Raw genomic sequence first — 43,650 nt, 5'->3', positions numbered from 1 at the left:
CGCCTCGATGCCGCCGCGCTCGCCGCTGCGACGCGGCACCCAGGCCAGGTGGGCGCCGGTCGCGGTGGCCAGGGCGTCGGCGACGCTCAGCAGGCCGGGGACGCGGGCGGCGCGCTCACCGATGAGAATGGTGGCGCCGTCGGCCCGCAGGGCCTCGACGAGCTCGGGGTGGGTCTGGCTGAGGTGGGCGACGACGCGGGCCTCCTCACCGGGCGGGGTGAGGATGGCCTGGGCGGAGAGCTTGCGGCTGCCGGCGCTCAGGCAGGTGGTCACGGTGGCCACCTTGACGCCGCCGGCGCGCACGCCCTTGCGCAGGCGCAGGAACAGGGAGCCGCACTCGTCCTCGGGCTCCAGGCCCAGGAGCAGGACCTGTCCGGCCCGCTCCAGGTGGCGGTAGGTGACGGCGCCCAGTCCGGTGCCGGCCACGCGAGCGGCCAGGAAGGAGTCCTCCTCCTGGCTGTGGCTGCGCACGCGCTGGTCGATGTCGTTGGTGCCCAGGACGGTGCGGGCGAAGCGGGACCAGGCCCAGGCGTCCTCCAGGGTGAGGCGGCCGCCGGGCAGGAGCCCCACTCCCCCGTCTGCGGCGGCGCGGGCCAGCCCCTGGGCGGCCACGTCCAGGGCGTCGGACCAGGAGGTGGTGACGAGCTCGCCGGTCTCCTCGTCGCGCACGAGCGGCACGGTGAGGCGGTCGGGCTGGGAGGACCAGGTGAAGGCGAAGCGGTCCTTGTCGGTGATCCACTCCTCGTTGACCTCGGGGTCGTTGCCGGCGAGGTGACGCAGGACGACGCCGCGGCGCATGTCGACGCGGATGGCGGAGCCGGAGGCGTCGTGCTCGGTGACGGAGTCGGTGGAGACCAGGTCCATGGGGCGGGCCCGGAAGCGGTACTTCGCGGAGGTCAGGGCGCCCACGGGGCAGATCTGGATGATGTTGCCCGAGAAGTAGGAGGCGAAGGGGCGCCCGGAGGCGTCCAGGTCGTCGCGGCCGGTGCCGAGGTCGGGGCCGTAGTCGGTGCCGTCGGAGGCGCCGGGCTCGCCGCCGGGGCCGGTCAGGTCTCCCAGGGCGCTCAGGGAGGGCACGCCGCGGATCGTCTGGAGGTCGGCGTCGAGCCCCTCCTGGGGCGCCTCGGTGTGGAAGTCCAGGACGCGGGCGTCGAAGCGCCCGATCTGCTCGGAGTACAGGCCGCCGGTGTGCTCTGGCTCGCCGTCCATGTCGAAGGAGGGGTGCCCGCCGCCGCGGCCCTGGAGGGCGATGAAGGGATCACCGGGGATCTGGTCGGCGAAGCGCACGCAGCGCTGGCACAGGATGCACCGGTCGCGGTCCAGGAGGATGTTGCTGGTCAGGCGCAGCGGCTTGGGGAAGGTGCGCTTGACGTCGGTGAAGCGGGTGGCGGACTGGGCGCCGGAGGCCATGAGCTCCAGGGCCTGGTTCTGCAGAGGGCACTCGCCGCCCTTGTCGCATACCGGGCAGTCCAGCGGGTGGTTGATGAGGAGGAACTCCATGGTGCCGGCCTGGGCCTTGGCGGCGACCTCGCTGGTGGCCTGGGTGGAGATCTCCATGCCCTCCATGGCGGTCATGGCACAGGAGGGCTGGGGCTTGGGCATGGGCCGCACGACGCCGTCGCGCCCCGGCATGGCCACCTCCACCAGGCACTGGCGGCAGTTGGCCGACGGCGCGAGCAGCGGGTGGTCGCAGAAGCGCGGGATGCGCACGCCGACCTGCTCGGCGGCGCGGATGAGGAGGGTCCCCTTCTCGACCTCGACGGGCAGTCCGTCGATGGTCATGTGGACCATCTCGGGGGCCGGGGGCGCCGCGGGTGCGGAGCTCTTGGTGGTCGTCTCAGCAGTCATGGCTCACCGTGCGCTTTCGAAGACGGAGGAGGCGGCGTAGGGGAAGAGCTCGCCGGCGGCGGCGGTGTAGCCGGCCTCGAACTCCTCACGGAACCGCTTGATGCCGGTCAGCACCGGGGTGGCGGAGGCGTCACCCAGGGCGCAGAAGGAGCGTCCGGCGATGTTGGAGGCGATGGACTCGAGCTTCTCGACGTCGCCGGGCAGACCGCGCCCGGCCTCCAGGCGCAGCATGATCTGCCGCATCCAGTAGGTGCCCTCACGGCAGGGGGTGCACTTGCCGCAGGACTCGTGCTGGTAGAACTCGGTCCACCGGGTGACCACACGCACCACGGAGACGGTCTCGTCGAAGACCTGCAGGGCGCGCGTGCCCAGCATGGAGCCGGCCTCGGCCACGGACTCGTAGTCCAGGGGGACGTCGAGCTCGTCGGGGCCGAAGATCGGCGTCGAGGAGCCTCCCGGCACCCAGAACTTCAGCTCGTGGCCGGGGCGGATGCCGCCGGAGAGCTCGATGAGCTCGCGCATGGTGATGCCGAAGGGGGCCTCGTACTGGCCGGGGTGGGCCACGTGGCCGGAGACGGAGAAGATGCCGTGGCCCTTGGACTTCTCGGTGCCCATGGTGGAGTACCACTGGGCGCCGCGGGCCAGGATCGCCGGGACCGAGGCGATGGTCTCGACGTTGTTGACCACCGTGGGCCGGGCGTAGAGGCCGGCGACGGCGGGGAAGGGCGGCTTGAGGCGGGGGTGGCCGCGGCGGCCCTCCAGGGAGTCCAGCAGGGCGGTCTCCTCACCGCAGATGTAGGCGCCGGCACCGGCGTGGGCGGTGATGCGCAGCCGCTGCTGGCCGTCGAGCCCGAAGCCGGTGTCCAGCAGGCCGGATTCGGTGGCCTCGCGCACGGCGCTGAGCAGGCGGCGGTAGACGTGGGGGACCTCGCCGCGCAGGTAGACGAAGGCGTGGTCGCCGCCGATGGCACGCGAGGTGATGGCGATGCCCTCGATGAGCGCCTGCGGGTTGGACATGATGGTGGGGATGTCCTTGCAGGTGCCCGGCTCGGACTCGTCGGCGTTGACCACGAGGTAGCGCGGGCCGCCGTCGACCGGGGGCAGGAAGGACCACTTCAGGCCGGTGGGGAAGCCGGCGCCGCCGCGTCCGCGCAGGCCGGAGTCCTTGATGAGGCCGATGAGCTCCTCGCAGCTGAGGGTCTTGGCCTTCTTGAGGCCCTCGTAGCCGCCGTGGTCGAGGTAGGTCTGCAGGGTCCAGGAGCGCTCCTGGTCCCACAGGTCGCTCAGGACCGGGGTGAGGGTCCCCGGCGCGGTGTAGGTGGCGGTGTCACTCACTTGGTCTCCTCCTTCGGCGCGGTCCAGCCCTGCTCGCGGGCGATGCGCAGGCCACGCAGGGTCGGCTCGCCGGGGCCGCGCCCCTCGTCGGTGCGGCCGTCCTCGAAGCCGGCCAGCAGGCGCTCGTTCTCGCGGAAGGTGGGGACGGTCTCGGGACCGCGGGTGGGGGCGACGTCCTCGCCGCGCTCGAGGGCCTGAATCATGGCGACGGCGGAGTCGGGGGTCTGGTTGTCGAAGAACTCCCAGTTGACCATGACGACGGGGGCGTAGTCGCAGGCGGCGTTGCACTCGACGCGCTCGAGGCTGATGGTGCCGTCCTCGCTGGTCTCCTCGGCGCCCAGGCCGGTGTGCTCGGTGACCGCCTTCCAGATCTCGTCCCCACCCATGACGGCGCACAGGGCGTTGGTGCACACGCCCACGTGGTAGGTGCCCACCGGGTGACGGCGGAACTGGCTGTAGAAGGTGGCCACGGCGCTGACCTCGGCCCGCTCCAGGCCGAGTCGGGCGGCGCACAGGGCGATGCCGGCCGGGGAGACGTAGCCGTCCACGGACTGGATGAGGTGGAGCATCGGGATGAGGGCGCTGCGCTCCTTGCCCGCCGGGTAACGGGCGATGATCCGCTCGATGTCGACCTGCAGGCTCTGGGCGACCTCTGAGCTGTAGCCGGCGGCCACGGCGGCTTGCGCGACGGTGCCCACCGGGCCGACCGCGCTGACGGTGGCGATGGTCTCGACGGCCGGGTTGACTGCGTTCTCGGTGGTGCTCATCAGCGGTCCACGCCTCCCAGGACGGGGTCGATGGAGGCCAGGGTGGGCACGAGGTCGGCGATCATGCCGCCCTCCCCCATCATGGCCAGCGACTGCAGGTTGGAGAAGGAGGGGTCGCGGAAGTGGACCCGGTAGGGGCGGGTGCCGCCGTCGGAGACGGCGTGGACGCCCAGGATCCCCTTGGCGTGCTCGACGGTCTGGTAGACCTGTCCGGCCGGGACCCGGAAGCCCTGAGTCACCAGCTTGAAGTGGTGGATGAGGGACTCCATGGAGCTGCCCATGATCTCGCGCACGTGCTCCAGGGACTGGCCCTGGCCGTCGGTGGCAATGGACATGCGGGCGGGCCAGGCGATGGTCGGGTCGGCCACCATCGTGGTGTTGGAGGGGTCGTCGCCGCGGGCGGCGATCTCCTCGAGGCGGTCCAGGCACTGGGAGACGATCTTGAGGGACTCGTAGGCCTCGTCCAGGCGGATGCGCAGGCGGTTGTAGCAGTCGGAGACCTTGTAGGTGGGGACCCGGAAGTCGTAGGTCTCGTAGCCGCAGTAGGGGTTGGTGCGCCGGATGTCCAGCGGGTAGCCGGCCGCGCGCAGGCAGGGCCCGGTCAGGCCCAGGGCGAGCCCTCCGGCCAGGCTGATCTCCCCCACGCCGATGAAGCGGGACTTGAGGATCGGGTTCTCCAGGAGCAGCAGCTCGAGCTCGTGGATGTCCTTCTTGATGTCCGGCATGACCGAGCGCACGAACTCGGTGAAGCCCTCGGGGATGTCCTGGGCCAGGCCCCCGGGGCGGATGTAGGCGTGGTTCATGCGCAGCCCGGAGACCATCTCGAAGGCCTTGAGGATGTTCTCGCGGCAGCGGAAGGCGATGGTCATGAGCGTGGTGCCGCCCATCTCGTTGCCCCCGGTGCCCACGGCCACGACGTGGGAGGCGATGCGGTTGAGCTCCATGAGCAGCACACGGGTGACGGTGGCCTTCTCCGGGATGTCGTCGGTGATGCCCAGGAGCTTCTCGACGGCGAGGGCGTAGGCGACCTCCTGGAAGAAGGGGGCCACGTAGTCCATGCGGGTCACGAAGGTCTCGCCCTGCACCCAGGTGCGGTACTCCATGTTCTTCTCGATACCGGTGTGCAGGTAGCCGGTTCCGACGCGGACCTCGGTGACGACCTCGCCGTCGGCCTCCAGGACCAGGCGCAGCACGCCGTGGGTGGAGGGGTGGACCGGGCCCATGTTGAGGACAATCCGGTCGTTGCGCAGGCGGTCGGCCTCGTCGCGCTCGGCGATCTGGGCGACGACGTCGTCCCAGTCCCCGCCGCTGACGGTGAACTGCTCGGCGCCGGCGGACAGCTCGTCCGTGGCGGGGCCGGAGGCGCGGAAGGTGCGTGCGGTGCTCATCAGCGGTAGGACCTCCGGGTGTCGGCGGGCGGGGTCTGGGCGCCCTTGTACTCGACGGGGATGCCGCCCAGCGGGTAGTCCTTGCGCTGGGGGTGGCCCACCCAGTCGTCGGGCATGGCGGTGCGGGTCAGGTGGGGGTGGCCGTCGAAGACGATGCCCATGAGGTCCCAGGTCTCGCGCTCGTGCCAGTCGTTGCCGGGGTAGAGCGAGACGAGGGAGGGCACGTGCGGGTCGGTCTCAGGGCAGGCGACCTGCAGGCGCAGCTGGCGTCCGCCGTGGGTCAGGCTCATGAGCTGGATGCAGGCGTGCAGCTCGCGCCCGGCCAGCTCGGGGTAGTGGACGCCGCTGACGCCCAGGCACAGCTCGAATCGCAGGTCCTGGTCGTCGCGCAGGGGGCGGGCGACGTCGAGCAGGTGCTCGCGGGCGATGAACAGGGTGAGCTCGTCGTGCTCGATGACGACCTTCTCGATGGCGGCGGCCGGGTCGATGCCGGCCTCCTGGAGGTCCTCGATGAGGGCGTCGACGACGTCGTCGAACCAGCCGCCGTAGGGGCGCGCGGCGGCGGGGGCGAGGGTGACGACGCTACGGTGCTCGCCGTAGCCGGTGGTGTCGCCTGCGTCGGAGGCGCCGAACTGGCCGGTGGGGGCGGTGATGACCTCCAAGCGCAGCTCGGGGCGCACGGGGGTGCCGGCGACCGCGGGGACGGCGGGGGCCTCGGGAGTCTCGGTCAGGGCCTCGGAGCCTGAGTCGTGTGCCGGGGTGTTCTTCTCACTCATGCCAGCAGGCCCTTCATCTCATGGGTGGGGGTGGCCGACAGCGCGGCGGCCTCGACGGCGCGGGCGATCTCCTCACGGTGCTTGAACAGCGGCTTCTTCTCGATCTGACGGGTGAGCTCGAGCATGGCGTTGAGGAGCATCTCGGGGCGCGGCGGACAGCCCGGCAGGTAGATGTCCACCGGGACGATGTGGTCGCAGCCCTGGACGACGGCGTAGTTGTTGAAGATGCCTCCCGAGGAGGCGCAGGCGCCCATGGAGATGACCCACTTGGGCTCGGGCATGGAGTCGTAGACGTTGCGCACGATGGGGGCCATCTTGTGGGAGACGCGGCCCGAGACGATCATGACGTCGGCGTGGCGCGGGGAGGCGCGGAAGACCTCCCAACCGAAGCGGGCCATGTCGAAGCGGGGGGTGCCGGCGGCCATCATCTCGATGGCGCAGCAGGCCAGGCCCATGGTGACGGGCCACATGGAGCGGGCCTGGGCCAGGCCCGCGAGCTTCTCGACGGTGGTCAGCAGGAAGCCCGGGCTGTCCACCTCGGCGGCAGCGGCGGCGTAGGGGTCATTCCGCTTGGACGGGATGGACGCCATGTAGGCGTTGTGCTTCTTCATGCTCTTCACTGCTGTGTTCTCCTTGGGATCGTCAGGCTGGGTCCTGGCCGGTCAGAGCGGCGTCAGTCCCAGTCCAGTCCGCCGCGACGCCACTCGAGGATGTAGGGCACGGTGATGAGGCCGATGAACAGGACGGCCGCCCCCAGCCCGAAGAAGCCCAGGCGCCCGAAGGCCGTCGCCCACGGGTAGAGGAAGACCACCTCGACATCGAAGATGATGAAGGTCATGCCCACCAGGTAGAAGGAGACGGGGAAGCGCCCGTGCTCGGTGTTGGCGGGGGTGGGGTCGATGCCGCACTCGTAGTTGGCGACCTTGACCCGGTTGCGCCGGGCGGGGCTGATGATGGCGCTCATGGCCAGACCGCCGACGGCCACCAGGAGGGCCAGCGCGGCCATGATGAGCAGGGAGGCGTAGGGGTTCATGCTTCCGGCACCATCCTTGTCAGGAGCTGGATGAAGTGGTCGATTCCGTCGCCGCCGCGGCGCTCCCACCCGTCGGACAGGAGCTTGGTGACGAGCTTCATGAGGCGCTTGCGCGGCAGCCCGTAGCGGGTGCACAGGCGCATGACCTCGGGGTGCTCGATGAGGGCGACGAAGACACGGCCGAGCGTGTAGTAGCCGCCCATCTCGGAGCTGAGGGCCTTGGGGTACTGGGCCAGGACCTGCTCACGGCCGGAGGTGGTCGTGCGGGCGGATGCCTGGGCGGCGGCCTGGGCGGCCAGGCGGCCGGACATGAGGGCCTGGGCGATGCCCTCGCCGTTGAAGGGCGAGACCATGCCGCCTGCGTCGCCCAGCAGCATGAGGCCATCGGCGTAGTGCGGCTTGCGGTTGAAGGCCATCGGCAGGGCGGCGCTGACCAGGCCGCCGACCTGGTTCTCCTTGATGAAGCCCCAGGAGGCCGGGACGTTGTCCATCCAGCGGTTGAACACGGCGCGGTAGTCGATGGCAGTGGCCTGGGCGCGCGAGGAGACCGAGCCGAGTCCGACGTTGACCAGCCCCTCCCCCACGGACCAGATCCAGCCGTAGCCGGGCAGGAGGTCGGACTTGCCGGGAGTGCCGTCCCACAGCTCGAGGCGGGACTCCATCCAGGCGTCCTTGGCGCGCGGGGAGCGGAAGTAGGCGCGCACGGCCACGCCCATGGGGCGGCGCTCGTTCTTGGTGCGCCCGACGGCGGTGGCCAGGCGAGCCGAGACGCCTCCGGCGTCGACGACCAGCGGGGCGGTGAAGGTGGTGGGCCCCTCGATGCCGGGGTAGGCGACCCGGTTGGTGGGGCGGGCCTCGACGCCGGTGACGCGGCCGGTGGGCGAGGTGACGGGGCCGGTGACGGTGACGCCGGTGAGCAGGCGGGCGCCGGCCGCGGCGGCGTGCTCGGCCAGGTCGCGGTCGAGCAGGGCGCGGGGGCGGGCCATCCCGTAGGAGGGGAAGGAGGCCTGCTCCGGCCAGGGGAAGTGGAGGAGGTGCCCGCCGCCGATGACGCGTAGGCCTCGGTTGCGCTGCCAGCCGGTGGTGTCCATCCCCATGGAGACCAGCTCGCGCACGGCCGAGGGGGTCAGGCCGTCCCCACAGACCTTGTCCCGGCCGAGCTCCTGCTTCTCCAGCAGGATGACGTCGAGGCCAAGAGTGGCCATGTGGTAGGCCGCCGAGGATCCGGCCGGGCCGGCCCCGACGACGATGACGTCGGCAGAGGCGGAGGCGCTGGACTGGGCGGCTGCCTGGGTCACTCGGGCTTCCCTCCTCGGCACTTCTGGTACAGCGGGCGTTGTCATAGGCATCACAGTTGGCACCGTAATGCAGGCCCCGCACGAGGCGGAGCCTGTGCCGACTGTACCCAGGCGGCCGACGCCTCCATGACGAAAGCGGAACGACAGGCAGCGAACCAGGGTTTTCGTTGACGTGACGGCAATCCTCAGAGAAGTCCCCACCTCAACGACAGATGACGGCGCCCCAGAATTACGCTGCGAGTGAGTGACGAATTTCAACAGTGTCGGACGGGACCTGCGTCCTAGAGCGGCACCGGCACGGTCGGAGGCCGGCTGGGAGCGGTCTGCGGCATGCCTTGGCGGCGAGACCGCGGCCGGGATTTGCGATGATGACCCCCATGAGCCGATCCCCCCTTCGAGCCAGCCTCGCCAAGGACCCGCGCGAGGTCGCCGGGATGTTCGACGCCGTTGCGCGCCGCTACGACCTGTCCAATGACGTGATGAGCCTGTTCCAGGTGCACATGTGGCGCCGGGTGACGCGCACGGCCGTCGCCGCGAGGCCGGGGACGCGAGTCCTGGACCTTGCCGCGGGGACCGGCACCTCCTCGGTGGAGTACGCCGCCGACGGCGCCGAGGTCGTGGCCTGCGACTTCTCCACCGGCATGGTGGCCGAGGGCAAGCGTCGACACCCCGAGATCGCCTTCGTGGCCGGGGACGCCACGGCGCTGCCCTTCGCCGACGAGAGTTTCGACGTCATCACCATCTCCTACGGGCTGCGCAACGTGCAGGACACGGCGCGGGCACTGTCGGAGATGCGCCGGGTGACGGTGCCGGGCGGGCGGATCGTCATCGCGGAGTTCTCCACCCCGACCTGGCCGGCCTTCCGCCACTTGTACCGCTTCTACCTGGGCAGCGCCCTGCCGGCCGCCGCCCGCCTGGTCTCGTCGAACACCGAGGCCTACGACTACCTGGGCGAGTCGATCCTGGCCTGGCCGGACCAGCGGGAGCTGGCCGGCCTCATGCAGGAGGCCGGTTGGCGGGGCGTGGGCTACAAGAACCTCTCCGGCGGGATCGTCGCGGTTCACCGGGCCACGCGGCCCGTGCCCGCCCAGGGCGAGCAGTGAGAACCGACCTGAGCAGCGACCCGAGGCCGACGTCGTGAGGGCAGAGCACTGCCTGGCCGACCCGCCGCGGCTGTCCTTCCGCACCCATGAACTGCCCGAGGGCGCACTGGAGGGGCTGGCTCTCATCGACCTGCTGGCGGGCCGCGAGGATGTCAGCTCCTGGGTTCACGAGGGGTGCGGACTCATCGGCCTGGGCCGCACCCTGGTGATCGAGGCCCACGGGGCGGATCGCATTGAGGCGCTGCGGGCCGCGTGGCGGGCCGTCATCGGCGCGGCCTGGTGGCGTGATGCGCTGGTCCGCCCCGGGACTGGGCCGGTGGCGCTGGGCGCGATCACCTTCTCCCCCAGCTCCGAGCAGTCCTCGGTTCTGGTGGTTCCCGAGGTCCTCGTTGGGCTGGATGACGCCGGTGCTTGGCTGACGACCGTGGTGTCCGGGGCTGACGACGGGACTGAGCCGGAGCACCCGGATCCCGGCTCGCTCCTGACGGCGCTGGTGGCCGATGCTCGTGCAGCGGTCGACCGGGAGCAGGCCGGCACCGACAGGGACTCCGGGGACTCCGGCGGCACCACCGCCGTTGAGGCCGGGGCGCTCAGCGAGGAGCAGTGGTGCCGGGCGGTCTGCGCCACGCAGGAGCGGATGCGTGCGGGGCAGGCCCGCAAGGTGGTCCTGGCCCGCGACGTGCTGGCCTACCCGGGCGGGCCGCTGGCCACCGGTACGGTCCTGCGGCGCCTGGCCAGCGACTACCCCTCCACCTGGGTCTTCGCCGTCGACCAGATGGTGGGCGCCAGTCCTGAGCTGCTGCTGCGCCTGCGGGATCGACGCCTCATGAGCAGGGTGCTGGCCGGTACGGCCCGCCGGCACGCCGGTGAGGACGCTCTGGAGACCGCGCGCCTGGCGTCCTGGCTGGAGGGCTCGGAGAAGAACAACCGGGAGCATGAGCTGGCTCGGGACTCGGCGATCACGGCGCTGGAGCCGCTGTGCTCGGTGGTGGAGGCCCCGGCCCGCTTCGTCCTGACGCTGCCGAATGTGCTGCACCTGGCCAGTGACATCACCGGGGTCGTCGCCGGGGACACCGGGGCGCTGGCGCTGGTGGACGCGCTGCACCCGACGGCGGCCGTGTGCGGGACACCGACCCAAGCGGCTGCGCGTCTCATTGAGGAGGCCGAGTCCATGGACCGGGGGCGTTACGCCGGACCGGTGGGCTGGGTGGACTGGCACGGCGAGGGCGAGTGGTGCATTGCGCTGCGCAGTGCCCAGCTACCCGCAGCAGGGCCCGGACCGCAGTCGCCCGCGCGAGTGTTCGGGGGCGGCGGCATCATGCCGGACTCCGAGCCGGTCGACGAGCTGGCGGAGACGACCGCCAAGATGCGCCCCATGCTGGGGGCGCTGGGTGTGCTGGGCTGAGTTCTGCCCGACGCATCGGCGAGCAGCACCTGACCACCAAGAATACTGACAACACACCCTGTGGCATGCATTTAATATGACTGAACGAGAAACGAGAAAATGATGAGCGGATTCGTTCTGGTGACATTAAAGCTACTCATTGGCTTTTTTGCCCTGACGATTATCATCAACCTTTCTGGAAAAGGCAACCTGGCTCCGTCGTCTGCGAGTGAACAGGTTCAGAACTGCATCCTGGGAGGTATTATTAGTGGAGTTATCTACAATAACGACATTCGGCTTCCGGAGTACATTAGAATCTTGTGCATATGATGCGGACTCGTTCTGACACTGAAGTGGATCAAGCAGCACAACGTCAAAGCGAAGCAACTCATTGACGGCAAGGGGCGGATGGTTATGAGGACGCGTTCCTGGGTGAGTATGTTGACAGCAGGATGATTCTGACGACCTATTAATAGAAATCACCTTCATCGATTGACGCAGGCCATCCTACCCCGCGGGGTGAGACGGTCATCGCCTTCAAGAACTACCAGGAGATCCACGACCACCTCGGCTCCGCGCCAAGCTCTCGGGACCAGAGGCCCTCAGCACCGTCCTCGCCGTCCTGGAACCCACCGAGGAAGAACGGACCGATGGCTCCTGGACTTGGTATTCTATATGAGAGTCCAGCAGAAGTTGTGAAGCTTCATTCCGAATACCGTCGCTATGACTACGTCACATGACACTGTTCTCAAAACACACCAGCAACGCCGTGTCCCCGACAAGCGGTGACAGGGGCAGAACGTACGGCCCTATCGCTGCACTCACCCTCGCCTACATCAAAGGAAGTCGCTACAGAAACAGGAGCGCCAATCACTGGACCTACGAAAATTGCCCCGTCAGGACATCAGAACGTTAAGCACGAATGATGACGCGTCACTCTCAAATTGATCCGATAACCCTAGCAGACAAAGGAAGAAATATTGTCCTAGCAATACTGACCCTGATTGGCCTTTTTGTGGCTCTCATAGCCATTTTCCCTTACCGGGCCGGCAACACTCCAGCACTGACAGGCCTTCTTTATATGGGGTTTGTCGTGGCATGCACCATAGCATCTCTACTCATCCTAAGGCGCCAGATTTCCAAAGGGAAACAGCATTGGATCAGCGATGGTATGCGGATAGAGTTAATTGCTCCGCCAGCATTGATTTGGGCAGAACTAGGTGCACTTTCCCTACTTGCATTCTCCAGCATCGTGGGCATTATTGTTCAGGCGCTCGGACCTCGTGGTGCATGGATGATCCCATTCGGATTGTCAACGATGGGAGTGATTGGCCTGTGTTACTTTTTTCCAGTTCTCCGCCCAGGGTGTGGCACTCGGCTGAGAATCTCTCTCAGCAACAACGGAGTCGAACTCACCCGAATCAATGGACGTAAGGATATCATTCCATGGCAGGCCCACCCACGCCTCACCGGGGTGTATCAGGGACACGCGGTCATCGCCATCAAGGACCACGAAGACCTACGCTACCCCATCGGCTACCTTCCCCTGAGTATGCGCCAGTTCGAGCGCCTCCTGAGCACCTTCTCCAGAAGTACACGCCTGCGTGCCAAGCTCTCGGGACCAGAGGCCCTCAGCACCGTCCTCGCCGTCCTGGAACCCACCGAGCAAGAACGGACTGACGGCTCCTGGACCTGGAGCCGCTAGACAGCACATACGCCAACGCAAGGATGACCGCAATGAGTTTCCTGACAGGCAAGGCAGCCCAGCCCATCATCACGCCGGAACGCATCGACAAGAACCGGTATCGGGCACCTCTGTTCTTCGGAGCGATTGCCGTGGCCGCAGCCATGTTCAGCATCCCCATGTTTCTCACAGGAAGCACCACCACAGCGCTGGCCATGATCTACCTCGCTATCTTCATTGTCAGCTACGCGGTTGCAGCCTGGTGCCTCAAGTACTTTCTTTCAGCTGGCCGAACATACTGGAGTCACGACAGCCATCAAGTCGTCATGACGACCCCAACCGGCATGCTCTTATTTGAAGTCGGTGTTCCACTGCTGGGTGTTCTGGGAGTACCGCTCGCTGCAGTCGCCTGGTTGCTGCACCGCCAGGGTGACTGGATCGGATCAGCAGCCTTAGCAGCACTGGGAACACTGAGCCTCCCCTATCTCCTACAGGCCCTTCAAGGCTTTCGCCCCGTGAGACGTCGTATTACGGTCAGCAAGAGCGGCATCGAGCTGACTCAGACCAACGGACACAGCCACGAGATTCCATGGAAGGAGCACCCGCGTCTCATCGGAGTACACCAGGCCGACGCCGTCATCGTTCTCAAGAATCATCTAGAGACCCGCTACCCCATCGGCTACCTGCCCCTGAGCATGCGCCAGTTCGAACGCCTCCTGAACACTTTTTCCACCGACGGCCGGCTGCGCGCCAGGATCTCAGGCCCAGAGGCTCTCAGCACCGTCCTTGCCGTCCTGGAACCCACCGAGGAAGAACGGACCGACGGCTCCTGGACCTGGAGCCGTCGGTCTCGGTAGAGCAGTCAGGAGCCGCCCCGGTCAGGAGTCCTTGCGCTCAGCCAGAGTCACGTCGATGTCCTGCTTCTTGGAGTCGCGGATGACCGTGAGCTTGACCTTGTCGTTGGCGGAGTACTGGCGCACGTAGCCGGTGAGAGCCGACCCCTGGGCGGTGGTCTTCCCATCGATGGCGATGACGACGTCATCCTTCTTCAGTCCGGCCTTGTCGGCCGGTGATCCACCTTCGACCGAGGTGATCTTGGCGCCGGCGCGCTTCTCGCCGTCGGCCGTGGCACCAGCGGTGTCAAGGCTGACTCCCAGGTAGGCGTGCGTGGCCGTCCCGGACTTGATGAGCTGCTTGGCGACCTTGTCGGCCAGCTTGACGGGGATGGCGAAACCGATGCCGATGCTTCCCGAGCCTCCCTCGCCGCCGCCGGAGCGGCTCATCGTGGCGATGGAGCTGGTGATCCCGATGACCCGCCCCTTCTCATCGAAAAGGGGCCCTCCGGAATTGCCGGGGTTGATGGCTGCGTCGATCTGGATGGCGTTGGTGTAGACCGCCGAACCGCCCGATCCGTCCTCATTCTGGGAGTTGACGACGGGCCGGTCGAGGGCGGAGATGATTCCGGTGGTGACGGTCGAGGACAGGCCCAGCGGGTTACCGATCGCCATGACGTCCTGACCGGTGGCCAGCTTGTCGGAGTCTCCGAGCTGGGCGACCGTGAGGTTGTCGGGGGCGTCCTTGAGCTGGATGACCGCCAGGTCGGTGGCGGGGTCGGTACCGGTGGTCTCAGCGTCGTAGACGCGGCCGTCGGCCAGCGTCACCTGGATCTTGGAGGCCCCCGCCACCACGTGGTTGTTCGTGATGATGTGCCCCTCCTTGTCGAAGATGACTCCGGAGCCCAGGGCCTCGCCCCTGTCCGTGGCGACGGCGATGGAGACGACGGCGTTGGACACGGCGGCCGAGACGGCCTCCCAGTCGGGGGCCTGGCCGGCACTGTTAACGGTCTTGGTCGTGCTCCCGGTGGCGATGGCGGTGGGGGCGGCCGTGGAGCGCTGTGACGCGTCGCCGTCCCGGGCGTCGAGAGCCTTGATCGCTCCTACGGCACCGCCGGCCCCCAGCAGGGAGGCGACCAGCACGGAAGCGACCAGGGCGAACCAGCCCGGCCCCCGCCGGCGCCTCTTGGTTCCGCTGTCAGCGCCTGTGGCCTTCGAGGCCGCATAGAAGGACTCCCCGGTGGGGGCGCCGGCCGGCGCGTAGCCACCGGGCGTCGTCGGGACGCTCATATAGGGCGAGCCGAGGTGCGTCTGCTGCCCCTGGTAGGGCTGCTGGGCGGATGAGTAACTGGACGGCGCCGCCTGCTGCACCTGAGGGGCGGGGTACTGCCCCTGAGGCTGCTGCTGCGGCTGGTAGGACGGCTGCTGGGGCTGGTACTGCCCCTGGGCGGGCTGCGCGTAGAGCGACGCGGACTGCTCCGCGGGAAGCTGCGAGGTCGGCGGCTCGGCAGGCAGCTGAGAGGTGGGCGGCTCGGGCTGGGAAGCGTCGGCGGTGTAGGCCTGGGAGAGATCCGCGTAGCCGCCGTGGTCCTCGGTCACGCTCGCGCCCTCGCTGACGGAAGACGCCGTTGCCGGGCTGGCCTGGCTGCTGGCGGACCAGGAGTCGACACCGGAGTGAGCGCCGTCCGCCGCCGCCTCGGGCTCAGTGGGCCGGTATGCCTCCGGGTTCGTCTCGTCGTATCCGCTCATCTGTGCTCCTCCTCGGGCGTGTCGCCCTCTCAGATCCACGAGTAGACAACACCAGGGCTCTGTGCCGTTTCCGATGATTCCCTGGGGCTGTGCTGTGGATCGTGTAACTGTTGTATCGCAGCGGGCTGAGAGCCCGGCGGTGGGTTCGGGCTGAGCCGGGGCCACCGCCGCAGGTCCTATCCCGCTGGTTGCCGTCCATCTCTATCGTCGTTCATGTTGTCACGGTGTGAGGACCGTGCCTCGTGGTCTCCCAGACGACGACGCTCACGCCGTCGACCGGTTCAGCCAGGAGTCCGCGGAGGGCCTCGACATCATGGGGGACCTGGACGCGGGCCCCCAGGGCTGCCGCCAGCGCAGCGATATCCGCCCGCTGAGGGGCGGTGAAGAGCCGTTCGAACCGGCCCGCTGGCGTGGTGCGGGCGTACTCGAGGTGGGAGAAGATCGCGCCCCCGCCGTCGTCGACGACGATCACCTGCAGGTCGGCCTCCTCCTCTCGCACGCCCCGGTTCAAGGACATGGCGTCGTGGAGGAAGGCGAGGTCTCCCATGACGGCGCGAACCGGTTCCCCTGAGGCCATCCACAGTCCGATCCCGGTGGCGATGGTGCCGTCGATGCCCGCCAGGCCGCGGTTCGCGACCGCCTTCGGGGCAGCGGCGCCGGGCTGGGCGAGTCGGTCCAGGCGCCGCACCGTCATGGACGAGCCCAGCAGAAGGGTGGGGGCACCGGGGGCCTGACTGGCCTCCCACACGGCCCGGGCCAGGGCGTCGGCGCTGCTGGAGTGGTCCGGTTCGGGAAGATCCGCCACGGCCTGGCACCAGGAGTCGGTCCAGGCCGTGTCGGCGCTCTCCAGGCCGAGGGAGGCGACTAGACGGGCCGAACGGAGGGCGGCGGCGTCGGCAGGCTCATGATCGGGACCGTCCATGGGGACGACCCGTCGAGCCCGCCCGGAGACGTCGGTCCACCGGGCGCGCTCGGTCAGGACGGTGATGTCGAGATCCTCGCGCCCCAGGAGCGCGGTGATGGAGCGACTGAGGCTGGGGTGCCCCAGAACGAGGAGGTGCTCGGCCTGCTGGGCGAGCGCGCGACCCGCAGGGGTGCCCAGCAGCTCGGCGTAACGGCTCAGGGCCTGCGGGCCGCTGCGGGCCTGGGAGGTGGGTTCGGCCAGGAGTGGCCAGTTGAGGTGCTCGGCCAGAGACCTGGCCAGGGTGCCAACGCCCGGGTGGGCGGTGTCACCGGCGACGACGATCCCTCTCCCCTGCGCTAAGGAGCCAGAGCCGGCCGGCTGGCCGGCACCGGCCTCCGGGGTTCCGGCCAGCACGGCTGCCCGGGCAGCCGGGACCATGGGCGGGAAGGGCGGTGCCGGAGCGGCCGGCACCGCATCCTCCACGGTGTCCCCCACTGAGCTCTCCGCTGAGTTCTCCACCGTCAGGGGCGGACGGAAGCGGGCGTTGATCTGGACCGGCCCGGGATCCTGACTGAGGGTCCCGGTGGCGGCGGCGACGGCGCGGCGCACCTGCCCGGCGATGCCGGCGTCGGCCGCATGGCCCCCGAGGTCAGCTGCCAGGTCGGCGGGCAGATCCACCCCCAGGCGCAGGGCCGGTGCGAAGAGCCCCGTCTGCTCGGTGGTCTGGCTGGCACCGGTGCCGACCAGCTCGTGGGGCCGGTCAGCGCTGATGATGAGCAGGGGGATGCCGGCGGCGTCGGCCTCACTGACGGCCGGGTGAAGGTTGGAGACGGCCGTGCCCGAGGTGGTCACGACGGCGGCGCAGCGGCTGTGCCCGTTCAGGGCGTGGGCGCGGGCGGCCCCCAGGGCGATGAAGCCGGCACTGCGCTCATCCAGCACGACGCGCAGCCGTAGGTGCCCGGCATCGGCGGCGTCGGCCAGGGCCTCCGCCAGCGGGGCGCTGCGCGACCCCGGGCACAGGACGACCTCGCGCACGCCCTCGGCCAGGAGGGCCGCCACGAGGCTGCGCGCGTCGGCCATGGCGGGCGGGAGCTGCGGGCGCTCCGGGGAGTCGGTCACAGGGGCGAGGATACGAGAGCGCCCCGCCTGCGCTGCGCTGCGATTGGTCACAGTACGGTGAGCCCTGCGCACGGCTGGGGCGGGTCTACAGCGGCAGCCCGGCCACGGCCCGGCTGGGGTCACGGGCCTCGCGCTGGCGGCGGGCGTGCAGGGCGCCGGCCAGGTGCAGCAGACGCGTCTGCCAGTGCTTGGTGAGGTAGGGCCCCGCCTTGACCTCGTTCAGAAGGCGTTCGGAGACGGGGGCGGCGGCGTCCAGACGCAGGGTCCCGTTGCTGGGGCGAACGCTGGGCTCGGCGACGTCCTGAGTCAGCAGGCGCGTGGTCCCCAGGCCGCAGGCGTGACTGAGGGAGGGCAGGCTGAAGGCGAGCGTCGCGCCGGCCATGATGCCCACGGAGGTGTCCAGGGCGGAGGAGACGACAGCGGGCAGTCCAAGGCGCTCTGCCATGTCCAGGGCCCGGTGCACCCCGCCCAGCGGGGCCACCTTGAGGATGGCGACGTCGGCAGCGCGCCGGTGGACGATCTCCAGGGGGTTGGCAGACAGCCGGATCGACTCGTCAGCGGCGATGGGCACGTCGACGGCGCGGCGTAGGTCGGCCAGGTCGTAGACGGTGGCGCAGGGCTGTTCGGCGTACTCCAGCCCTCCGGCAGCCCGGTCCATGAGGGGCAGGTTCTCGCGGGCGGTGTCCAGGTCCCAGGCGCCGTTGACGTCGATACGCACCTTGCCGGAACGCCCCAGGGCCGAGCGGACCGCCTCGAGGCGCTCCAGGTCCGCCGAGCGCTTGTCGCTGCTGCCGCTGACTTTGACCTTGGCAGTCCTGGCTCCGGAGGCCCGCACCAGATCGGAGGCGTCCTGAGCACCGACCTCAGGGACGGTCACGTTGACGGGGATGGTCTCGCGGTAGCGGGGAAGGAGGGAGTTTCCCAGGGCCTGGCACAGTCCGGAGGCGAGCCAGGGAGCGCTGGCCTCCAACCCGTAGTCCCAGAAGGGCGCGACCTCGCCCCAGCCCCCGGGGCCGTGGAGCAGGACGCCGTCGCGGCGGGTGATGCCGCGAAACGGCGTCGTCAGAGGAATGTCCCAGACGACCGCGCGGTCGATGCGATCCAGCAGTCCCGTGGAGTCCTGAGCATGAAGAGAGGCGATGTCGATCTCGCCGTTGGCATGCTGATGGTCCGGACTCACGGGCACAGAATACGCACGATCTTCAATCAAGACGACGAAACCGGGACAAGGGTGGCGGGGCCCACCTCGGCAAACGCCCACGGGGCTGAGCACTGGACTGTCCGGTGCCGTCTCGCGCCCCCGTGCCGGCGTCGAGCGTGGCCGTGAGCGCAGGCCCCTGTCCGCGGGCCTTTGTAGAATGACTCGTGCGGTTGAATTCGCGATCACGCCGAGGGGACGTCATGAACGAGGGCAGCACGGGGTCAGGGGACGCGGGGCACCATCACTGGAAGCCCGTCACGCCCGTCTCCGCGATGGTTGTGGGCCGCCTGGTTCTCGGGCTGCCCAGCGCCGTCGGCCTGACGATCATCGTGCTGGTCTGGTCGGCGCTGACCCGCGCCGGGCTGGGATTCGGCAGGGCGTGCTTGTTCTCCCTGGTGGCGGTGGCGATTCGCGAGCTCATCGACGCCTCGGCTCACCGGCTCATCATGCGGGCCTGGCGCTCGAGGGATCCGCACGGCCTGCTGCTGACGATCATCGCCGCGACCTGCCCCGCGGTCGCGGGATTCCTGGCCGCTCGCCTCCTCGCCCCGGCATCGACGACGGCGCTGACGGCTCTCACGTGGCTGCCGTTCATGGCCTTCGTCGCTCTCATTGAGAGGCCGTGGGACACCTCGCTCGGATACGACGCCCTCCAAGAGCGCATCCATCAGCCCCAGCCGATCCCGCCGGAGTACGTCACCGCCGACTTCCGCGACGCCCGCAAGCACCTGCCCGAGCTCCGCCGCATCGCACAGGCCCACGCGGCGCTGTAGCCGGCGGCTCCAGCCGCCTCGACAGACCTCAACTGCGATGACGATCACAGGCCTGTTAGGGTGGGAGAGCGTCATCTGTGAGCGTGGAGCGTCAGGGGAAGGGCATATGAGCACACGCGACGTCACCAGCACACCAGACCGGCCCTGGAAGCCGGCTGTCCCCCTGTCAGCGGTGATCGGGGGAAGAGTCTTCCTGGGAGTCTTCGACGCACTCGCTGTCGGAGTCGTGCTGGCCATCTGGTCCGCCCTCACTCGCGCCGGACTCACCTACGACCAGATCTCAGGATTCGCCATCCTGACGACCGCGGCGTACGAGACCCTGGATGCGATATCCATGCGCCTGACCATGCGCATCCGACGCACCAACGACATGAGCAAGGTGCAGCGGATCCTGTCCGCCCTCATCTGCCCAGCTATTGGCGGAGCAGTGGCGGCCATGGTCTTCGCACCGCACCGCCTCACTCACCTGACGCTGCTGACCTGGGCGACCTCCCTGCTCATCTTCTGCGCAGTGGATCGGCCATGGAAGACACCGATGTCTTATGAGGAGATGAAGGAACGCGGTCGTCAGACCCGGCTGATGACCCGGGAGCACTTCGCCGAGGAGATCGCCGATGGCCGGATGACCTTCCGCCCCATCGACGACGAGGGCTACTACCTCGACGAGGACGGCAACCGCATCGAGGACTGAGAGGGCCCTCCCACGGTCACACTTTGTTCCGACCGGGGACATCCTGCGCGTGCGGGGACCGGATTGTGGTCCCCGACGGCGTCGAATGCCCCCGGCTGGAGCGGGCCGCACCCGGACGCACGAAATGTCCCCGTCGGTGGGCCCCACCCGCACCGCCCGGCGGCTTGCACTTGCACCACCTGGCGGGCACCCCACCCAAGCCCTTCGACTCTCCGGCGTCAGGACTTCTTGAAGTCGTACTGCGGGTGCTTCTTGGACCAGGCGATGGCGGCCTCATCCTCCCGGCCCTCGCCGTAGGTGTTGACGACGAGGTCCTCGAGGCTGCCGTAGGTGGCCTCATCCATCGTGATGGACTTGAGCCACTTCGCGATCTCCGGGTAGTCCTGCGCGAAGCCCTCGCGCCCCAGGAAGTGAAGCCCCTCCCCCTTGCCGAGCGCGCCCTTGGGATCCTTCAGGTCCCGCATGTCATAGGTGGTGTTCGCCCAGAAGGGGTGCCACAGGGTCACGACGATCTCCTGCTTGGCATCGACCGCTTTCTTGAGCTCGGCCAGCATCCCGGTGGTGGAAGAGGTCAGGAACTTCATGTCCCCCAAACCGTAGGCGGGGATCACGTCCTCCTGAGACACCTTGGTCAGACCCGCACCCGGCTCGATACCGATGATCTTGTTGCCGATCTGCGAGGCGTGGGGCTTGATGTCCTCGATCGACTGCATGGAGGAGTAGTCCGGGACGGACCAGCACAGCTGGGCCGAGTCGTAGTAGGTCCCCAGATCCTCGATGTAGGTGCGGTACTTGTCCATGTAGCTCTTCTGGGTGACGTCCGGCCACGCGGAGGGGAAGAGGTCCACCGCCCCCTGGCTGAGGCCCGCGTACAGCGGTCCGGCCTCACTGAGATCCATGAGCTTGATCTGGTAGCCGGCCTTCTCCAGCTGGGTCTTGAGCAGGTGGGTCATGGACAGCCCATCGCTCCATGATGGAAGAAAGCCGAGGCGGAGCCGCTTGCTCCCACCGGAGCCCTTACCGCAGGCGGACAGGGCGCCCGCCGCCGCCAGGGAGGCCAGAGCGGCGGTGAAGGTGCGGCGGGAGGTCTGCATGGTGTTCCTTCGATACGTGCCCGACGCCGGTGAGGGCGAAGTAGAAAAGCGTCGTCGAGTCATGGGTCACCGCTTCTTGATGAGTGAGAGCAGCGAGCCCTTCTCCCGCGGCGCCCCGAGGGCCGCGGTCACCCGATCCAGGTAGATCGCCAGGAACACGATGGACAGACCCGCCTCGGTGCCCTTGGCGATGTCGATCGTCGCAAGTGCCTTGACGACCTCCTTCCCCAGGCCGTCAGCACCGACCATGCCCGCGATGACGGCCATCGACAGGGCCAGCATGATGACCTGGTTGACGCCCGCCATGATGGTGGGGACGGCCAGGGGCAGTTGGATGCCCCGCAGGATCTGCCAGTCGGTGGCGCCGAAGGAACGCCCCGCCTCCACGGTCTCCTTGTCCACCTGCTTGATGCCCAGCTCGGTCATGCGCACCCCGGGGGGCATCGCGAAGATGAGCGTGGCGAACATCCCGGGCACCACCCCGATGGAGAAGAACAGGACCGAGGGGATGAGGTAGACGAATGCCGGCATCGTCTGCATGAGGTCGAGGACCGGGCGGATGAGGACGCTGACGTACTTGTTGCGGGCGGCCCAGATCCCCAGGGGGATGGCGAAGACGAGGGCGGTCAGGGTCGCCAGGGTCACCAGGACCAGCGTCTCCATCGCATTGACCCACTGCCCCAGGGAGATGATGATGAGGAAGGTGACGGCGGTCCCCACCGCCAGCCTCCACGACTTCGCCATCCAGGCGATCAGGACGAAGACCACCACCATGAGCAGCGGGGGCACAGCCAGGAGCAGGTCCACGAGGTTGTCGTTGACCAGGGTGCCGGCCCGGGAGATCGCGGTGAGGAAGCCATGGAGGTGGACCTGGATCCACTCAATGAGGACCTCGACCGCAGTACCCAGGGGAATCTTGGGAAGAGGAGTCTGTACGGGAATCATCAGGCGTCGGCTCCTTCGGCCTCGGTGGTCTCACTGGCCTTGCCGGCCTGCTCGTCGGTCTGCTCCGCGGCCGGATCGGCGCTGGAGGCACTGGCGGCGCTGGAGGCCCCGGCCTCCTGGTTCTGCTCACTGATGGCGGCCAGCAGGGTGACGCGCGGGATGACGCCGGAGACCCGTCCGTCGTCGTCGACGACGACGATGGGGGCGGCGTGCTGCGCGGCGTAGGAGAACAGCTCGTTGACGGGGGTCGAGTGCGACACGACCGGCATCTCGTGGATCGTGGACAGCGGCAGCGCGTCGGAGCCCTCCTTGACCGCCCGGGCGACGTCGTCCTCCCAGACATAGCCGAAGGGCGTGCGGTCGCGGTTCTGGACGAGCAGCCACGGCGGCTGGTTCTCCCGCAGGAGCTTGTGGGCGGCACGAGGGCTGCGGTCCGAGCCCAGAACCGCGTACGGAGGCTCCGCGATGGAGCCGGCCGTCAGAACCCGGGTGCGGTCGACGTCGGCCACGAACCGGGAGACGTAGTCGGAGGCGGGGTCGCGCAGGATCTCCTCGGCGGTGCCGACCTGCTCGACGCGACCGTCGCGCATCATGGCGATGCGGTCTCCCAGGCGCATGGCCTCGTTGAGGTCGTGGGTGATGAACAGGATCGTCTTGCCGAGCTTGCCCTGCAGGTCGATGAGCTGGTCCTGCATCTCCCGGCGGATGAGCGGGTCGAGCGCGGAGAAGGCCTCGTCCATGAGCAGGATGTCGGTCTCAGCCGCCAGGGCCCGGGCCAGGCCGACCCGCTGCTGCATGCCACCCGAGAGCTCACCGGGCTTGTAGCCGCCCCACCCCTCCAGGCCCACCAGGGACAGGGCCTCTTCTGCCCGGCGCTCGCGCTCGGAGCGATTCACGCCCTGGATCTCCAGGCCGTAGGCGGCGTTCTCCCCCACCGTCCGGTGCGGCAGGAGGGCGAAGTTCTGGAAGACCATGGAGACGCGCTCGCGGCGCAGCTCGCGCAGCTTCGACTTCGAGACGTGCGCCAGGTCCTCCCCGTAGAGGGTCATGCTGCCGGCCGTGATGGGCAGCAGGCCGTTGACCATGCGGATGAGGGTGGACTTCCCGGAGCCCGACAGGCCCATGACCACGAAGATCTCGCCCTTGTCGACATCGAAGGAGGTGTCGATGACGGCGGCGGTCTGCCCTGACTTCCTCAGCTGGTCCCGCGTCCTGCCGGCCTTGAGCTTCTTGACGCCGTCGGACGGTCGCCGCCCGAAGACCTTGTAGACATGGTTGGCCTCAATGACTTTCACTGCACTCCTCACGATCTAGCTCCTGGCCTGGCCGCGAGAGTCCGGAAGACGAGTTGTGAGAGCCGTGTCCGGACCCAACAACGACGGCAAGCCAGTTTTATAGTCCTGCGCAGTGTTCGAGTGGTCAATTTGAGCAGGCACAGAATCCCGCGAATTCAGAGGACTTCAGGCCTTGACACGCCCGTGGGCGTGTCCGGAGCCACGTTCGCAGAACAGGGCGGAACCCACCCGGCGCGCACGGTCGGGCATGAACGCCCATAAGCATCGAGAATGCTTGAAATCATCACGATCATCGCGACTCCCCTGCAGCCTCGCACCGCACGCACACAAACGCGTCACATAACCAACAACGTCCGTATGTGCAACCGGAACTCCTCAGGGCCACAGAATGTGGTGATAGTCTCATTTACGTCGCCGGCTTGTTCCGCGCCACAAGAGAACAAGCAGGACGCCCACCGAATCCCCCTCCCCGCTCACCTGGAATCACTACGCTGAGGGGCACGCCCGCGGTCCGCAGGACCAACCGGGCACCGATGGAGGAGGAGACTGCCGTGCCGGCTGCAGGATGGATCCCGGCGGACGGACCGGATCTCTGGGGACCCCTCGGAGGCCCGGGCGCACACAGGCCCAAGGCCCACGCCGACGTGCGCATCTCGAACATGTCCCTCATCCTGCGCCACCTCCAGACGAGCCCCACCCTGTCGCGCACGCGCCTGGCCCGCGAGACGGGGCTGTCCAAGGCGACGGTCTCAACCCTGGTGGCCGAGCTGTGCTCCCGGGGGCTGCTCATCGAGGAGGAGCCGGACCTGTCGGGCAACGTCGGCAGACCGAGCACGGGCCTGCGCACAGCTCCACGCACAGCGGCCGGCATCGGTCTGGAGATCAGCGGCGCCTCGCTGCTGCTGTCCATCACGGACCTGACCGGAGAGGTCGTCGCGCGCCGCTGCGAGCTCGTCGACGACGCCGGACACCGCCCCGAGACGATGATCGAGCACGTCGCGGCCATGCTGTCCCAGGCCCTGGAGCAGCTGACGCAGCAGGGGACGACGGTTCCGGGAATCGTCCTGGCTCAGACCGGGATCATCGACTACACCGACAACACCGTGCGCTACTCCTCCACGCTGGAGTGGCACGACGTCGCCGTGGCGGACCGGGTCCGCGACGCAGTCGCCCGCCGCCTGGGCCCGGGAAGGAGCGTCCCCACCATCACGCTGGAGAACGACGCCAAGCTCGCCGCACTGGCCACCTACGAGCGCTACGCGCAGGACGGGGTGCGCAACCTGCTCTACCTGTCGGGCGGTGAGGGGATCGGCGCCGGCATCATCTCCGACGGCCACCTCCTGCGCGGCTGGCTGGGCCTGACCGGCGAGGTCGGCCACATGCCCGTGGAGCCCGAGGGCCTGGCGTGCCGCTGCGGGCGGCGCGGCTGCTGGGAGACCCGCTCCGGACTGCAGGCCCTGACCTCGATCTACCCGCCGGGCGACGCGGTGCGCGATGAGACCACCTCCCTGGATGAGCGCATCGAGCTCCTGCGCCAGCGCTTCGACGCCGGGGACGCCGAGCTCACCCGGAGGCTGAAGCTCTCCCAGCGGGCGCTCGCGCGCGCCCTGGCGATCCTGACGGACGTCCTCAACCCCGAGGTGATCGTATTGTCGGGGTACCTGGCCGCCTTCGCCGACGTGTTCGTCTCCCCCACCGCCTCCGCCCTGAGAGACCGACTGCTGGACCAGCGCGCCGCCGCGAGGCTGGAAACCGCCCATCTGGGCCAATGGGCCTCGTCGTACGGTGCGGCCCTGGTGGCGCTGGAGTCCGTGCTCGACAACCCCACCCTGGTCGATCTCAGGCCCGCCTCCTAGCCGCCACCAGGCATATCGACCGCCTCGCCAGTAGCGGACGGGCGCCGCATGCTGTAGTTTGTTCGGAGTTCAGACTATTCAGCCCGAAGGAGTGCTGATGTCTTTCCAGACCCAGCCCGCGGCGCCGCTCCCCTCTCAGGCGGGGGGACGCCTCACCCTGCCGATCCAGACCGGCATGGATGAGGAGGTCCGCCGCCTCATCGCCCGCCTGGGCGCCGACGCCGTGCGGAACTCCGACGGCACCGAGTTGCCCGGCATCGTCTCGGATCTGGCCACCAAGGTCTACTCCACCTACTTCGTGGGACGCGGCGACAACGCCTGGGCCGACGCCCACCCCGATGAGGCCACGCGCATCTTCCTCATGTCCGACAGGGTCGCCGCCACTGCCGACGGCCCCGTGAGCATCGACCTGCTGGCCTCCTGGTTCGCCGATCAGGTCCGCCCCGACACCGGCTGCGACGTGACGCGCTGGTGGCAGGCCCACGACCGCACCACCGGTCAGGAGCTGCCCGCCTCCGCGTGGAGCATCGGGGCCGACGGACGCACCGTCACCGTGCACGAGGCCCTCGCCGGGCACGTCTACACCGTCAGCTTCCTGGCGGTCCAGACCTGGGATCCGACCCAGATGTACAACTACCTCACCAACGGCTGGGACGAGGACCCCACGCGCGTCAAGGACAAGCCCTTCGACGTGCGCCACGAGGCCACGTGGTCCCACGTGCGCACCCACCTGAGCGCCTGGCTCACGGAGCACCCCGAGGTGGACGTGGTCCGCTTCACCACCTTCTTCTACCACTTCACCCTCGTCTACGGCGCCGACGCCACCGAGCGCTTCGTCGACTGGTTCGGCTACTCCGCCTCGGTGAGCGTCCCCGCCCTGGAGGCCTTCGAGGAGGAGTACGGCTACCGCCTGACCGCCGAGGACTTCGTCGACGCCGGCTACTACAACTCCCCCTTCCGGGTCCCCACCCGCGCCTTCCGCGACTGGATCGACTTCCAGCAGCGCTTCGTGTGCTCCCGGGTGCGCGAGCTGACCGACGCCGTCCACGCCCAGGGTAAGGAGGCGATGATGTTCCTGGGTGACAACTGGATCGGCACCGAGCCCTACGGCGAGCACTTCGCCAGCACCGGCCTGGACGCCGTCGTCGGCTCGGTCGGATCCGGGGCGACCTGCCGGATGATCGCCGACATCCCGCACGTGCGCTACACCGAGGGTCGGTTCCTGCCGTACTTCTTCCCCGATGTCTTCCACCCGGGGGGCGATCCCGTCTCCGAGGCCAACCGCAGCTGGCTGGAGGCCCGGCGCGCCATCGTGCGCTCCCCCCTGGACCGGATCGGCTACGGCGGCTACCTGTCCCTGGCCGTGGAGCACCCCGACTTCATCGACCGCGTCGAGCAGATCGTCGCGGAGTTCCGCTCCATCCACGAGCGCTCCGCGGGGCGGCGGCCGCTGACCCCCGGCTTCAAGGTCGCGGTCGTCAACTCCTGGGGCCGCCTGCGCTCCTGGATGACGCACATGGTCGCGCACGCGCTGTGGTACCGCCAGACCTACACCTACCTGGGGGTCCTCGAGGCGCTGTCGGGCCTGCCGGTGGACGTGGAGTTCCTGTCCTTCGACGACGTGCGCGCCGGCCTGGCCCCGGACGTGAAGGTCCTCATCTGCGCCGGCGCCGAGGGCACCGCCTTCTCCGGGGGCGAGCAGTGGGCGGATGCCGAGCTGGTGGCCGCGGTCAGCTCCTTCGTGGCCGGCGGCGGCGGCCTCATCGGGGTGGGGGCTCCCAGCGCCCACCCCGCCCACGGGGTCACCTTCCAGCTCGCCGACGTCCTGGGCGTCGACCGGGAGATCGGCTGGGGCCTGAGCACACGCCGTCGGCCTCCCGAGGTGCAGGAGCACTTCATCACCCAGGACCTGACCGGCGGCCTCGACGACGGCGAGGGGACCCCCGACATCGTCGTCACCAGTCCCGCCACCCGGGTTCTCGACGCCGAGGACGGCCAGGTCCGCCTCGCGGTCCACGAGCCGGGTCGGGGCCGGGCGGTGTACGCCACGGGCCTGCCGTACAGCGCCCAGAACTCCCGGCTGCTGCACCGGGCCGTCTTCTGGGCCGCGGGCCGCCAGGAGGAGTTCTCCCAGTGGGCCGCCCTCGACCCCAGGGTGGAGGTGGCCGCCTACCCCGACGGCCGCACCACCCTCGTCATCAACAACTCCCTGGAGCCCGTCACCACGACGGTGCCAACCCCCCAGGGCCCCCGGACGGTCCGTCTGGAGGAAGGAGGGCACCAGTGGCTCACCGCTGCCTCGCAGTGAGCACCCCCGTTCCATATCCACTCTCCGCTCTCGGGCGCGCACCGGCACCAACAGCATCGACGACTCCGCGTCACCGCTCCGCCGCGCCCCCACTCCTTCCGGCAGACGCCGGGCCTTTTCAATGACGAAGAAGGAAACTCCCATGAAGAAACACGCACTGGCCGCCTCGCTGCTCGCCTTCGCGATGCTCACCGCCGGATGCTCGGCCACGACCGGCTCATCCGGCTCGGCCTCCTCCGGCGGCGTCATCCGCTACCTGCACCGCCTGCCCGACGGCGAGGGGATGACGAAGGTCAACGACATCGTGGCCCGCTGGAACGCCGCGCACCCCGACATGAAGGTCGAGGCCACCAAGTTCGACGGCAAGGCCGCGGACATGAACGTCAAGCTGGAGAACGACGTCAAGGCCGGGACCGGCCCCTGCCTGGCCCAGGTCGGCTACGCCGAGATCCCCAAGCTCTACGCCTCCGGCCTGCTCACCGACGTCTCCGCCCAGGCCGAGAAGTACAAGGAGCACTTCTCCGAGGGGTCGATGTCGCTGATGACCGTGGGCAAGACCGTCGTTGGCCTGCCGCAGGACTCCGGCCCACTGGTCTACTTCTACAACAAGGCCGCCTTCGACCAGCTCGGGCTGAAGGTGCCCACGACGAGCGCCGAACTGGCCGAGGTCGCCAAGAAGGCGGCCGAGCAGGGCAAGTACGCCCTGGCCTTCGAGCCCGACGAGGCCCCCAACACCCTGGCGGGCCAGGCAGCCGCGGCCAATGCCCAGTGGTTCAGCGCTGAGAACGACAAGTGGAAGGTCAACGTCTCCAGCCCCGAGACCGCCAAGGTCTCCTCCTTCTGGCAGGGGGTCCTGGACTCCAAGTCGGCCCTCGTGGCCAACCGCTGGGACGACTCCTTCGGCAAGGCGCTGGTCGACCAGCAGCTCATCGGCACCATCGGGGCCGCCTGGGAGGGCGCGCTCCTGGCCGACACCATGAAGGACTCCCCCAATGCCGGGTCCTGGGCGGTCGCCCAGCTGCCCGCCTTCGGTGACAAGGCCATGTCCGGTCCCGACGGCGGCTCGGGCGTGGCCGTCCTCAAGGGCTGCTCCAACCCCGAGGGAGCCATGGCCTTCAACGACTGGTTCAACACCCAGGTCGACGACCTGGCCACCCAGGGACTGGTCCTGACCGCGAAGGCCCCGGTGAAGACCCCGCAGACCATCTCCACCTTCTTCGGAGGCCAGGACGTCTACGCCGAGTTCACCAAGGCCAATGCGGCCGTGAACTCCAAGTTCGGCTTCATGCCGACCTGGCCCTCCCTGGCCGACCCCATGACCAAGGCCGCCGAGGCGGCCGGGAAGGGGACCGGCAAGGTCGATGAGATCTTCCAGGCGGCCCAGAAGACCTCGGTCAGCTCCCTGAAGGACGCCAACCTGCCCGTCGCCGAGTAGGCGATCGAGCACAGCCCACCGGCAGACACAGGCAGCCACCGGCACCACGATCGAAGTGAGAGCATCATGAGCACGACGACAACGACCACGGGCGCATCCGCCATCCGCACCACCTCGCTGCGAAAGCGCAGGGAGGCCCGGGCGGGCATCGGGTTCGTGGCCCCGTTCCTGGCCATGTTCGCCGTCGTCTTCCTCATTCCGATCGTGGTGTCGGTCTACCGGTCCTTCTTCCGCGACGTCGCCTCCGGCTCGGACCTCTACGGCGGCGGGGAGAAGGTGAGCACCTTCGTGGGCCTGGACAACTACGTCCAGGCGGCGGGACAGCCCGCCTTCTGGAAGGGACTGGGGCGGGTCCTGCTGTTCGGCGTGGTCCAGGTCCCGGTCATGATCCTGGCGGCCCTCGCCCTGGCACTGGTGCTCGACTCCCTCCTGGTCAAGCGGGTGACGGTCTTCCGCCTGGGCTTCTTCCTGCCCTACGCGATCCCCGGGATCGTGGCCGCGATCATGTGGCTCTACATGTACAACCCCAGCTTCTCCCCCATCAATGAGCTGCTGGGACTGGTGGGTCTCAAGGTGGACTTCTTCGGTCGCAGCATCATCCTGTGGTCGATGGCCAACATCACGACGTGGACCTTCACCGGGTACAACATGCTCATCTTCCTGGCGGCGCTGCAGTCCGTGCCCCGCGAGCTCTACGAGGCCGCCCGCATCGACGGGGCCACCGGCTGGCAGATCGTCCGGCGTATCAAGATCCCCATGGTTCGTTCCGCCTCGCTGCTGGCGGTCCTGCTCTCCATCATCGGGACGGTGCAGCTGTTCAACGAACCCACTGTTCTCTACAGCCAGAACCAGTGGATGGGGCTGGACTACACGCCAATGATGATGGCCTACAACTCGATGACCGGTGCGCTCTCACCGTCCGGCTCGGGGCCGGCCTCGGCGATCTCCGTCCTCATCGCCCTGGTGGCCGGCGTCCTGGCCGCCCTCTACGCCCTCGTGCAGAACAGGATCGACAAGTGAAGCCCACCGACACTCCTCGTTCGCTGCGCCCGTCGGTGCCCGCACGGGCCGTGACCATCGCGGTCCTGGTCATCGTCCTGGCCTACATGCTCGGCCCGGTCTACTGGCTCATCGTCTCCTCCACCAAGTCCAACTCCGACCTGCTGACCACCTCCGGGTGGTGGTTCTCTGGACGCAACAGCTTCTCCACCAACTACAGCGCGCTCATGAGCTGGACCCAGGGGCTCTTCTGGCGCTGGATCCTCAACTCCCTGCTCTACTCGACCGTCGCCGGGGTGCTGGGCACGCTGCTGTCGGTGGCCGCCGGCTACGGCCTGGCGAAGTTCGAGTTCGCGGGCCGGGGCGCCGTCCAGGTCGTCATCCTCTCCGGCCTGCTCATGCCCATCGCGCTGCTGACCATTCCGCTGTACCTGGTCCTCGACGCCGTGCACCTGACCAACACCGTCTGGTCGATCATTCTGCCGTGCTCGGTCAGCCCCTTCGGGGTCTTCCTGGGCCGCGTCTACGCCGACTCCTCGGTGCCCAACGAGATCATCGACTCCGCCCGCATCGACGGGGCCAGCGAGATCCGTATCTTCTTCACCATCGTGCTGCGGCTGCTCGCACCGGCGATGGTGACCATCTTCCTGTTCATCTTCGTGGCCACCTGGAACAACTTCTTCCTGCCGCTGATGACCATCAACTCCGCCGAGCTCAAGCCCGTCACCCTGGGGCTCTACGGCATGTCGACCTACTTCAACCCCCAGTACGGGGCGCTCCTCCAGGGCGCTCTCCTGGGTGTCATCCCCCTGATCGTGCTGTTCCTGGGCCTGCAGCGCTTCTGGCAGTCCGGCCTGGCGGCCGGCGCCGTCAAGGGCTGAGCCCCAGCAGCACCTTCCCTCACCACACCCCTATCCACCTCGCCGCCCCGTCCCGGGCAACGGCACCTCCGCAGAGGAACCCCCCATGATCCACTTCGGCACCGGCGGCTGGAGAGCCGTGATCGGCGACGAGTTCACCCGCGCCAATGTCAGGCTCCTGACCCAGGGGCTGGCCAACCGCATCCTGAAGGAGGGCACGGCCGAACAGGGCGTCGTCATCGGCTACGACCGTCGCTTCCTGTCCGATACCGCCGCCTGGTGGGCCATTGAGGTGCTCGTCGGCAACGGCATCCGGGTCACCCTCATCGACCGCCCCTCCCCGACCCCCACCACCATGTGGACGGTGCGCCGTTTGGGGGCCGCCTACGGGATGGCCGTGACCGCCTCCCACAATCCGGCCCTGTACAACGGCATCAAGATCTTCCTGCCCGGCGGCCGCGACGCCGACCTGGCGGTCACTGACGAGCTCACCGCCTCCCTGCGGGACCTGACCGACGCGGCCGTGCGCAGCGTCGAGCCACATGAGGCCCGCTCCAGCGAGCTCGTCACCATCCAGCGCTCCATCAACTGGTACCTGGACGCCATCATCGACAAGCTCGACACCGAGACCATCCGCCACGCCCACATGCACATCGTGCTGGACCCGATGTTCGGGGTCTCCGAGACAAGCCTGCAGACGATCCTGCTGACCGCCCGCTGCCAGGTGGACGTCATCCACGACCGCCACGACCCGCTGTTCGGGGGCCGCATGCCCTCACCCACCGAGGGGACCGTCACCACCCTGCGCAACGCCGTCGTCGATTCCGGTGCGGACCTGGGCATCGCCACCGACGGGGACGCGGACCGCCTGGGCATCATCGACGACACCGGCGCCTACCTCACCCCCAACCAGGTCCTGGTCCTGCTCTACGACTACCTGCTGACCCGCAAGGGGTGGAGCGGTCCGGCCGTGCGCAACATGTCCACCACTCACCTGCTGGATCGTGTCGCGGCCGCCCACGGGCAGGTCTGCTACGAGGTGCCCGTCGGCTTCAAGTGGATCAGCGCCAAGATGGCCGAGACCGGGGCCGTCATCGGGGGCGAGTCCTCCGGGGGCCTGACCGTGCGCGGTCACATTCCCGGCAAGGACGGGGTCTACGCCGGCTCGCTGCTGGTGGAGGCGGTGGCGGCCTCAGGCAAGCGGCTCTCCGAGCTCTACGCCGACATCGTGGCCCGGTACGGTGAGCTCGTCATGGTGGAGAACGCCTACGGCTTCACCTGCGAGCGGCGCGCCGAGCTTGAGGAGCGCATCTTCGGGGCTCACGACCTGCCCGACTTCACCCACGATGTCGAGCGCGTCTCGTGGGAGGACGGCTGCAAGGTCTACTTCACCTGCGGCGGCTGGGTGACGATCCGCTTCTCGGGGACCGAGCCGCTCCTGCGGGTCTTCGCCGAGATGCCCACCGGTGACGAGGCCCGGGCCACCGCGGCCGCCGTCGCGAGCCACTACGGCCTGGATGCCTGAGACGGGTAGGAGGAAGGAACCCATGACAGACGCGATCACTGAGACGGTGGGCGGCGCGGCGGAGCACACCCGTGTCGCCGTCGTCCTGGCCCGGGGCCTGGGCACACGCATGCGGGCGAGCAGCCCGGCCGGCTCCGGCCTGACCTCCCAGCAGGCCACGGCCGCGGCCAGCGGCTACAAGGCCCTCATGCCCATCGGCGAGCACCGGCTCATCGACTACAGCCTCTCGGCCCTGGTCGACGCCGGGATCGAGCGGGCCGTCCTGGTCGTGGGACCCGAGCACGAGGACTTCCGCCGCCACCTCGACTCCCTGGAGCTCACCCGGCTCACGATCGACCTGGCCGTCCAGGTCATCCCCTTGGGGACGGCCGACGCCGTCCTGTCCGCCGAGGCGGCCGTGGACGGGGAGCCCTTCCTCATGGTCAACGGGGACAACTACTACCCCCGTCAGGTGCTGCGCGACCTGGCCCGCCACCGGAGCAACGCCCTGGCCGGCTTCGACCGTGCCGCCCTGGTGGCCGAGTCCAACATCCCCGCCGAGCGGATCGCCGCCTTCGCCCTCGTGCGCGCCCGCGACGGGGCGCTGGAGGAGATCGTGGAGAAGCCCTCAACGGAGGTGGTCCGGGCCGCCGGGCCCCACGCCCCGGTGTCAATGAACGCCTTCCGGTTCACCCCGGAGATCTTCACCGCCTGCCGCCGCATCACCCCCTCGCCGCGCGGCGAGCTGGAGATCGTCGACGCCGTGCGCGCCCTACCCGGTCCGGTCTCGGTCCTCCCTGCGACCGGTGGGGTCCTGGACCTGTCGCGGCGCGAGGACATCGCCGAGGTCGAGGCCCGCCTGTCCGGGACGGAGGTGTCGCTGTGAGCCGGGAGACGCAGGGGGCGTTGAGTGAGGCGCCCGAGGAGACCGCCTGGCGGGTGCCCGGGCGCGTCGAGGTGCTGGGCAAGCACACCGACTACGCCGGCGGCTCGGTCCTGGTCGGCGCCGTCGACCGGGCGATCACGGCGCGGGCGCGTCGCGTGGCGGGGCCGCCGGGGTCCCTGACCGCCACCACGGACTGCGGCGATCCGGTGACCCTGCGCGCCGGGGTGGACCCGGGCCTGGAGGCGGGCCACTGGGGCCGCTACCTTCAGACGGTGCTGGACCGCCTCACCCTCAACTTCGGGGCGGGAGCCGCGGCCCACCTGTCCCTCTCCTCGGACCTGCCGCCGGCCTCCGGGATGAGCTCGTCCTCCGCACTGGTGTGCGCCACGGCCCTGGCCCTGGCCTCCCTCAATGGCTGGGACGAGGATCCCCGGTGGGTCGAGTCGATGCCCGACCGGCTGTCCCTGGCCGGCTACCTCGCCGCCGTGGAGGGCGGACGGGCGTGGCGGGACCTGCCGGGGACCAGCGGGGTGGGCACCCGCGGCGGGAGCGAGGACCACACCGGTATGCTGTGCGGCGCCCAGGACCGGCTGCTCCTGGCCGGATTCGACCCGATGCGCATCGATCAGACCATCTCCTTCCCCACCCAGTGGGCGCTCGTCGTCGGCGTGAGCGGGGTGCTGGCCCACAAGACCGGTGCGGCCCTGGAGGACTACAACCGCGGGCCGAGCACCGTCCAGACGGTGCTGGCCAGGTGGAATGAGACCACCGGACGCACTGACGCCTCCCTGGCCGGCGCGGTCAGACACCTGATCGGGGAGGCCACCGGCGAGCAGGCGGCCGGCGACCCGGCCCTGAAGGAGCTGCTGGGGCTGTGCGATCCCGGCTACGAGAGGCAGCGCATCGAGCAGTTCCTCACCGAGTCCCTCGTCCTGGTTCCCACCGGTGCCCGGATGATCGCCGCGGCCGACCCGGACGTGGGTGAGGTCCTCCGGCGCTCCCAGGAGCTGGCTGACCGCGGCCTGGGCAACCAGGTGCCGCAGACCCGGCTCATGGTGTCGTTGGCCCGCCAGGCGGGCGCCATTGGCGCCTCCTCCTTCGGCGCCGGGTGGGGCGGGTCGGTGTACGCCCTGGTGCGGGCCGATGAGGCCGAGACCTTCGCCGCGCAGTGGCTCGGGGCCTACCGGGACCGCGAGCCGGGCGCCGAGCAGGCCGCGGTGATCGTCACCAGGCCGGGGCCGGGGGCGTGCCGGCTGTCCTGAGCGCCCTGACCGGCCGGGTTCACACCGCGTCGCGGGTGACGGGGCAGGTCATGCAGTGCGAGCCGCCGCGGCCGCGCACGAGCTCGACGCCGGGGGTCTCGACGACCTCGATGCCGGCCTTGCGCAGGGCGTCGTTGGCGCGCTGGTTGTGGGCGTAGCCGATGACGCGCCCGGGGGCCAGGGCCACGACGTTGCAGGAGTCCCGGGCGAGTTCGCGCAGGGCCTCGGCCTCGTCGGAGGCGCCGGGGCTGATGACACGGAAGGAGTCGATGCCGGCGGCGCGGGCGAGGACCGCATCCATCTGAGAGCCCTCGTGGACCGTCACCTGGAGGGAGCGTCCAGCCGCTGCGGGCTCGACCTCCACAGTGGTGACCTCGGTGAAGCCGGGGAAGCGCAGGTAGGTGTCGGGGCTAACCATCGTCATGAGGGTGTCCAGGTGCATGACGGCCTCGAGCTGGGTGTAGAAGGCGGCGTCGGGCATGTGGACGCCGATGACGCGGTCGGCCACGCCGGAGGCGAAGAGCTGGGAGGCCAGGCGCTCCACGCCGGCGGCGGTGGAGCGGTGGGTCAGGCCCATGACGAGGGTCCGGTTGCCCAGGATCTGGAAGTCGCCGCCCTCGATGGTTGAGGCGGCCGAGACCCGCCCCACCTCGCGCCACAGGCGGGCATTCGGGTCATCGGAGCCGGCGAGCTCGGCCAGGCGCGGGCCGAAGGCCGGGTGGTAGCGGTAGACGGCCTCATAGCCGATGGCCTCACGACGGCGCGGCTCCAGGGCCATGGAGTTGACCGAGACCCCGCCGTAGAGCCAGGCCGACGCGTCGCGGGTGAAGAGCAGGTTGGGCAGGGGGGTGACGACGAACGGCCCCTCCAGGGTGGACAGGTAGGTGGAGGAGAACAGGTCGCGCCCCTCGGAGGAACTGAGGCGCTCACGCAGCTCGGTGCGGGTGATGCCGCTCAGGAGCACCTCGGCGAGGTCGGCCTCGGGCAGGGACTGGAAGTAGTCGATGAGCAGCTCGGAGGCGGAGACGCCGACGACGTCGGGGCCGACGGCCTCGTCCAGGACCAGCCGGCGGGCCTCGGGGACGGCCAGGACCTCGGTGAACAGCTCGCGGAAGTCGTGGACGATGACGCCCTCGGAGCGCAGGATCGCGGTGAAGGCGTCGTGCTCGGCCTGGGCCCGGGGGATGTTGAGGGCGTCGTCGAAGAGCAGGGAGTCGGCGTTGATGGGGGTCAGGCGGGCGATCTCCCCACCGGGACGGTGGACGATCACCTCGCGCAGGGCGCCGGTCTCGGAGTCGATTCGCCCTCCGCCCTCGGCCACGGGAACGAAGGGACGGCTGGCGGTCGCACCGGTCTGTGTCATGGACCCAGAGTAGTCGGAGGAGGTCAGGGGCGTCTCCGCCCGGTCGCCGGGAATGGTCCGCGCCATCGCCGTCGCCCACCATCGGCTGGTTTTGTTGAGCGGAGAATCAACCGGGACGGCGAAGAACGCAGTTGGCGCAAACCACAGGAATGGTAAGATAAATTGTTCATAACACCCCCTTGAGACAGGAGTTCCCTCCATGAAATCTGTTGTCCGCATCTCCCTTGTCGCCCTCCTCATGGCGGGCTTCGCCGCGCCGGCCAGCGCCGCGCCGGCCACCGCCCCCGCACGGCACGACGACTCGGCAAGCACCTTCGGGAAGCCCTTCTACGACTTCTGCGTCTTCCCACCCTCCATCTTGTGCGACAGGTCAAAGAACCGCTGGTACTCCTGAGAAGCATCTCCGTCGCCATCCCTAAGCCCACCTCTTAGGGATGGCGACGTCTTTCCTCAACCATGCACTCGAGACAAGCCCCAACCACAGCCTCAGCGCCCGCCTCAAGAACCATGCAGAACGGCAGTTTACTCTCACGACTCTGGATGCGACACCAGAGGATTTTGCCGCACCTGAGGCGAGCCACTCTCATTTCATTCATCATCCCCCTCATCCTTTTGGATGCCTTCACCTACATCACCCTCAGAGATGACGTAAGTGCAATAATTATCGGGGAAATATTTCAGACACTCTCGTTCCTTCCGTACGTCTACACAAAAGATCGGCGAGTCGGAGTAGCCATTTTCTCCATAGCACTCCTCATCATCTTTTACGTTGCGGGATCGCGCCTGGTGTGGGCATGGATTCTTACATACGTCATAGTCGCCGACCTCACGGCAGCAAGAAAATCCAAACTCGCCCTCATTCAGCTCTCCGCATTCCTTCTGGCGCAACTCATTGCGGGAATACCACTCCTTCCCGTGACATTTTGGACAATGTTCTGGGGAATCCTGTCCGCCTCCTTCGGAGTCCTGATCCGCAACACCAAAGACCGCTTGGAGGAGATGCAGCGGGAGGCGGAGCGTTCCAAGGAGATCGCCGCCGAGCTCATTCAGCAGCTACGCCGCGATATCGCCGACAGCCTCCATGACGACCTGGCCGCCGACCTCACCCGTATGCTTATCATCTCCCGCTCCATCAGGCTTCCCCATGGCGATGATCGCGACCGCATCCTCGACCTCCAGGACCGGACCCAGCAGGCCCTCGCCCACCTGCGCCTGCTCATCCACAACCTCGCCGTCTCCCAGGGGCCGCCCAAGGAGGAGCCCACTCTCCAGGAGATCATCGACTCCAGCGCCTCCACGCTGGCGCAGCGCGAGATCGTTCTGGACGCCGACCTCGATGGCATCGAGAGGATTCCGACGCTGCATCGCTCCGAGCCCGGCCGGCTCCTGGTCGCCTTCATCCGCGAGAACACCCTCAACGCCCTCAAGTACAACTTCCCCCACGACCTCGTCTCCCTCGTCGTGGAGCAGGAGCAGGACACCCTCTTCATCAGCTTCAGCTCACCCTGGCACGATCAGAAGGTGCCTGAGGAGATGCACGGGGGGTACGGTTTATGGGCCCTCCAGGACCGGTTCGAGAATGCCGGGGGTTCCTTGAGCTCAAACCGGATCGGAGCCTCCTGGACCGTTCTCGCCAGTCTTCCCTGGAACGATATCGCCACACCAACCACTAATGCGAGATCCCTCATGTCGCCACCGGACGGAGCCGCTTATGCCTAGCCACACACTGCGTTCCCTGCGAGTCCTCATCGTCGATGACGACCCGCTCATTCGCACCACCTTCGCCGAACAGCTCGACTCGCAGCGGGCCATTACCGTCGTCGCCGCCGCCTCCGGCGGACGACAGGCCATCAGCCTGCTCATGACCGGGCAGCAGCCCATCGACGTCGTCCTGCTGGACAGCGACATGCCGGATATGGACGGAGCCCAGACCGCGAGAGCGATCTATGAGCGCTTCCCCCGGATGCCCATTGTCATGTTCACCGTCTTCAGTCGTGACGAAATGCTCGCCGAGGCCCTGGCCGAGGGAGTCAACGGCTTCATCACCAAGGACGAGAGCACCGAGAACGTCGCTGCGGCGCTGCTGCGCGCCAGCCGCGGCGAGCCCGTCATGTCCTCGCGCCCCACGAAGATGCTCGTCAGCGCCTACCAGTCCGAACAGAAGCGCGCCACCGCGGAGGCCCGCATCCAGGAGCTGGTCAACGAGCTGCCACCCCGCCTGAGAGACATCTACACCTGTCTCCTGGAGGGACTGACCAACCGGCGCATCGCCCGCAAGCTCGGCATCTCTGAGAACACCGTGCGCATCTACGTCTCCGAGGTCCTCCACCGCCTCGGCCACACCTCACGTACCGAGCTCATCGCCGCTGCCCTGGGGAACTAGGGGGCGACGGCGACTGCTTCGGGCACCCTGAGCCTCGCCGGCCCTACGCTGAGGCCATGAACGCCACCACCGCCCACCCGTTGCCGCGCCGAGTCTCAGAGATCTTCTCCCCCGACCGCTGGCGGGAGGTGTCCGGTTTCCCCCACGCCGAGGCCGGCACGGAACCCTCCCAGCAGCAGGCGGAGGCCCTGACGGACATCACCTACCACAGGGGCTGCGTCCGAGACGAGCACGGCACCTGGCTCCGAGACCTGCCGGTGGTCCGAGTGGCCTTCAACCGGCCCGAGGTCCGTAACGCCTTCCGCCCCCGCACCGTCGATGAGCTCTACCGGGTCCTGGACCACGCGCGCATGAGCGGCGACGTCGGCGCCGTCATCCTCACCGGCAACGGCCCCTCGCCGCGCGACGGCGGCTGGGCCTTCTCCTCCGGCGGCGACCAGCGCATCCGCGGCCGGGACGGCTACCGCTACGAGCGGGAGGCCTCACCGCAGTCCCCAACGGCCGCCGGCGAGCCTGAGGACCGCGCCTACAGCCACGAGGCCGACGTCGCCGCCGCCCAGGCCCGCCTCGACACCGCACGGGCCGGCCGGCTCCACATCCTGGAGGTTCAGCGCCTCATCCGCACCATGCCCAAGGCCGTCATCGCCGCCATCCCGGGCTGGGCCGCCGGCGGCGGTCACAGCCTCAACGTCGTGTGCGACCTGTCGCTGGCCTCGATCGAGCACGCGCGCTTCAAGCAGACCGACGCCGATGTCGGCAGCTTCGACGCCGGCTACGGCTCCGCGCTCCTGGCCCGGCAGGTCGGGGACAAGCGGGCCCGCGAGATCTTCTTCCTGGCCCGCACCTACGACGCCGTCACCGCCGAGCGCTGGGGCGTCGTCAATGAGGCGGTCCCCCACGCCGAGCTCGAGGAACGAGCCCTGGAGTACGCGGCCACCGTGGCGGGCAAGTCCCCGCAGGCCATCCGCATGCTCAAGCTCGCCTTCAACCTGGCCGACGACGGCCTGGCCGGCCAGCAGGTCTTCGCCGGCGAGGCCACACGCCTGGCCTATATGACCGACGAGGCCGTGGAGGGGCGCGACGCATTCCTCCAGCGCCGCACTCCCGACTGGTCGCCCTTCCCGTACTACTTCTGACCCGGAGCCGCCACCACGACCACATATGAGGGACCAGGCGCGATATATCGAGGGCATTCAGAATCGTGGTGAGAACTGTGGCGAGTATCGAAATGAAGAAAACGATCTCAATGGGGATCACACCTTCGAGATTCTCCACCGATTCCCGCCGGAGTCGGAAATAGAAGTGCGCATTGGTGTCCTCTCATCGCGGCGATGACCGACCTCGTCGCCCGCCACATCCGCCCAGCCTCAGGAAACCGCGGAATGACGGGAATTCACCCGAGAGGTACTGACGTCCGTCAGCATCATGGCCAGCACCTCGCGGGTGACTTTACTGTTACATACATCACGATTCAGGTGCTCGTGTCGCCCCAGTTCACCGCGCCCCACCCCAGTCCACCGCTAGGCGGAGTCTCCGGTGGGACCGGTCGAGGACGTGGGGCTCGGCGAACCGGTGGCGGCGCCGGACCGGCCGGCGTCCTCACTCACTCGCAGGGTGACCAGGGGCGGCGTCGTCGGTTGGGCCGATCCTCCGGCCGGCTCCATGGTGATGACGATCTGCTGGCCGGGCTTGGGCATGACGTCCAGGAAGGAGAAGCCGGCCCCGTCCCGGGGGTCGTAGACGCCGAGCGAGGTGGTCGTGTCCCCCTCCTTGAGCCAGACCTGGAGGCTGCGCCCACTGGCGGACTCCTTCATGGCGGCCGGCAGGGTCAGCGCGGTCATGCTCATGTCCCGGGACCAGGTGAGGGTCGCGACGTGCCCGTCGGGCATCGTGTCGGTGACCCGCTGGACGTCCTGGGCCTGGTTGAGGTGGGCGTAGTGCTGGGTCGACGCCATGGAGCTCGCCATGGAGTCCATGGCCTCATCGACCGCGCCCCGCACGCTCCAGCGCCCCACACCGATACCGACACCGAGCAGGACCACGGCCGCGGCCGCCCGCAGCAGGCCGGTGCGCCAGGCCGAGCGGCGACGGCGGTGCGCATCGAGACTGAGGACCTCAGAGTCCACCGAGTCGCCATCACTGTCGCCATCACTGCCACTGTTGCTGCCGCCGACAGCGTCGCGGTCGCCGGCTTCCTCCTCCGCGGTGCCGTCGGTCTGGTCGACGCGTTCCGTCTGAGGCTCGCGCGCAATGGCCTCCAGAAGGGAGGCGCGGATCGCTGCCGGCGGGCCCACGGGCTGCAGTGAGGCCCCCAGCAGGGCGGCCGTCTCCGAGTCGAGCTCGTCGTCGAAGTACTCGACGTCGTCTCCACTCTGCGTGTCATCGAGACCCTTGGTGCCCTGCGCATCGGCGTCACCGTTGATGGCGTCCTCGTGAGTGTCGTCGCGGTCGCTCATGACTGCACCCCCAGCTCTCGTCGTAACCGTGCCATTCCATCCCTGATGCGGGTTTTGACCGTTCCCAGCGGCGTGCCCGTGCGGCGGGCGATCTCGCGGTGGGTCAGGCCCGTGAAGTAGGCGAGCTCAATGGTGGAACGGTAGGGCTCCCCCACCGCCTCGAGCGCCCGGTGCACCTGTTCGCCCACGAGTCTGTCCTCGACCTGCTGAACCGTCTGGTCGACGTCGGGCATGTAGTCACGCCAGCGGCTCTCCCGCTCCCGGGAGGACTGGGAGGAGCGGACCCGGTCGATGGCCCGGCGCCTGGCCATGGTCACCAGCCAGGCCCGGACGCTGCCCCGCGCCGGGGAGTAGGAGCCGGCCGTGCGCCACACCTCGAGGAAGACCTCCTGGAGGACCTCCTCGCTCTGGGCGCGATCGACGACGATCTGGAGGATCAGCGCGAACAGCCGAGAGGACCAGGCGTCGTAGAGGCGGGCGAAGGCGTCGGCGTCACCGTCGGCCACCTGCGCGATCCATTCTCCCTCCGAGCCAGCACAACTGTTACGTGTCACAGGGGAATGGTAGGCCAGACCGCGGGTGGAGACGGTGCGCGTCCCGGTCCGCGCCTCCAGCGTCGCCAGGCTCATCGCACCGTCTCCTGAGTCATGTCCGCTCTCACCGCCAGGTCACCCGAAGGTGAAGGAGTAGAGCTGCAGTCCGGGCGAGGCCTCCAGCTCGAGCTCGCCCGATCCCACCTCCTCGCTGTGGACCAGCTCCATCCCGTTGGGCACGCCGGAGACGTGGGTGGTGCGGGTCTTCCCGTTGACCGTCCAGGTCAGGTCCCCCTCGCCGGAGACGACGAGGTTGACCTGCTTACCGCGGTAGGACAGGCGCAGGCGGCCCTTGCCCTCGGTCGGGGTGATGGACTGCGGCTCCACTGTCCACGTGCCGTCCAGGGCGAAGGTGTCGGCCTGGAGCCGGGAGGGGAAGGAGAAGGTGTGCTGTCCCTTGTCGAGGGTCCCCTGGGCGAAGCCGGAGGCCCGGTCGGAGCCCAGGTAGGTCTCGGGGGTGCGGGGGCTGTTCGTACCGGCGTCGTCCTTCGCCTCGGAGAAGACGGGGGCGGGGAGGGTCACCTTCGGGTTGGCCTGCATGAGCAGCTCGCGGACGAGCTTCTCCGTGGCCGCCTCCCCGCCCTCTCCGACATGGGTCTGGCGGACGTTGCCCTGAGCATCGGCCAGGTAGTGGGCGGGCCAGTAGTGATTGTCGAAGTTGGTCCAGGTGGTCAGGTTGGAGTCGACGGCCACGGGGTAGGTGATGCCGAGGCGCTTGACGCCGCCACGCACGTTGTCCACCTCCTTCTCGAAGGCGTACTCCGGGGAGTGGACGCCGATCACCTGCAGGCCGGAGGCGGCATAGGTCTCGTAGAGCTTCTCGACGCCGGGGACCGAGCGCTGGCAGTTGATGCACGAGTAGGCGAAGAAGTCGACCAGGGTGACCTTGCCGGCGCGGCTCTGCTGGGTCAGGGGCTGGTCGCCGGGCGTGTTGATCCAGGCCACTGCGCCGTCGATGGCAGGGAGGGGGCCGCAGTCACCGAGAGTGGCGGCTCCGGGACGGCAGGGACCGGATGCGGAGTCGCCGTGGAGGAGGTCGTCGGTGCGGGCCTGAAGGGAGGCGGTGTAGTCGGGCAGGCGGCGCTGGAGAGCGGCCGGGGCGTCCAGAACCAGGGCCACGGCCAACCCGAGCATGACGACGCCGGCGGTGACGCGGATGGCGCGCTGGCGGGTGCGGAAGGCCTGAATCCTCTCCGTGATACCGCGTCCGGCCAGGGCGAAGGCCAGCAGCGGGATCGCTGTGCCAACGGCGAAGGACACGGCCAGGGCGACGGTATCGGCGCCAATCCTCCCGGTGGCTCCCGCGACAGCGACGGCCGCCAGGACCGGGCCCGCGCAGGGCACGTACGCAGCCCCCAGGACCAGGCCCAGAAGGAAGCCGTTGGAGGGGTTCTTCGAGCCGCCGAAGCGCTGGAAGCGCGCGAAGGGGCGCTCGAGGATCTCCATGACCTTCGGGACCATCATGCCCAGACCGATCAGGGCGAGCATGACGATACCGATCCAGCGGATGAGGTCCTGCGGCAGGTGGAGCAGGCTCAGCACGGTCGATCCGAGGAGCGTGAAGACCGTGAAACTGACCACAAGGCCGGTTACCACGAGGTAGGGGTGGAAGCGGGAGGCGAAGCCGCCGTCGGCCCCCTTGTCATCGCCGCCATCACCGCGTGCGCCCTGTGCTCCTGCGGAGAGGAGGATGACGGGGAGCACGGGAAGAACGCACGGGGAGATACCCGTGATGAGCCCTCCCAGCAGCCCGATGGCCACCAGACTCGAGACGGTTGTCACGATACTTCACCCTTTCGGTCAGTTTCTTGTTGCTAGTCTCGAAAGAGGTTCGGAGCCATCGGCAACGGGGATTGTCGAACAACCACATAGCCGTCTATGACGATCATCACTCGTGACGGGCGTCGTCGGGTTCTTCCTCGAGCTCCATGGACGACGGCGTTCCGGACCCGCAAGAGCGGGCCATCCCGCTCTGACACTGCACCAGCAACCGCATAGGAGAACTCATGCGATTCACCGCTACACGTGCCAAGACCCTCGCCACCTCGCTCCTCATCGTGACCGCCGGCCTCGGTCTGGCGGCCTGCTCGGGTTCCAGCTCGAGTGACTCGACCACTCCCGCCACGAAGCAGACCGCGGGCAAGACCAGCGACGGCGGTGTTGCCACGCCCAGCGCTGACAGCAAGATGACCGGTGGCGCCACCGGTGGAAGCTCCCAGCCCACTGCTCCCCAGGGTCAGCAGCCCGGCGGTGACAACCAGCAGGGTGGACAGCAACCCGGTCAGCAGGGCGGTGCGGACAGCAGCGCAGGTACCCAGCAGGGTGGTCAGCAGCCCGGCGGTGACAACCAGCAGGGCGGCCAGCAGCAGGGCGGCGACAACCAGCAGGGTGGCCAGCAGCAGGGCGGTTCCCTTCAGGGCGACAACCAGCAGGGAGGCCAGCAGCCCGGTCAGCAGCAGGGTGGACAGCAGCCCGGCCAGCAGGGTGGTGCGGACAGCAGCGCCGGTGCCCAGCAGGGTGGACAG

Annotated in this window: 38 protein-coding genes (1 of these 38 running past the window's edge); 20 read left to right on the top strand and 18 right to left on the bottom strand. The window is 68.7% G+C overall.

The genetic code is table 11. The annotated features are described in order from the left end of the window. The 8 genes from HMPREF3165_RS02335 to HMPREF3165_RS02300 all read right to left on the bottom strand — a co-directional run. On the bottom strand, nt 1-1,848 hold a 1,848-nt coding region (locus tag HMPREF3165_RS02335), incomplete at its 3' end, for an NADH-quinone oxidoreductase subunit G (RefSeq protein WP_070510606.1). 3 nt (nt 1,849-1,851) lie between these two features. Beyond that, nucleotides 1,852-3,183 carry an NADH-quinone oxidoreductase subunit NuoF gene (nuoF, locus tag HMPREF3165_RS02330; RefSeq protein WP_003787154.1) on the bottom strand — a complete coding sequence of 444 codons (1,332 nt, stop codon included), beginning with the start codon at nt 3,181-3,183 and terminating at the stop codon, nt 1,852-1,854. Continuing rightward, nucleotides 3,180-3,950 carry an NADH-quinone oxidoreductase subunit NuoE gene (nuoE, locus tag HMPREF3165_RS02325; protein ID WP_070510604.1) on the bottom strand — a complete coding sequence of 257 codons (771 nt, stop codon included), beginning with the start codon at nt 3,948-3,950 and terminating at the stop codon, nt 3,180-3,182. The genes nuoF and nuoE overlap by 4 nt, the downstream gene beginning before the upstream one ends. After that, the gene (locus HMPREF3165_RS02320; protein ID WP_070510601.1) at nt 3,950-5,338 is read right to left on the bottom strand and encodes an NADH-quinone oxidoreductase subunit D; all 1,389 of its coding nucleotides are present in this window, start codon (nt 5,336-5,338) and stop codon (nt 3,950-3,952) included. The genes nuoE and HMPREF3165_RS02320 overlap by 1 nt, the downstream gene beginning before the upstream one ends. Beyond that, a complete protein-coding gene (locus HMPREF3165_RS02315) occupies nt 5,338-6,114 on the bottom strand; it encodes an NADH-quinone oxidoreductase subunit C (RefSeq protein ID WP_070510599.1) in 777 nt (258 codons plus the stop codon). The genes HMPREF3165_RS02320 and HMPREF3165_RS02315 overlap by 1 nt, the downstream gene beginning before the upstream one ends. Next, entirely contained in the window at nt 6,111-6,725 is a 615-nt protein-coding gene (locus HMPREF3165_RS02310; RefSeq protein WP_175284728.1) for an NADH-quinone oxidoreductase subunit B, read from the bottom strand. Before HMPREF3165_RS02310 ends, HMPREF3165_RS02315 begins: the two co-directional genes overlap by 4 nt. 62 nt (nt 6,726-6,787) lie before the next feature. Then, nucleotides 6,788-7,147, bottom strand: coding sequence for an NADH-quinone oxidoreductase subunit A (ndhC, locus tag HMPREF3165_RS02305; RefSeq protein WP_003787163.1), 360 nt, complete (start codon nt 7,145-7,147; stop codon nt 6,788-6,790). After that, the gene (locus tag HMPREF3165_RS02300; protein WP_070510597.1) at nt 7,144-8,445 is read right to left on the bottom strand and encodes a geranylgeranyl reductase family protein; all 1,302 of its coding nucleotides are present in this window, start codon (nt 8,443-8,445) and stop codon (nt 7,144-7,146) included. The genes ndhC and HMPREF3165_RS02300 overlap by 4 nt, the downstream gene beginning before the upstream one ends. 377 nt (nt 8,446-8,822) lie before the next feature. Here HMPREF3165_RS02300 and HMPREF3165_RS02295 point away from each other — a divergent pair, with 377 nt between their 5' ends. The 5 genes from HMPREF3165_RS02295 to HMPREF3165_RS13590 all read left to right on the top strand — a co-directional run bounded on the left by HMPREF3165_RS02295 (nt 8,823) and on the right by HMPREF3165_RS13590 (nt 13,473). Further along, on the top strand, nt 8,823-9,548 hold the full coding sequence (locus tag HMPREF3165_RS02295; protein ID WP_083303155.1) for a demethylmenaquinone methyltransferase: 726 nt from the start codon (nt 8,823-8,825) through the stop codon (nt 9,546-9,548). Between the two features lie 34 nt (nt 9,549-9,582). Then, complete coding sequence (locus HMPREF3165_RS02290; protein ID WP_070510594.1) at nt 9,583-10,953, top strand: isochorismate synthase; 1,371 nt, start codon at nt 9,583-9,585, stop codon at nt 10,951-10,953. A 99-nt stretch (nt 10,954-11,052) separates the two neighbouring features. Then, nucleotides 11,053-11,262, top strand: a complete 210-nt coding sequence (locus HMPREF3165_RS13995) for a hypothetical protein (RefSeq protein WP_370991888.1) — start codon at nt 11,053-11,055, stop codon at nt 11,260-11,262. A 1,144-nt stretch (nt 11,263-12,406) separates the two neighbouring features. Next, nucleotides 12,407-12,637: a hypothetical protein gene (locus HMPREF3165_RS02285; RefSeq protein ID WP_040321446.1), complete on the top strand. Its 231-nt coding sequence runs from the start codon at nt 12,407-12,409 to the stop codon at nt 12,635-12,637. Nucleotides 12,638-12,669: 32 nt separating this feature from the next. After that, nucleotides 12,670-13,473 carry a hypothetical protein gene (locus HMPREF3165_RS13590; protein ID WP_020991763.1) on the top strand — a complete coding sequence of 268 codons (804 nt, stop codon included), beginning with the start codon at nt 12,670-12,672 and terminating at the stop codon, nt 13,471-13,473. Between the two features lie 21 nt (nt 13,474-13,494). Here HMPREF3165_RS13590 and HMPREF3165_RS02275 read toward each other — a convergent pair whose 3' ends face one another. From HMPREF3165_RS02275 to HMPREF3165_RS02265, 3 genes are all read right to left on the bottom strand, one after another. Beyond that, nucleotides 13,495-15,198, bottom strand: a complete 1,704-nt coding sequence (locus HMPREF3165_RS02275) for a S1C family serine protease (RefSeq protein WP_070510592.1) — start codon at nt 15,196-15,198, stop codon at nt 13,495-13,497. Nucleotides 15,199-15,409: 211 nt separating this feature from the next. Next, on the bottom strand, nt 15,410-17,182 hold the full coding sequence (gene menD, locus HMPREF3165_RS02270) for a 2-succinyl-5-enolpyruvyl-6-hydroxy-3-cyclohexene-1-carboxylic-acid synthase (RefSeq protein ID WP_083303161.1): 1,773 nt from the start codon (nt 17,180-17,182) through the stop codon (nt 15,410-15,412). A gap of 124 nt (nt 17,183-17,306) precedes the next feature. Further along, on the bottom strand, nt 17,307-18,407 hold the full coding sequence (locus HMPREF3165_RS02265; RefSeq protein WP_070510586.1) for an o-succinylbenzoate synthase: 1,101 nt from the start codon (nt 18,405-18,407) through the stop codon (nt 17,307-17,309). 215 nt (nt 18,408-18,622) lie between these two features. Here HMPREF3165_RS02265 and HMPREF3165_RS02260 point away from each other — a divergent pair, with 215 nt between their 5' ends. Both HMPREF3165_RS02260 and HMPREF3165_RS02255 read left to right on the top strand, forming a co-directional pair. Continuing rightward, nucleotides 18,623-19,195, top strand: coding sequence for a hypothetical protein (locus tag HMPREF3165_RS02260; RefSeq protein ID WP_256274790.1), 573 nt, complete (start codon nt 18,623-18,625; stop codon nt 19,193-19,195). 106 nt (nt 19,196-19,301) lie between these two features. Beyond that, the gene (locus HMPREF3165_RS02255; protein ID WP_070510584.1) at nt 19,302-19,886 is read left to right on the top strand and encodes a hypothetical protein; all 585 of its coding nucleotides are present in this window, start codon (nt 19,302-19,304) and stop codon (nt 19,884-19,886) included. A 218-nt stretch (nt 19,887-20,104) separates the two neighbouring features. On the opposite strand, the gene HMPREF3165_RS02250 is transcribed toward HMPREF3165_RS02255, so the two are convergent. The 3 genes from HMPREF3165_RS02250 to HMPREF3165_RS02240 all read right to left on the bottom strand — a co-directional run bounded on the left by HMPREF3165_RS02250 (nt 20,105) and on the right by HMPREF3165_RS02240 (nt 23,220). Further along, nucleotides 20,105-20,980 (bottom strand): glycine betaine ABC transporter substrate-binding protein, encoded by an 876-nt coding sequence (locus HMPREF3165_RS02250; protein ID WP_070510582.1) that lies wholly within the window; start codon nt 20,978-20,980, stop codon nt 20,105-20,107. 66 nt (nt 20,981-21,046) lie between these two features. Next, nucleotides 21,047-21,925, bottom strand: coding sequence for an ABC transporter permease (locus tag HMPREF3165_RS02245; RefSeq protein ID WP_070510580.1), 879 nt, complete (start codon nt 21,923-21,925; stop codon nt 21,047-21,049). Then, complete coding sequence (locus HMPREF3165_RS02240; protein ID WP_070510578.1) at nt 21,925-23,220, bottom strand: quaternary amine ABC transporter ATP-binding protein; 1,296 nt, start codon at nt 23,218-23,220, stop codon at nt 21,925-21,927. The genes HMPREF3165_RS02245 and HMPREF3165_RS02240 overlap by 1 nt, the downstream gene beginning before the upstream one ends. A gap of 644 nt (nt 23,221-23,864) precedes the next feature. Here HMPREF3165_RS02240 and HMPREF3165_RS02235 point away from each other — a divergent pair. From HMPREF3165_RS02235 to HMPREF3165_RS02200, 8 genes are all read left to right on the top strand, one after another. Continuing rightward, nucleotides 23,865-25,076, top strand: coding sequence for an ROK family transcriptional regulator (locus tag HMPREF3165_RS02235; protein WP_070510627.1), 1,212 nt, complete (start codon nt 23,865-23,867; stop codon nt 25,074-25,076). A 97-nt stretch (nt 25,077-25,173) separates the two neighbouring features. Next, the gene (gnpA, locus tag HMPREF3165_RS02230; RefSeq protein WP_070510577.1) at nt 25,174-27,384 is read left to right on the top strand and encodes a 1,3-beta-galactosyl-N-acetylhexosamine phosphorylase; all 2,211 of its coding nucleotides are present in this window, start codon (nt 25,174-25,176) and stop codon (nt 27,382-27,384) included. A 142-nt stretch (nt 27,385-27,526) separates the two neighbouring features. Further along, the gene (locus HMPREF3165_RS02225) at nt 27,527-28,819 is read left to right on the top strand and encodes a type 2 periplasmic-binding domain-containing protein (protein WP_083303154.1); all 1,293 of its coding nucleotides are present in this window, start codon (nt 27,527-27,529) and stop codon (nt 28,817-28,819) included. Nucleotides 28,820-28,885: 66 nt separating this feature from the next. After that, nucleotides 28,886-29,839: a carbohydrate ABC transporter permease gene (locus HMPREF3165_RS02220; protein WP_003787199.1), complete on the top strand. Its 954-nt coding sequence runs from the start codon at nt 28,886-28,888 to the stop codon at nt 29,837-29,839. Next, the gene (locus tag HMPREF3165_RS02215) at nt 29,836-30,699 is read left to right on the top strand and encodes a carbohydrate ABC transporter permease (protein ID WP_070510572.1); all 864 of its coding nucleotides are present in this window, start codon (nt 29,836-29,838) and stop codon (nt 30,697-30,699) included. Before HMPREF3165_RS02220 ends, HMPREF3165_RS02215 begins: the two co-directional genes overlap by 4 nt. 85 nt (nt 30,700-30,784) lie before the next feature. Beyond that, nucleotides 30,785-32,203 (top strand): phosphoglucomutase/phosphomannomutase family protein, encoded by a 1,419-nt coding sequence (locus tag HMPREF3165_RS02210; protein ID WP_070510570.1) that lies wholly within the window; start codon nt 30,785-30,787, stop codon nt 32,201-32,203. A gap of 22 nt (nt 32,204-32,225) precedes the next feature. After that, a complete protein-coding gene (locus HMPREF3165_RS02205) occupies nt 32,226-33,068 on the top strand; it encodes a nucleotidyltransferase family protein (RefSeq protein WP_070510568.1) in 843 nt (280 codons plus the stop codon). Then, the gene (locus tag HMPREF3165_RS02200) at nt 33,065-34,330 is read left to right on the top strand and encodes a galactokinase family protein (protein WP_256274784.1); all 1,266 of its coding nucleotides are present in this window, start codon (nt 33,065-33,067) and stop codon (nt 34,328-34,330) included. Before HMPREF3165_RS02205 ends, HMPREF3165_RS02200 begins: the two co-directional genes overlap by 4 nt. Nucleotides 34,331-34,349: 19 nt before the next feature. Here the strand turns inward: HMPREF3165_RS02200 and HMPREF3165_RS02195 are convergent, their stop codons facing one another. Then, a complete protein-coding gene (locus HMPREF3165_RS02195; protein WP_070510623.1) occupies nt 34,350-35,693 on the bottom strand; it encodes an arginine deiminase in 1,344 nt (447 codons plus the stop codon). Between the two features lie 199 nt (nt 35,694-35,892). Here HMPREF3165_RS02195 and HMPREF3165_RS02190 point away from each other — a divergent pair, with 199 nt between their 5' ends. The 4 genes from HMPREF3165_RS02190 (at nt 35,893) to HMPREF3165_RS02175 (ending at nt 39,212) form a co-directional block, all read left to right on the top strand. Next, complete coding sequence (locus tag HMPREF3165_RS02190) at nt 35,893-36,087, top strand: hypothetical protein (protein ID WP_070510566.1); 195 nt, start codon at nt 35,893-35,895, stop codon at nt 36,085-36,087. 536 nt (nt 36,088-36,623) lie between these two features. Continuing rightward, a complete protein-coding gene (locus tag HMPREF3165_RS02185; RefSeq protein ID WP_256274783.1) occupies nt 36,624-37,412 on the top strand; it encodes a sensor histidine kinase in 789 nt (262 codons plus the stop codon). Next, nucleotides 37,405-38,076, top strand: a complete 672-nt coding sequence (locus HMPREF3165_RS02180; protein WP_003787214.1) for a response regulator — start codon at nt 37,405-37,407, stop codon at nt 38,074-38,076. The genes HMPREF3165_RS02185 and HMPREF3165_RS02180 overlap by 8 nt, the downstream gene beginning before the upstream one ends. A gap of 56 nt (nt 38,077-38,132) precedes the next feature. After that, nucleotides 38,133-39,212 carry a 1,4-dihydroxy-2-naphthoyl-CoA synthase gene (locus HMPREF3165_RS02175; RefSeq protein ID WP_083303153.1) on the top strand — a complete coding sequence of 360 codons (1,080 nt, stop codon included), beginning with the start codon at nt 38,133-38,135 and terminating at the stop codon, nt 39,210-39,212. 384 nt (nt 39,213-39,596) lie between these two features. Here HMPREF3165_RS02175 and HMPREF3165_RS02170 read toward each other — a convergent pair whose 3' ends face one another. The 3 genes from HMPREF3165_RS02170 to HMPREF3165_RS02160 are packed head-to-tail and all read right to left on the bottom strand — an operon-like array spanning nt 39,597 to nt 42,907. Further along, complete coding sequence (locus HMPREF3165_RS02170) at nt 39,597-40,532, bottom strand: anti-sigma factor (protein WP_070510562.1); 936 nt, start codon at nt 40,530-40,532, stop codon at nt 39,597-39,599. Continuing rightward, the gene (locus HMPREF3165_RS02165; RefSeq protein ID WP_083303152.1) at nt 40,529-41,161 is read right to left on the bottom strand and encodes a sigma-70 family RNA polymerase sigma factor; all 633 of its coding nucleotides are present in this window, start codon (nt 41,159-41,161) and stop codon (nt 40,529-40,531) included. The genes HMPREF3165_RS02170 and HMPREF3165_RS02165 overlap by 4 nt, the downstream gene beginning before the upstream one ends. A gap of 39 nt (nt 41,162-41,200) precedes the next feature. Next, nucleotides 41,201-42,907, bottom strand: coding sequence for a cytochrome c biogenesis protein CcdA (locus HMPREF3165_RS02160; protein ID WP_070510552.1), 1,707 nt, complete (start codon nt 42,905-42,907; stop codon nt 41,201-41,203). Nucleotides 42,908-43,131: 224 nt separating this feature from the next. Between HMPREF3165_RS02160 and HMPREF3165_RS02155 the strand changes: the two genes are divergently transcribed. Further along, nucleotides 43,132-43,650, top strand: the 5' portion of a protein-coding gene (locus tag HMPREF3165_RS02155; RefSeq protein ID WP_070510550.1) for a hypothetical protein. It continues 18 nt past the right edge of the window; 519 of the gene's 537 nt are visible here — the first part of the coding sequence; it begins with the start codon at nt 43,132-43,134; its stop codon lies beyond the right edge, outside the window.

The sequence above is a fragment of the Actinomyces sp. HMSC08A09 genome, assembly GCF_001807465.1.
GTDB classification, from domain to species: Bacteria; Actinomycetota; Actinomycetes; order Actinomycetales; family Actinomycetaceae; genus Actinomyces; species Actinomyces oris.
The sequence above is the reverse complement of the archived record's forward strand: the minus strand, read 5'-3'. Positions and strand labels throughout refer to the sequence as shown.

Excerpts from the sequence above, each read along its gene's own strand:
- nuoE (WP_070510604.1), bottom strand. The coding sequence starts at position 3,950 with ATGAGCACCACCGAGAACGCAGTCAACCCGGCCGTCGAGACCATCGCC.
- HMPREF3165_RS02320 (WP_070510601.1), bottom strand. The coding sequence starts at position 5,338 with ATGAGCACCGCACGCACCTTCCGCGCCTCCGGCCCCGCCACGGACGAG.
- HMPREF3165_RS02315 (WP_070510599.1), bottom strand. The coding sequence starts at position 6,114 with ATGAGTGAGAAGAACACCCCGGCACACGACTCAGGCTCCGAGGCCCTG.
- HMPREF3165_RS02310 (WP_175284728.1), bottom strand. The coding sequence starts at position 6,725 with ATGAAGAAGCACAACGCCTACATGGCGTCCATCCCGTCCAAGCGGAAT.
- ndhC (WP_003787163.1), bottom strand. The coding sequence starts at position 7,147 with ATGAACCCCTACGCCTCCCTGCTCATCATGGCCGCGCTGGCCCTCCTG.
- HMPREF3165_RS02295 (WP_083303155.1), top strand. The coding sequence starts at position 8,823 with ATGAGCCGATCCCCCCTTCGAGCCAGCCTCGCCAAGGACCCGCGCGAG.
- HMPREF3165_RS13995 (WP_370991888.1), top strand. The coding sequence starts at position 11,053 with ATGATGAGCGGATTCGTTCTGGTGACATTAAAGCTACTCATTGGCTTT.
- HMPREF3165_RS13590 (WP_020991763.1), top strand. The coding sequence starts at position 12,670 with ATGAGTTTCCTGACAGGCAAGGCAGCCCAGCCCATCATCACGCCGGAA.
- HMPREF3165_RS02275 (WP_070510592.1), bottom strand. The coding sequence starts at position 15,198 with ATGAGCGGATACGACGAGACGAACCCGGAGGCATACCGGCCCACTGAG.
- menD (WP_083303161.1), bottom strand. The coding sequence starts at position 17,182 with ATGGCCGACGCGCGCAGCCTCGTGGCGGCCCTCCTGGCCGAGGGCGTG.
- HMPREF3165_RS02260 (WP_256274790.1), top strand. The coding sequence starts at position 18,623 with ATGAACGAGGGCAGCACGGGGTCAGGGGACGCGGGGCACCATCACTGG.
- HMPREF3165_RS02255 (WP_070510584.1), top strand. The coding sequence starts at position 19,302 with ATGAGCACACGCGACGTCACCAGCACACCAGACCGGCCCTGGAAGCCG.
- HMPREF3165_RS02250 (WP_070510582.1), bottom strand. The coding sequence starts at position 20,980 with ATGCAGACCTCCCGCCGCACCTTCACCGCCGCTCTGGCCTCCCTGGCG.
- HMPREF3165_RS02245 (WP_070510580.1), bottom strand. The coding sequence starts at position 21,925 with ATGATTCCCGTACAGACTCCTCTTCCCAAGATTCCCCTGGGTACTGCG.
- gnpA (WP_070510577.1), top strand. The coding sequence starts at position 25,174 with ATGTCTTTCCAGACCCAGCCCGCGGCGCCGCTCCCCTCTCAGGCGGGG.
- HMPREF3165_RS02225 (WP_083303154.1), top strand. The coding sequence starts at position 27,527 with ATGAAGAAACACGCACTGGCCGCCTCGCTGCTCGCCTTCGCGATGCTC.
- HMPREF3165_RS02220 (WP_003787199.1), top strand. The coding sequence starts at position 28,886 with ATGAGCACGACGACAACGACCACGGGCGCATCCGCCATCCGCACCACC.
- HMPREF3165_RS02210 (WP_070510570.1), top strand. The coding sequence starts at position 30,785 with ATGATCCACTTCGGCACCGGCGGCTGGAGAGCCGTGATCGGCGACGAG.
- HMPREF3165_RS02205 (WP_070510568.1), top strand. The coding sequence starts at position 32,226 with ATGACAGACGCGATCACTGAGACGGTGGGCGGCGCGGCGGAGCACACC.
- HMPREF3165_RS02195 (WP_070510623.1), bottom strand. The coding sequence starts at position 35,693 with ATGACACAGACCGGTGCGACCGCCAGCCGTCCCTTCGTTCCCGTGGCC.
- HMPREF3165_RS02190 (WP_070510566.1), top strand. The coding sequence starts at position 35,893 with ATGAAATCTGTTGTCCGCATCTCCCTTGTCGCCCTCCTCATGGCGGGC.
- HMPREF3165_RS02185 (WP_256274783.1), top strand. The coding sequence starts at position 36,624 with ATGTTCTGGGGAATCCTGTCCGCCTCCTTCGGAGTCCTGATCCGCAAC.
- HMPREF3165_RS02180 (WP_003787214.1), top strand. The coding sequence starts at position 37,405 with ATGCCTAGCCACACACTGCGTTCCCTGCGAGTCCTCATCGTCGATGAC.
- HMPREF3165_RS02175 (WP_083303153.1), top strand. The coding sequence starts at position 38,133 with ATGAACGCCACCACCGCCCACCCGTTGCCGCGCCGAGTCTCAGAGATC.
- HMPREF3165_RS02170 (WP_070510562.1), bottom strand. The coding sequence starts at position 40,532 with ATGAGCGACCGCGACGACACTCACGAGGACGCCATCAACGGTGACGCC.
- HMPREF3165_RS02165 (WP_083303152.1), bottom strand. The coding sequence starts at position 41,161 with ATGAGCCTGGCGACGCTGGAGGCGCGGACCGGGACGCGCACCGTCTCC.